Here is a 57,671-nt window from a genome sequence, read left to right as displayed (position 1 = left end):
GCTAATTACGATACAGTTTTTGAAGACAATATTGCTGATAAAACCACAACAACAACAACTAATGGTTTGGAATTTAATGCTCTATATGACACTAGAGACGATGTGTATTATCCTACCACAGGAAAAAAGATTAAAGCTAAATGGATAACTTTTGCCGAGTGGTTTGGAAATGAAGCAAAGGCCAACAAAATAAAAGCTGACTACAACCAATATTTTGCCATGAGAGATCAAAAAGATGTCTTGGCCGCTCGTTTTTCAAGTACAATTGGATTAGGTAACATTGCCTTTGAACAACAAACGGTTGTTGGAGGCAATGATATTAGAGGGTATTCTGAAGGCAAGTATCGTGGCAATACAGTAATTGCACTTCAAGGTGAATATCGTTTAAATTTTGCAAAACGTATGGGTGTTGTTGGGTTTGCCGGTATAGCCACGCTTTTTGGATCTGATAACGAAGATTTTGATGGTGAACTATTACCTGGAGTTGGTATTGGATATCGATATCGTGCTTTTAAAAAAGAAAAAATTAATATAGGTATTGATGCTGCAGTTGGTAAAGACGATTGGGGTGTTTATTTTAGAATTGGAGAAGCGTTCTAGTTTTTAAAAATTAAATTAAAACAGGCCATTTAATTAAAATAGTTGTTTTACTCTGTTATTATTCTTTTTAAAAGTAAAACATAAACCCGAAACTAATACGCATAGCATTTCTAGAAATAACATCGTCCACAAGAACATTTTCAACAGTTCCCTTAGTTTTTAGTTTTTTTACGCCATAATCTAATTCTAAGCCAAAGGTTAATCGATCTAACAAATCGTACATCACATTAAATAATGCATAATAATGGCTATGTTCTACATCTCCATTTAAATAAACCTCTGGAAATTGGTCATTTTCAGTAAGGATAAATCGTTGCATATCTTTTAAATGAAATTCTGTATAACCAATAACTAAATTACTATGCCATTTTTTAGAGAAATAATATTCGTAAGACATCCAACCTCCTAGAGCTGGTGTAGCTTCAAACGAATTATTACTTGTTGGATAACCATCATAACCTAATCCAGTTATGGTAGTTAGATACGCAGTAATACCCTTTCCTCCAGTAATTTGAAATTGAAAATTGTTTTGAGATACCTTATAAATGCCACTTAACCCAAAACCATAACCTATAAAGTTGTCTGTATCTCCTTCTAGTTTATATCGAACGCTCCTAAGTAGAGACACAGCTCTAATATGTCCCCAATCTTTTTTATAAGACACAGCAAAGGTTAGATCTGGAGTAGTTTGATTTGTTTCTTCAACCAAAGGTTCTAACTCATCATACCGATTATAATCTGTAATTGGAGCTTCTAAACTTATTTGATAGATCCAATTATGATTTTTAAAGGTATTCGTATATTTAACATGTGGTGTTCTTAACCAAACTCCAGAAGGGGGTCCTTCCCATTCCATAATATTTGGCCATAAATCTTCATCCCCAAAATTATTCCATGTTTGTCCAACTTGCCAATGTACAGATTCGATATAAGCTTTTCTTAATCGCATATGTCCATTACCTCCCCAAAAATCTGTTTCTAGAACAGCTTTTAGAACCTTCCCATTTTCTAAAACAAAATGAGAGGTCCAATTTATTTGCGATTGGTATAAATCTACATGCAAACTACTGGAATCATCTGTTCCGAAAACATTAATCATTCCAACGTTAAAAGTTTCAGATTCATTTAAGCCACCAAAAACATCATAATAGCCATTGAGCTTCATATTAACACCCAAACTGGTTTTAAATTTAGGCAGGTTATTTATAGAGTCTTTTGATGCAATAGTTAAAAACCGTTCCTGTGAATTAGAAACAGAAGAGAGTAATAAAGCTACACTTAATAAGCATAGGTTTTTCATGTGGTTGGTTTAAGTTTGATAAAAGTTAATCAAATTTCACATACCATTTACATTGAGACATAAAAAAAGTACTTCTATTGAATTGCTTACTTGTTTAAAATATTTAAAAACCTTAATTCTAGTTCTTTTTATATGTCTCAATAAATTTCTTAGCTCTCTTATTCCCAGTGTTTAATTCTAATGCTTTGGTATAATTATTAAATGCTTGTAAACTATCTCCATGTCTTAAGTAAGCATCAGCTAAACTATCATACACATTATCGCTATCAGGATATAAAGCCACATTTATTTTAAATACTTCAATGGCATCTTGAAATTCTTTTTTTCTTAGTTTCTCATAACCTAATTCATTAATTTCACCTTCTTCTATAAAAATACTAGTAGAATCCTGTTTTTTAATTTCTAAAAACCCCTCTAAAGCCTTTGAATAATTCTTACTTTGTAAATACATGCTTGGCGTTTTAAATGAATCTGAAACCTTTAAATAATCGTAAGTTAATGGTGCATTTTCATCTTCAGGAATAATTGATAAGTAATATTTTTTAGTTTCTGGCTGTTGAACAAAACGCAGTTTTTTATACATATCTGCTACAAAAAAAGTATGCTCATCTAAAACGACAGGTTCTAGCTTTTCGGCTCCTCGCCACTTTAGGTACAATTTATTACTATCGTAATACACATCAACAACCTCATCTGGACTGAATAGGTAGCGTCCTGAAGTTTGATTAATATGTTCTTGAGAATAATCAATATTTTTTGAACAACTTGTAGCAATTGCTAATAGTAAAAAAGTAAATAATAAAGTTTTAGTTGCCATTTTGATTTGATTGAATGGTTATAAGAAAATAACGAGTAAAAAAAAGTCTCATTATAAATGAGACGATTTTTTTTACTTTTTGTTACTATTTACTATTGAAAATTACGAGACTCCCATCAACTCTACATCAAATATCAAGGTTGCGTCTGGAGGAATCACTCCTCCTGCTCCACGACTGCCATACCCTAAATCACTAGGTATAACTAGTCTGGCCTTATCTCCAACGTTTAATAATTGAATCCCTTCATCCCAACCAGCGATTACTTGACCAACTCCTACTGGAAATTCCAAAGGTTGTTTGCGTTTGTATGACGAATCGAATACTGTTCCGTCTGGCAATTGCCCTTTATAATGTACAGAAACTGTTTGTCCTTTTTCTGCTTTTTTTCCTGTTCCTTTTTGAAGTATTTGATAACGTAAACCACTTTCGGTTTCTTCAAAACCTACTGCTAATTTATCTAATTCTGCTCTTTTAGCTTCACGTTCTGCAGCTACTCTTTTTTCACGAGCACCTTCAAAGGTTCTAAAAGCTTCAATAGCATTAAATGCTTCAGCATCTGCTCCTACTCTAACAATTTCTAAAGTTGTTAATTCATCACCTTGAGCAATCGTATCAACCACATTTTGTCCTTCAACTACATGTCCAAAAACGGTATGCATGTTATCTAACCAAGGGGTTTCGATATGTGTGATAAAAAATTGAGAGCCATTGGTTCCAGGTCCTGCATTTGCCATTGATAGCACTCCAGGTCCTGAATGTTTTAAATCTGGATGAAACTCATCGTCAAATTTATATCCAGGATTTCCAGTTCCAGTTCCTTGAGGACAACCACCTTGAATCATAAAATCTGGGATGACTCTATGAAATTTTAACCCATTATAATATGGTGTTCCTTGAGCTTTAGCTGAATTTTCCATGTTACCTTCTGCTAATGCTACAAAGTTCCCTACTGTTCCTGGTACTTTTTTGTATTCTAAAGCCACTAAAATGTCTCCTTTATTGGTATTGAATTTTGCGTATAAACCGTCTTGCATGTTCTTTTTTTTAATAAAGTGCAAAGATACGGAATGAATTACGATTAACGAATAACCTTATTAGATTTTTGAAGTTATAGACATTGAAATTTCAAAAAACAAATTCCAAATTCCAAAAACTAAATTCCAACCGACAAGAAATTATTACGCAAAGCTACGCTGAGAAATACAAAGATTCACAAAGGAATCGTGTTTGTAAAATCTATCATTATTAAAAACTTCAAACTGTAACCGAGACTGGACACTAATTAGCAACCTCACTAATAAACTTAATACGATACAATCGTAGTTCTTCATCATCATAATCGCCATCGAACTCGTCAATAGCATCATCTATTTTATCAGTTTTTGCTTCCATGAAATAATCATGAATCTCTTCTTGTTGGTCTTCGTCTAAAATATTATTAATCCAATAATTGATATTTAATTTGGTGCCAGAAAAGACAATGGCTTCCATTTCTTTAATAAAATCTTTCATTTCCATACCTTTAGCAGAAGCAATATCATCTAATGGTAGTTTTCTATCTATATTTTGAATGATATACAGTTTTAAAGCAGAATTACTTCCTGTTGATTTTACCACCATATCGTCTGGACGAATAATATCGTTTTCCTCAACATAATTAGCTATCAGTTGCACAAAATCTTTTCCATATTTTTTAGCTTTCCCGTCACCAACACCATGGACATTACTTAGTTCGTCTATAGTTATTGGATATTTTAAAGCCATATCCTCTAGAGAAGGGTCTTGAAATATAACAAAAGGTGGTACGCCTAGTTTTTTGGCATTCTTTTTTCGCAAGTCTTTAAGCATATTCATCAGGTTTTCATCGGCCGATACACCACCTCCTTTTGCTGATGTAATAATATGATCATCGCTAGAATCGTCGAATACATGATCTTCTGTCATCATATAAGACTCTGGTTTTTCAATAAATTGCTTTCCAGAATCTGTTATTTTAATCACGCCATAAGTTTCAATATCTTTACTTAAATAACCAGATACTAATACCTGTCTTACTAAAGCCATCCAATATCCTTTATCCTTATCTTTTCCTTTTCCAAAAAACTCCAATTCGTCTGTTCTATGAGATTTTATTAGAGCATTGGCTTTCCCAATAATCACATTGACTAAGTCTTTAGACTTATATTTTTCGTTGGTACTAACTACTGTTTCTAAAAGCAACCTAACATCATCTTGAGCTTCATGTTTCTTTTTTGGGTGACGTACATTATCATCCATATCGCCACCTTCGCCAGTTTCATTATCGAATTCTTCCCCAAAATAATGAAGAATAAATTTTCGTCTAGAGATGGATGTTTCTGCATAAGCTACAACCTCCTGCAATAAAGCTTGTCCAATTTCTTGTTCGGCTACCGGTTTTCCAGACATGAATTTTTCTAATTTCTCAATGTCTTTATAGGCGTAAAATGCCAAACAGTGACCTTCGCCTCCATCTCTTCCAGCACGACCTGTTTCTTGATAATAGCTTTCAATACTTTTAGGAATATCGTGATGTATTACAAATCGCACATCTGGTTTGTCAATTCCCATTCCAAAAGCAATAGTTGCAACCACCACATCTATATCTTCCATTAAAAACATGTCTTGATGATTGGCTCTAGTTTTAGCATCTAATCCAGCATGATAAGGCACAGCTTTAATACCATTAACTTGTAAGGTTTGTGCTAATTCTTCAACACGCTTTCTACTTAAACAATAAACAATGCCAGACTTACCAGAATTTTGTTTTATAAAACGGATAATATCTGCATCTACTTGCTTGGTTTTCGGTCTTATTTCATAATATAAGTTAGGCCTATTAAAAGATGCTTTAAAGGTTCTTGCATTAGGTATGGCTAAGTTTTTTAATATATCTTCCTGCACTTTTGGTGTTGCTGTAGCCGTTAATCCAATAATTGGGATATTATCACCAATGCGTTGAATGATGTGTTTTAAGTTTCTATACTCAGGACGAAAATCGTGTCCCCATTCACTAATACAGTGGGCTTCATCAACAGCCATAAACGAAATTTTTACAGAGCGTAAAAACTCGACATTTTCTTCTTTAGTAAGTGATTCTGGCGCAACATACAATAATTTAGTAATGCCATCAACAATATCCTTTTTAACTTTCTTAATCTCTGTTTTGTTCAAAGAAGAATTTAAAACATGAGCTACGCCTTCATCATTAGAGATGCCTCGAATGGCATCTACTTGATTTTTCATTAAGGCTATTAAAGGGGAAACTATAATGGCTGTTCCTTCTTGCATCAAAGCAGGTAATTGGTAACATAAAGATTTACCACCTCCTGTTGGCATGACAACAAATGTATGATGACCAGATAAAATGCTTTTTATAACTTGTTCTTGCAATCCTTTAAACTTACCAAAGCCAAAATATTTTTTTAAAGCACCTTGTAAGTCTTTTTCAACTATCGACATGAATCTTTTTAATTTTAATTTACACTTTAATAAAATACATTAAATTAAAAATAGCTATTAATTATCCTAATGTATTTAGAGAACACTCAAAAAAAATTTCGTTAGATTTGTAGCGCAATTAAACGCACATAAAATCAGTTCGTTTTTGAATTACTTTAAAGATAATAAAATCTTTAAAAGCATCAACCCAAAAAAATAATAAATTTTGAACAACCAGAATTCTATTATACATACTGCAAAACAAACCATTGAAATGGAAAGTAAGGCCATTTTAAATTTGTCTACGTTAATTAACGAGGAGTTTGCAGCTAGTGTAGAGCTAATTTATAACTCAAAAGGCCGAGTTATTATTACAGGAATAGGCAAAAGTGCCATAATAGCTACTAAAATTGTAGCTACTTTAAATTCTACTGGAACTCCTGCTGTTTTTATGCATGCTGCCGACGCCATTCATGGCGATTTAGGCTTAATTTTAGAAGACGATGTGGTTATTTGTATTTCAAAAAGTGGGAATACACCAGAAATTAAAGTATTAGTTCCTTTAATTAAGAATGCTAAAAACAAAATGATAGCCATTACTGGCAATCCAGAGTCATTTTTAGGACAACAGGCAGATTATGTGTTAAATGCTTATGTTGAAAAAGAAGCCTGCCCAAACAATTTGGCTCCAACAACTAGTACAACGGCTCAATTAGTAATAGGTGACGCTTTAGCCGTATGTTTATTAGAATTAAGAGGGTTTTCAAGTAAAGACTTTGCAAAATATCATCCAGGAGGTGCTTTAGGCAAAAAACTGTATTTAAGAGTAAGCGATTTATCTGAAGTTAACCAAAAACCTAAAGTTTCATTACAAACAGGAATCAAACAAATTATAATTGAAATTTCCGAAAAAATGCTTGGGGTAACAGCTGTTGTTGAAGACGATCGGATTATTGGCATTATAACAGATGGAGATTTAAGACGTATGTTAAGTAAAACAGATGATTTTACGTCCTTAACTGCAAAAGACATCATGAGTCAAAATCCTAAAAGAATAGACTTTAATGCCATGGCTGTAGATGCCATGGAGCATATGGAAAAGTATGGTATTTCCCAATTACTGGTAGAGAAAAAGGGTAAATATGCTGGTGTAGTTCATGTACACGACTTAATTAAAGAAGGCATACTGTAATGGCAAAAAAAAATGTGAACGAAATGTCTTTCCTCGATCATTTAGAGGATTTACGCTGGCATTTAATTCGGGCTACTATTGCTATTCTCATATGTGGCACTGGAGCCTTTATCTTTTCAGATTTTATTTTTGATACCCTTATTTTTGGCCCTAAAAAAATGAGTTTTCCAACTTACAAATGGTTATGTAGTATGTCTCAATACATAGGCATAGAGACCACCTTTTGTTTAGATGAATTCCCTTTTAGAATACAGAATAGAACCATGGCTGGACAGTTTTCTGCCCATATCTGGACTTCTATTTATGCTGGTTTTGTAATTGCTTTTCCTTATGTTATCTATCAGTTCTGGAAATTTTTAAGTCCTGGCTTACATAAAAACGAACGCAAACATTCTAGAGGCTTTATTATTATTTCATCCTTTTTATTCTTTCTTGGCGTATTATTTGGCTATTATATAGTAACGCCTTTATCTATCAACTTTTTAGGAACCTATAGTGTTAGTAGTGAAATTTCAAATGAAATAGATATCAGTTCTTATATCTCTTTGGTAAGATCTTCTGCCTTAGCATCAGGTATTATTTTCGAACTGCCCATTATTATCTATTTTCTAACCAAAATTGGCCTGGTAACACCTCAGCTCTTAAAAAAATACAGAAAGTTTGCTCTGGTTATAGTTTTAGTGCTATCTGCTATTATTACACCACCAGATATTGCCAGTCAAATAATTGTTGCCATTCCCATATTAGTGCTTTACCAAGTAAGCATTTATATTTCCAAAATAGTAGTTAAAAATCAAAAGAAAAAAGAAAAATACCATGTCTGATATAGTAAACGAATTCAACGATTATCGTTCTAAAATGAATGATAAAATCTTAGCTGATAACAATAAAATTATCAAACGTATTTTTAATTTAGATACCAATGCCTTTCAAGAAGGTGCTCTAGATGTTAAAACAAAAGAGTTATTAGGATTAGTAGCATCTACGGTTCTACGTTGCGATGATTGTATTAAATACCATTTAGAATCCAGTTATAAAGAAGGATTAAAAAAAGAAGAAGTTGTGGAGGCCTTAAGTATTGCAACCTTAGTTGGAGGCACCATAGTAATTCCACATTTACGTCGTGCTTATGAGTTTTGGGATGCTTTAGAAGAAACACGTTAAACTTATAATAAATAAAAGTCTAAAACATGTCTTGTCTTTCTAATTTACTATTTTAGCAGCCATTACCTAGTTATATGAAATTAAAAGCCGACAATTTAATGAAGTCCTATAACGGACGAAAAGTGGTTAAAGATGTCTCACTTGAAGTGAATCAAGGAGAGATTGTTGGTCTTTTAGGTCCAAATGGTGCTGGAAAAACGACTTCGTTTTATATGATTGTAGGTTTAATTAAACCCAATGGTGGGAGCATTCATTTAGACAAAACCAATATCACCAAATATCCCATGTATAAACGAGCTCAAAATGGGATAGGTTATTTAGCTCAAGAGGCCTCTGTATTTAGAAAGTTAAGTATAGAAGATAATATTTTAAGTGTGTTACAACTTACCAAATTAAGTAAGAAAGAGCAACACCATAAAATGGAGTCTTTAATTGAAGAGTTTGGTTTAGGTCATATTAGAAAAAGTAGAGGCGATTTATTATCTGGTGGCGAAAGAAGACGTACAGAAATTGCCAGAGCATTAGCTACAGATCCAAGCTTCATTTTATTAGATGAACCTTTTGCTGGAGTCGATCCAGTAGCCGTAGAAGATATTCAACGTATTGTAGCACAGCTTACCAAAAAGAACATTGGTATTCTTATTACAGATCACAACGTACAAGAAACCTTAGCCATTACAGACAGAACTTATTTAATGTTTGAAGGTAGCATTCTTAAAGCTGGTGAACCTGAAGAATTAGCTAGCGACGACATGGTTAGAAAAGTCTATTTAGGTCAGAACTTTGAGTTACGTAAGAAAAAGATTAGGGAATAAATCTTCAAATTCCAAAAAAACTGAATTCCAAATTCCAACGGCTTGTCCGTTAGAAGCTTTAGGTCTTCGTACAATTTCTGACTCTGTCATTCCTGCAAAAGCAGAAACTTGTCATTCCTGCGAAAGCTGGAATCCACTTAGCTTTACCCTATTTCGTAATCCTGTATCCTCTGTCATTCCTGCAAAAGCAGAAACTTGTCATTCCTGCGAAAGCAGGAATCTACTTAAAATGTAAAGCTTTCAAATGTTATATAAACTCCCTAATCAATCAAATAAATCCAATCCTTTGATAAATCGTTCCAACAAGGATTTTCTTCTTCAATTAAATCTATTTTCCATTGGCGTTTCCATTTCTTCATATTCTTTTCTCTTTTTATGGCATCATTAACATATTGAAACGTTTCAAAATATATAAGTTTATTTAACCCGTATTTTTTAGTAAAACCTGCAACTAATTTGTTTTTGTGTTCGAATATTCTTCGTTCAAGATCGTTAGTAACACCAATGTATAAAGTGCCGTTGGTTTTATTGGTTAAAACATAAAGATAATATTGATGTATGGCTTTGTACATGAAGATGTAAATCGTTAAATTATTGGATTCCTGCATTCGCAGGAATGACAGTAAAGGATATCATATCTAATTATAAGCCCATTTACTTAGGCTATAGTTTACTTTTTTCACCTGAAAAAAATAAATAAAAAAATCGTCCTCTTTATACATAAATGGCATTTTATTATTGACCATACTAACCCTTGCTTTTAAAAACAATCTTAAAAGCCAGGTACCTGAAGAATTAGCTAGCGACGACATGGTTAGAAAAGTCTATTTAGGTCAGAACTTTGAGTTACGTAAGAAAAAGATTAGGGAGTAACAATTCAGGGTTCAAAATTCTAGATTCAAGATTTAAAGTTCAATATCCTATCCTCTACTCTCTATGCTCTATGCTCTATGCTCTATGCTCATAAATCCAATTAACAATCTTCAATCTTTAAACTTCCCTATAAGTGCTTTTACAAGTTTAAACAGCAACAAAGCCACAAACCCAACTATCAAGCCCACTATAAACTCTCTTAATAGGCTTGGCCAAGATTCTAAGACATGATGTAGAAACTCCAAATTATGTGAAAAAATACCACCTGCCACCAGTAATAAAGCAATGGTTCCAATAATTGATAGCAATTTAATAACTTTTGGCAAAGCTTGAACTAAGAGGTTTCCAAAAAACTTTAAAAACCCTTTTCCGTTACCTAATTGCACTAATCGCAAACCAAAATCATCCATTCTAACTATTAAAGCTACAATCCCATAAACACCTATGGTTGCAATTATAGCCACAACAGACACAACTAATACTTGAAATAAAAGTGGTTCTCCAACAACTGTTCCCAAGGCTATAATAACTATTTCAACTGATAAGATAAAATCGGTAACAATGGCCGATTTAATTTTCTTCTTTTCCAATTCTAAGACATCTGTTTTGGATGGTGTTTCAACTTCCAAAATATGTGCTTCTTCATTATGTGGTACAAAAAATTCATAGACTTTTTCGGCTCCTTCAAAAGCCAGATAAACACCTCCTAAAACCAGAATAAAAGTGACTGCCCAAGGTAAAAAAGCACTTAATAAAAAAGCAATGGGTAAAATTATCAGTTTATTTAAAAAAGACCCTTTAGTAATGGCCCAAAGTACTGGCAACTCTCTGGAAGATACAAATCCTGATGCTTTTTCAGCATTTACAGCTAAATCATCGCCTAAAATTCCTGCTGTTTTCTTTGTAGTAATTTTACTCATGGCTGCTACATCATCCATAAGGGTAGCAATATCATCTAATAAGGCAAAAAATCCGGAGGCCATAAATTATAAAAATTCTAAATTACAAATACAAAATTCCAATTGAATTACTGAATACTGAATACTAACTAATTCCTTTCTGATTTACTAAAGATAATCCGATATAAACTAAAATAATTAAAGGGATAGCTGCAAACTGCAACACAATTAAAAGCACCAAGCATAGCATGATAAAGATATATCTAATGGCATTATTTTTAAAACTCCAGTCTTTAAATTTTAAGGCAAATAACTTAATTGAAGACACTAGTAAATAAGAACTTACAAAGGTTAAAATTATTAAAAACCAAGGGTTAATGATGATAGAATTTATTAAATCGTTATTCTGAAATTCCATTATTAGGGGCAGCGAAATAATCAATAAGGTATTTGCTGGTGTTGGTAAGCCTTTAAAATAAGATTGTTGCTCTTCATCTATATTAAATTTAGCCAATCTATAAGCTGATGCCATGGTAATTAGAAACCCTAATAAGGCTATAGGTGCAAATTGAAATCCTTGCCAGTGTAAGGCAGAATTCCATTCCTTAGAAAAAGCTACCAAATCTGGCGCATTACTAGATATAGCCAGTAATTTAAACATGACAATTCCAGGTACTAAGCCACTGGTAACCATATCTGCTAGCGAATCTAATTGGATGCCTAATTCACTTTGAACTTGAAGTTTTCTGGCTAATAAACCATCAAAGAAATCGAAAAATATTCCTAAAGCAACAAAACCAGCTGCTGCTACAAAATTATTATTAACAGCTAGTAACACTGCTATACAACCAGAAAACAAATTTAAAAGGGTTATAAAATTAGGGATCTGTTTTTTCATTTAAAGGACTTATTTCATGTAAAAATAACAAAGAATTTTCGTCTAATACAACAATTATACAATAACTACTACATTTTCAAGTTTAATATGTTGAAAAAATATGGCATATTTGCAAAAATTAATTGTTTTTTGAAAAAGACATTCACAACCTTACTATTCCTTATTACAGTAACGGTATTCGGTCAAGCTGTTAGAAAATATTCTAACGAGTTTATGAATATTGGTGTGGATGCTGCAGCCTTAGGTATGAGTAATGCTGTTACTGCTTTTTCTGCTGATGTTAATTCAGGGTATTGGAATCCTGCTGGCCTAGTTCATCTAGAAGACAAACAAATGGCTTTGATGCATTCCAGTTATTTTGAGAGCATTGCCAATTACGATTATATTGGATTTGCTATGCCCATTGACGATAGAAGCTCCTTAGGGATCTCTGTCATTCGATTTGCAGTAGATGATATCTTAAATACCACCCAACTTATAGACGACGAAGGACATATTAACTACGATAGAATTAGTTTGTTCTCTACTGCCGATTATGGAGTGACTTTTTCTTATGCCAGAAAATTACCTTTAGATGGTTTTAATTATGGAATTAATGCCAAAGTTATTCGTCGAATTATTGGAGATTTTGCCTCTTCCTGGGGGTTTGGACTCGATGCAGCCATTCAGTTTGAAACCAGAGACGAATGGAAATTTGGTCTTATGGCTAGAGATATCACAACAACCTTTAATGCTTGGGCTATAGATGAAGACGAATTTGCTACCATCCAGGATGCTGTAGAAGGGCAGAATCAAGAGCTCCCAGAAACCACCGAAATAACCATTCCTAAGTTACAGTTTGGAGTGGCTAAAAAATTTATTATTAGATACGATTATTCTCTTTTGGCAGAAGTAGATTTAAACATTCGTTTTGAAGAAAATAACGACATTATTTCTACTTCTTTTGCCAGCATCAGTCCAGCTCTTGGATTAGAGTTTGGATATATTGATATGATTTATTTGAGAACTGGAGTTGGTAATTTTCAAAATGAATTACAATTAGATAATGAAGAACGTGTTAGTTTCCAACCAAGTATTGGTGTTGGTTTTAAATATAAAGGCATTCAAGTAGATTATGCCTTTACAGATATTGGCGATCAAAGTGTGGCTTTGTATTCCAATGTGTTTTCACTAAAAATAGATTTCAGTATCTTTAGATAAAAAGGCTTATGAGACATGCTTTCTTGATACGTATTACTTGTCTTTTATTTGTTCTTAACTCTTATTCTCAATCCAAAAGACTGTCGGACACTGCTGAAATAAGCGTTTTAACCATTGCGCCTGGAACTTCTTTAAACGATGCTTTTGGACATAGTGCCTATAGAATTAAAGATAAAAGATATGGCGTGGATTTGGTTTATAATTATGGAATCTACGATTTTAATACCCCAAACTTTTACACCAAATTTGCCCAAGGAAAACTAAACTATCTTATTGGGAGAAATTATTTCGAAGACTTTTATAATAGTTATGTCTATCAAAACAGAACTATTAAAGAGCAGACTTTACATCTCAGTCAAACAGAGAAACAGCAGATGTTCGACTATCTAGAATCCAATTACAAACCTGAAAACAGAGCTTATTTATACGATTTTTTCTATGATAATTGTGCCACTAAAATTAAAGAGGTGTTAGTTAAAAATGTAGACAGTCCAATAGTATTTAATAACCCTGAAGATTTTAAACCCCAAACCTTTCGAACCCTTATCCAGAACCAGTTAGATGCTAATTCCTGGGGTTCTGTAGGAATAGATATTGCCTTGGGATCTGTTATAGATCAACCAGCCACTCCAGAAGAGTATATGTTTTTACCTAAATACATTCATGCTTTTTTTAATGAAGCTAACTTAAATAATGGAGATTCATTAGTAATAAACGACCAAGTGATATTTAAACAAAGAGAGATTAAATATTCTAAACAGATTTTATTTAGTCCTTTTACCATTTTTAGTGTTTTAGGAATTTTAATTATTGGCATCACCTATTTCGATTATAAAAACCAACGAAGAACCAAGCTTCTGGACATACTGTTATTCTCGATAACTGGAGGTATTGGTATATTAATCTTATTACTTTGGTTTGCAACAGACCATGAAGCGACTGCTCAAAATTACAACCTGCTTTGGGCTTTTGCTTTAAACCTGTTCGTTATTAAACAAGTCATAAATAAATCTCCAAAGCAATGGTTTATTAAGTATTTAAAATTCTTAATTATTATGCTGTGTTTACTTTGCTTTCATTGGCTAGTTGGCATTCAGGTGTTTGCTATTGCATTACTTCCTCTTTTTATAGCACTTGCTGTACGGTATGTGTATTTGGTTTGGTATTATGATGGTGCGTTGTGAATCGTGATTCGTGATTCGTGATTCGTGAATTGATGTTAGATGTTAGATGTTAGATGTTAGATGTTAGATAAATTAATCCTTTAAGATTATCAAATTCATCTTCGACTTCAAATTCATCTTCGTTTCTAATCATGAGATTGCTTCGGTCGTTCCTTCCTCGCAATGACAAGTTATCTTTTATCTTTTGTCTATTTTCTTTTGTCTATTTTCTTTTTCTAATTCCTAATTCCTTATGCCTTTTGCCTAATCCCTATTGCCTATTTCCTAATCCCTATTACCTAAAAACTCTACTGTCCTCTATAAAATACCATGGTGCTTAGAGTTTTTACAATCACATTGGCATCTAAAAAGAAGCTTCGGTGTTTAATATAATACAAGTCGTATTGCAATTTCAGAAGGCTATCTTCTACGGTAGAACCATAACGCACTTTAACTTGTGCCCAACCCGTTAGACCAGGTTTAATAATGTGTCTGGTTTCATAAAATGGAATAACTTGAGATAATTCTTTTACAAAGTAAGGTCGTTCTGGTCTTGGGCCAATTAAACTCATGTCTCCTTTTAATATATTTAAAAACTGAGGGAATTCGTCTAATCGAGAACGTCTTAAGAATCTCCCAAAAGTTGTGACCCGAATATCATCTTTTTCTGCCCAAACAGCACCTTGCTTTTCGGCATCAATAATCATGGTTCTAAATTTTATTATGGAAAACACTTTGCCATTTTTACCCACTCTGTCTTGAAAATAGAATAAAGGGCCACGATTTGCTATGAGGTTTCCTAATAAAATAAAAGGTAAGATACAGAGTCCAACTATTACGCCTGCAAATGAAAATAGGGTATCAAAAAGCCGATGGTAAAATAAATAAAATTTATTCTGATTGCTTCGGCTAAAGGGGAAGTATTTATAAAAATCCTTTCCAACAAATTGTACTGGTACCCTATAGGTCATATCCTCAATCACCTGAGTATATTCTTTAATAGGAAACCCACGTTCTAAAAGTAAAATTAAATCGTTATAAATTTCAGTGGTAATGGTTTCGGCATTATAACTAGCTACAATAATTTCAGAAATCTTTTCTTTCTCAATCACTTGATGCAATTCTGTACAAGCATATTCAGCTATTCCTTTAAACTTGATGCTATCTTTTTGAGATAATTCGCAGTTAATAAACCCTACAATTTTATAATTTGGATCTGAGTTTTTAAAAGCATCGATAATGGATTCAATATTTGAAATTTCACCTACAATAAGCACTTTTTTATAGAACCTAGGTGAGGTTATAAAATTCACATAAATGAACCTCCAAATAAGAAGTGCCAATATAATAGCCAAATAAAAATAGACAATCTGCAATCTATTGGTAGGAAGAAATGGCGTAAAATAAGGGGTTAACAGATAAAATAAAACAGTAAAAGAAGCTGTTAAAAATATGTTACTAATTACTTTATCCAGTTTACTAGCCTTTTGTAAATCGTAAAGTTCAAAGATGGTACCAAAGACACTGATATATAATAATAGGACCACAACCCAGGTCCAGTTCTCTTTAGTTACTGAAAAATAATCGAAAGCAAATAAGGAACTTATTAAATATAACATTCCCAAAATAGAGAGAATATCTACTATTCTTAATAGAACCTTTCTCTCAGAAATATTAAAATGTATGTCATTTTTGGACATTTAAATCTTTCATTAAGTAAGGGTAAAGATACTAAGTTTGAAAACTTATACAAGTTTATTTTATGTTATGTGTAATGTGTTGTGGAGTGTAGGGTGTGGGTTGCTTCTCGATACAAAACCTCATACCTCGGTTTCACTCGAAGTGACGTGAGGGTGTGGGGTGTGGGTTGCTTCTCAATACAAAACCTCGTACCTCGGTTTTACTTGAAGTGACGTGAGGTTGTGAGGTGTGGGGTGCTTCTCTATACAAAACCTCGTACCTCGGTTTCACTCGAAGTGACGTGAGATTATGGGTAGTGAGTAAAATATATGATACCTATGGTTTTCTAATCATAATATAGCTATTTATTTTGATGTCTTCGAGGCTTCACTTCGGCAAGCTCAATATTGGCTTTACCTAGTGTCACTCCTTATAATGACACATTTTTGGTGAAGCTTACATTGACCGTATGTTGTTGTTTATTTATATCAAAGAGAATAAAAAAAGACTGTCCTTGCGAACAGTCTTTTAAAGATGCTAACATTAACAAATTATACTACATCTATAATTTGTAAAGCATTAAATGCCCCATTATTAAGTGGGTATTGAACTCCATTAATCTCCTGATAAAAAGCTACTTTTAAGAAGTAGAAATTTTGTCCAGATCCCGTAGGAACACCTAGTGGTGTTAGAGTTACTGGAGAAACAGATGCATCAATAAGCAGATTTACTAAGTTACTTAATTGCAAATCTTTAACACCTGAATCAAAATCCAGATTTAAAAAACCTGAACTGAAATCTACGTGAGTCGCTCCTTCAGGGATTTCTAACTGCTGAATAGGAATTAAATCGGCAATAACTACTTCACCTGTTGCAGGGTTAAGTGTGTAAGATGCCTGAAGCACGGAGTCTAATATGGCTCTTTTATTAAAGTTAAACCCTATTAACCACCCTTTTCCTAAAGCTGTTAAAATACCTGTAGCCACATTACGTTGTCCACGAGCAGAAGTTAGATCTTCATTTTTAACTTTACTCATTACTTGAGTTAATCTAGAAGTTACACGATTGTCTTTTGCGTCGTTCATAAGACTAACAATACTTCTGCGTAGCATTTTACCACTAGTAGCCGCATTTGCAAACTCTGAAAGATTTTCACGAGTTCGTGCATATGCAGGGTCGCTCATAATACGTTCTTTAGACACACTATTTTTGGTACGGATTTTATATCCGTCTTGATCTTTGTAGAATGTCACTTCTCCGAGTGTCCCTTCTACATTAAATAATGACTTTACTTTTGCCATAATATTAAAAATTTTGGATGAACTGATATGTTCATCAGATTAAAAAAACATTTTTTATTAGTTGGCAATTCTTTGTTTTTAAAAATCTAATATGTCGACCTATCTGATTTATTAAATGAACGCATGAATTGCTTCTTCTAATACCCCAAACATAGGACAGCTTTTTAATAAAAACCTCGATAAGTCCATACAATACCATTGATTACCAATACAATACATATTCTTGCCAATTGCTCACTAAGCGTTCAGAATAACTCCAAAATAGTTCCAATATGTTCCTATCTGTTCCTAAGTGACTAAGAAAAACTTGGGTCATTGACTTTATGGTTTTATAGGAAAGGCATAGGAAAACCATAGGAAAGCCATGGGAAAGGTATGGGAAAGGGATTGGAGATTGGAGATTGATGATTGATGATTGATGATTTTTGAATTGGGAAGTTGAAATCGGTTCTCGATACATTTTTTGTTCACTATAATTCACAAAAAGTACTCGAACTGACGATTTGTAAATTGACTTACAAAAAGTTACATTTTTAACTGAAGATGGAATATTTCATGTCTTAACTTTCTATCAACAAATTATTTAGGTTTCGTCCATGAAACATATTCAAGATACAAATGACACTTAAACAAATGTAAAAGGGAGAAATAGAAAGCAAACAAAACCACAAAGCACTGTTTATTAGCTGTTTGATTTATGTTTGTATAACTGATTTTTTTATGTCCTATTTTAAAGTATATAAAAGAAATAGTTTTGTATCGGTTTTAAAATATCCGTTTTCAACAAAATACAAAGTTTATTAACCTAAAAATTGTTAACTCATGGTTAATAGGTCTTTAATTAAAAGTTAGGTTACACTGATGATTGGAGTTAGTTTTGCGAATTGGCATGATGTGATTAAAAAAATTAAAAATGGACAGGTTGTTTATAACAGTTAATGATATTGTTGCACTTAAGGGTGTATGCTATAAGACTGCCTGTAACATATTCAATCGTATTATAAAGAAATATGATTTACCCAAAGAACGGGAAATAAGTATGAAAGCTTTTTGTGAATATTACAATGTTCATGAAGATAAAGTAAATGCCATTTTAGATAAGAAAAATAAGCTTTCGATAAAACCTCCAAGGTCTTCTACTACTATTATGGATTCCATTTGATTTATAGATTTATTTGCTGGGAGTGGCGGGATACTTTTTGAAGTTTTAATAGGTTACCCTCCCTATCGACCTTATAGTTATGGGTTGTTTACTGTTGTCGGTTGTCTGTTGTCGGTTGTCGGTTGTCGGTTGTGAGTTGTGAGTTGTCGGTAATTGGTTGTGAGTTTTTAGTTTTTAGTTGTGAGTTAAAAATTATATTAAACCCAAAAAATTAAATTCAAACAACATGAACCGACAACTGAAAAAAGAAAACTAAACACCTCTATTTCAAGCTCAATTTCTATTTCAATTTAGATTTCAATTTCCACAGAAAAAGTCCCCTTTGGGGATTTAGGGGCTTTAACTAAGCAATTTTATCCACTGGTGTTTGACCAGATTCCAATCAAATTGTTCTACTTTCTGCCTGGCGTTAAATGCCATGGTTCTAGTGGCTAAAGGGTTATTTAGTAGTTGTTTAATAGCCACTACAAAGGCTTCTGCATTATCTGGGGGTACTAATAAGGCGTCTTTTTCGTGTTTTAATAGATATGGTAAACCTCCTACATTGGTAGATACCACAGGTAAGCCTAATGCCATAGCCTCTATCACAGAGACAGGCATGTTATCGAAATTGGTGGTGTTTATAAACATGTTATAATCTTTCGCTAAGGCCAGCCAGTCTTTCTTTGGAAGTTTACCTGTAAATCTTACAGAAACATCCAAGTCATTCGCTAATTGCTTGACGGCCTCCAAAGAGCCATCAGCATCAGGACCCATCATACACAAGCTGGCTTGCAGGCCATCATCTTTTAGCTTTTTTAATACTTTAACTGCTAATAACGGATTATATATAGCTGAAAAAGAGCGCACCCATAACAACTCTACTTTTTGAAAGGCTTTTGAATGAAACACATATTGCTCCATCTCCAGACTGTTAGGTATGTAATACACATTTTGATAGCCATAAGACTCAAAAGCTTCTTTTAAATAGGTAGAAGGCGACACCAGTTTATAGGCATGATTAAAAATAGTACGACATAAGATTGGATTCTTTTTTAGACGCATGGGTAAATTTCCTCCATTGAGACTGGTCACATATTTTAGGTCTAATAAGCGACAAAACTGACTGACTAAAAGGGCATAGTAAAAGTTTTGCGTGCTGTAGGTATCTATAATTACCACATCGGTTTGTTTTCTATACTTGAAACAAGTCCAAAGCATATCTAACATCCGTTTTATTTTATTTGGATATGAAGAAGCATATCTTAACTTAAACCCTTCATCTTCCAACATGGGGCCTAAGACACTAATAGAAGACACATTGCTTCTTTTACTGTTTAATTTGTTTCCTATATAGAGGACGTTTTTCATACGTTACATTTAATAATGCCAGAGCATAAATAAAAGAAGGTGCAGCAATGCGCATCCCTGAGTGGTTGATGGTGGCAAACCAAAAGGCTAAAAAGGCATAGAAAAAGAGGTTTTTATTATTTTTCCCATAATAAGCTAATGGTGTAAATATCAAAATCAAAATTGCTATAATTCCTAGAATACCGTGTTCAGCTAAAAGCCTTCCAATTTCATTATGTGATGGCAATCTAAGACCAGTCTCTTCCACTCGAATATTTTTTATTCTGCTGGCTCCAATACCTAAAAAAGGGCTTTCTAAAAACCCTTCAATTTCTTCTACAAACAAATCTAACCTACCAGTTGAAATATCCCCTTTTACTCTTCCCATTGAATCTTTGTTTGTATATCTATTATCAATTAAGCCACTTGTTTGATTAGAACTAATGGTCCATGTAATCACTAAAGCCATTAGTAACAATAAAAAAGACCAAATAATCTGATTTTTCTGTTTGAATGAGGTTCTAAAAAATAAAGACCATAAAAAAGCAGCAACAACAATTATTGCTGCAAAAACGCCTCCTCGACTAAACGTTACAATTGCCCTAAAAGACATAGCACCTAGAATAATAATATTAAATATTTTTAGAAACATTGTAGGCGATTTTAAAAATAACCTTACAATAATTAAAAATATCCCTAAACCTAAGGTTGTAGCCACCTGATTGGGACCAAAACCTCCAGATGTTGCAGCATTTGACGCTGTTCCTGATAAGGTGTCCTTAATACTTGGATTATACAAAAACAAATATGTTGTTGTTGTAATTAATGGATATAACATATACCATAAAATGCTTAATAGTTTATCGAATTTTATTTTTCTATCAAAACAAAATAATGATGCGATACCTAAACAAACAGGACCACTTAAGACAAAAGCAATATTGGTCCTAAAACTTGCATTATATGTCAATGTAACAGAAGCCACAACAATGGCAGGAACTAATAAAATTAAAAATATAAAATAAGGGTACCCTTTTCCAGAAATCCCTTTATAAAACATACCTATAACAACAAACAAAATTACTAAATACTTGGAAGCCTCATAAGAAAGCCCTGTTTTAGTCATTCTAAAAAACACTTCTGCCCCAACAAAGTAAGCACACGCTAATAATACCTTATAAGTTTTATCTGAAGAAGAAGCCAAAAATATTCCAGCAGTTAGATAAATACCAGCTAATATAAAATAGATTCTACCTAAAGGTTCAAATATAAATATTATTGCACCAATAAGGATATGAATAATTACTAAAGAGATATAAGAAAATGTATTTTTCAATTAATTCTTATTTATTTTTTAAAGATAAGATTCGTGAAGTAATACTCCAATTATAATATTCAAATGTAAATAATCGCACTATTTCTTTTTGGGAATGGATTGTCCTTATATGTTCTTCTTCAGTATAATTCAAGACCGTTCTTATTCTCTCTATGAGTCTGTTACTAGTTACCTCATCAAGAATTAGTCCATGTATATTATTTTTTATATACTGACTGATACTTGATACATCAGATACTATTGGGATGCATCCAAAGTTCATGGCTTCGGCAATGGCTTTTGGAAAGCCTTCCGAAGCCGTGGTGGGCATTAAAAAGACCTGACTTTTTTTATAAATTTCAAAGACTTCCTCTCTTGGTAAAAAGCCATGAAATTTAAAAGTCACGCCAGCTGTTTTACTAAGCTCTACAAAATAAGCTTTTTCTGGACCATCCCCTACTAAGTGCACTACCCCAATACGTTTTTTTTCTACTTCTGTAAGCGCTGCCATGGCTTGAATGATACGCTCGACGCCTTTGGGTCTTTCTAAACGTCCCACATAGCAGACATTAATAAGGCCCTCTAAGGATTTTTCTTTGCCAAGTTTTAACCCTTCATCAAGTTCGTCATTTGTTAAACAGGGGTTTTCAAAGGTGATACAGTGCTTGGGCTGATGGTTCCAACTCCCATTGATAGTTACCTTCCTAGATTGCTGTTTCAACATCCAGCGTTGCCATCGGTACCCTAAAGGAGGGGTTTCTTGATTCCAATTTCCTGCATACTTAAACCAGCCAGGAGTTTTGACACAAAGGGTTAAAAAAGGAATCACATAAACCCCTATCCCTGTAGGGGCACGAAACTGAAACCAGTCGACTTTTTTTAATGTTTTATTTACGATGCTTAATACCTTAGGCGCTTTCCAAAGTAATTGGCATTTGGCCCCCAAACTATTACCACCTAAGGCTGGTAAAGGCACAAAAACGATTCTATGGGACACATAAGGTAAAGCACTTGGAGGCGCATCCGTTTCATGTAACATGGCCACATGATAAATGGTATCAAAGATCTCCAGAAGGTGATTGATTTCTGTGATGGTAGGCCCCCAGCCAACAATAGTTCCATCAGCCGCTTTATAGTGTTCTGTATGTGATATAATAGCTAATTTCATTCTTTATATCTCCATATGTCTTATATACTGTTTGATTATTTCCTCCCAAGTATGGGTTTCAGCCCACAATTTTGCCTCAGCTTTAAAGACTTCAGGTAATTCTAATATGTTATACAATGCCTCCTGAAATTCTGATACGCTTTCAGCTGCCACCAAACATCCCGATTTCCCATCTAAAATGGCATCTTCAATACCACAACCCTTAGAACCTATGGTTGGGATTCCCAGAGCATTTGCCTCCATGAGTGCCATTCCAAACCCTTCCACATCGCCTGTTTCTGTTTCTTTACTTAGCATCACAAATACATCCATAGCCATCAACATGGCTTGTAATTTGGTATCCTCTAACCTACCGTGGAAATGCACCTGTTTATCAACTCCTAAATCAACTGCTACTTGAGAAAACCCTTTTGCTTCTGTTGGTAATCCCACACAATGATACTGAATTTCCGGATAGTACTCTAATAGTTTCGGTAAGTGTTTGATGACTTGCAACTGGCCTTTTCTGGTAGTGACATTTCCAAGGGTCATAAGTTTGGGATATCCCTTAAGATTCTGATACGCCTGAATCTCTGTTCGCCATTTCTTAGTATCATAGCCATTGGGAATCACTATGGTATTTAGATTTAGATGCGATATTAAACTTTCTGTGTACTGCGACACAGCTATGATGGTAGAAAATTGTTTTAAGGCGCTTTCAACACTCTTTTTTAGAAGTTGCTTTTTAAAATTTACCTCAGAACCATGAATGACTGCTAGATATTTTTTCTTATAAAATAAACTCACAAAAGCCACCATCCATAAGGAAAATTTTCCTGAAGCTAAAACCACCTCATTCGATTTAATCAACCTAAAAAGTAAAATTAAGCGATTTAAATACATGAACATCCGTATGGACTTCCAAGTCACCCGTTTGACACCGAACTTCAGTGATTTATCAAAATCCATTTCTTCCTCACCCGATTTTGAGCGTTGGTCTGCTAAAACAGTTACGCCATAGCCATGCATCTGTAGCTGTTCAGCCACATGAAACGCGTGATAGCCGATGCCTCCAGGTTGTGGAGGAAATTCGGAGGTTACTATGAGGATTTTTTTATTCACGGTTGTCGGTTGTCAGTTGTCGGTTGTCTGTTGTCTGTTGTCTGTTGTCAGTTGTCGGTTGTTGGTTGTTGGTTGTTGGTTAACTTTTCCATTCTTTTTCAACATACTTAATAAATTTGAATATTTTAGCTCCTAACATGTTGTATTTTTCTAATAAGTCGTTTATTTCTAGCTCAGGGTATATTTGTTGAATCATTTCTAATTGTGACAAACTTTCTAATAAAGATGCATGTGCATATACTAAAAATTTGATAAAATCTTGCTTATAACGCCTTCTACCATATCCTTCAACAATATTGTCTTTTATACTTTTTGAAGAGCGTCTTAATTGACTTCCTTGCTCAAATAATTCATATTTAGGTAATCTTAAAGTGATTTGATGTACTTCAAGAGCATATTCAAAAGCTAAATTATAGATATCCAAGTCCTTATGAGATTTCATGATTCGTGGTCTGTTATCGGTTGTCTGTTGTCTGTTGTCTGTTGTTGGTTGTTGGTTGTTATCCGTCATTGCAAATGAGTCACAATCAAAAAAATGATTCGTCATTGCGAGGAACGACGAAGGAGTGACGCGGCAATCTCATGAAACTGAGAACAATTTTTATGACAGATTGCTTCACTGCGACTTCGACAAGCTCAGCCTGACAGTTCGCAATGACGGTTCAATTTTTTATTCTAATTTTTCAATTAACGGGCCTTGTTTTATTTTTTTACTAGCCAAATGCCAGGATTTAAATACCTGAAACAGCACCACCGGCAAGAGCAAGATACTCAACAGCGCTCCAAGTACCAACATGGGTTTGTTGCTTTTAAATTGATAGGGCATGATGGACAATGGCACGGTTTTCCATAAAGCCCGTCTGGCTGCTTGGTTCCCAAAATAGCGTCTATACAAATACAATACTGATGGGATGGGTCTAGGGGCGAACCATTTTTTAGTTCTAAAGGCATCCCAACTGCCCATCTCTCTCAAGCCACCCGATCCCACTTTTAAATGTAAACGTTTGGCATATGGATTAGAGATATTTAAAAAGCCATTCACATAAGCTCTCAGTCCGTATTCTCCATCTCCCATGCGTTGTTTTTCAAATTGTCTGTCGAATAATCCTATGGCTTCAAAAACTCTTTTCTTAATCAATACATTTCCTGTATCCAGCTGATCGCTGACTCTAAAAAAACAATAGTTGGCAGGAACTTTAGCTCCTACTTTTGAAATTGAGACCCCTGAAGAAAGATCTGCTTTAAAATAATCTAAACATTTTAAATGGTTTGATATCCATTGGGCATCTACACGACTATCATCATCAAAAAATAATAAACAATCCCCTTTAGCTTGTTTAATAGCTGTATTTCTAGCCAACCACAAGGCTTTTTCTTTCTGATAGCTGACCTGTAACTCTAAGTCAAACTGCTTATAAAAATCTGGCTGAAAAGGTTCTGACTGATCCATTACTAGGACTTCAAAATTTTTGTAATCTTGCTTTTCTAAATCTTCTAAGACGTCTTTTAAATAAAGATATCTGTTTAAGGTAGGAATGATTACAGAAACTTTAGGAACTTCCTGGACTAAAAGAGACTTAAAATTGTTCCATTCCTGATACTCTAGAGGTGATTTCAAATAAGTAGACCTACATACTTTTCTAGAATTTAAAAAAGCCCTTAATTCTTTAAAAGGATTTCTAAAACTTAAAATTCTAATGAGCAAGACATAGACTACCCAGGCTCTGTTAAAGTACTTTGAAATAAAATGGTATTCATCTTCAAGAGGTAGTTTATTAAAACTTTTATAAGTCTCTACAGTTCCAATATACCCTTTTTGAATGGCTTGCCATGACAAGTCATATTCTCTAGCACTAACACTTATAAAATTAGAATCTGGTAACAACTGTTCTTTTATAAATATAGGTAAATCTTTAAATACTGGATAGATACTTTCTCCAGAAAACTTCTTTAACGAAAAATAACTGGTAGGTTGTAAATATCTTAAAAATGAAAATAACATCAATTAGTTTTTTGGAATACAAAATATATTAAGTGGCAAGCTCATTTTTCTATCAAATGGCTTTAATTTCATATCTAAAATAAGATAATTATAGGCTTCAAAAAAGGAAACAATGCTCTCATCATTATTTGTTTCCACTATAAATATTGGAGCGAATGTCTCGATTATATTACGGCAGCCTTCCAATATGTCAAGTTCAATGCCATCTACATCTATTTTAATTAAATCGCAATGTGTCAATTGGTTTTCCTTTGCATAACTGTCAAGAGTAATCATCTTCACATCGCTACTATCTAAGTTTTCTTGAGTCTCTAACACATTAGACGTGGTGTTATTCATAAAAAGACTAATGGTTTTATTTTCAGAACCAACCGCAAAATCATGGAGCGATATCTTATCCTTAAGATGGTTATATTCAATAGATTTACGAAAAGTATGATACACATGTAAATTAGGCTCAAAAGCTATAATTTTACCTTTATTTTCACAGAGAGTTGTTGCCCATACCAAACTTAAAAAACCAAAATTAGCTCCAACATCAAAAATAATTAAGTCTTCTTTTTCAGACTTATAGTCTGCTAAAATTTTAAACGAATTTAAAATCAAGGTGTTTTCAATGCCTGACTTTTTAGCTTTTACAACATTCTTAATTGATGAAAAAAACCTAAAACGACTTGTATAATCTAGGTACTGTCTTTCTATAGCGACATCTCCCTCCTTATATCGTCCACCTGTTTTTAAAAACAGATTCCTTAAAGGTTTTAATAATCGAGATTTACCTATTTTATTTCTCATCCCACGTGGGAATATGTTGTATAATGTTATTAATATGCTATTCATAAAATTCTATAAACGCTTTTTTTTGTTTCTCTAAATTAAAGACTTCTCGCACTCGTACTTTAGCCGCTTTACGGATAAGCTCTTTTTCTTGTGAAGGTAAATGTAAGAGATTTTCTAATGCTTTTGCTAATAAAGCAGGTTGCTGTTTCTCAACTACAAAACCCGTCTGTGCATGTAATATATTCTCTTGCAATCCTTCTGCATCGCTAACCACACAAAGCAAGCCCATAGCTTGAGCTTCTAAAACCGCATTACAAAAGCCTTCAGACAAGCTATACTGCAAATATACATCAGCATCAGACAAGTAATTAACGATGCTTTCATGAGGTTGTTTTCCTAGTAATTGAACCACATCCTGTAGTTCTAATTGATGGATAGCAAACATCAAAGATTCATATTCTATACCTTCTCCAATTATAGTATATTTAAATCTAATTCCTATTTGTTTTAATAATGCCAAAGCTTCTAAAGAAGCTGTTAAACCTTTAATCCAGTGTAAACGAGCAATAGTTAATATATTGAAACTTGCTTCAGTCAATCTTGAATCGACTTTCTCAGATTTAAACAACTCAATATCAACAGCTGGCGTTATTATTTGAGTTACAACTTGTTCTGAAAGCCCATACTCATAGGTCCTTTTTAAAATATAATTCGAGATGGCATGCACTTTATCTACTTGAGTCCACAACAATTCATAACAACCCGGATGTTTTAATGGATACACATCTATATCAAAACCTCTAAAGCTCACTGCCATTTTAGCGCCAATAGCTTTAGCCACATGTTCACTTTGTAATGCCATGGTACCAAAACCAAAATGTAACCAGTCTACATGGGCTTTCAGCAGATGGGCGTTGTTATAGATGTTTTTCAGGGTTTGCTTATGGGAACGTTTGGCTTCTTTTTCTAAGCGAATAAACAACAACAGGCGTTTATAGTAAGGCAAAAGTGTTACAAATACCCATAGACTCTTAAAAAACTGTAACCAGGCACGTTTAGAAACTTTAGGGGCTTGAATGGTTTTACTTAAATTAAATGATTTTGCATTGTTTTGGACAAATAAAACAACCTCATAACCCGCTTCCTGTAACCCTTCTATTTTATTAATAAAAAACGTTTCAGAATATACCGGTGGTTTTGATAATACGAGTCCTATTTTGTAAGTCATCTATTTCTCAATACTTTTAAATTTGTTTTCAAAAGGCATTACATACTAATGCAAATATTCAACATTCTCAAAGTTTAGTTTTCTAATACTTTTATTATTTTAGCTAAATTTTTAGAAAAATGTATTCCTGAAGAAATACCTAAGTGATTGCCATCTGTATAATCATAAGAATTATTTTTACTCATCATATTGAGATACTGAAGTTCATAGTCTACAGCTATTTTAAACATAACCTCATCAAAATCTGATTGTAATTCATTCTCAATTTCTAATATTTCATTTATTACTGGCATCCTAACCATGTAAACCGAGCCATGCTGTTTTAACAAATTAATCGTTTTTTTTAAGTGTTTTATTCTGAACTCTGAATTACTTTGATAATTTAATAGCATCTTTTTATACTTTTCAATTTTTTTCTTTATTCTAACATCCTTCGACACACCTTTTGTTCCAATTGTAACACGAAGCCAGCCATCATTTTCAACAAAAAAAGTTTCATGCAAACCTATTTTATTTCTGTCTTTTAGAATATTAATATAACTTTTATGATAGGACTCAATTAAATATTCAATATTTGGGTTTAATGTAACAAAAATTGTGTTGTCTATAAAATTATCTGCTTCTCTAAAAGAATTATACTCTTCATTAGCCTCTTTCAAGACACCAACTGTCCATGGGTTAACTTCTAAAATAAATATCCCGTTTTTAGTACTTGAATCAATTTTTCGTTTAATACTCTCAAAATAAGCTTTTCCATAAGGAGAATCGTGCAACGAAAAGGCATAATTGTAAATATCATTTCGCTTTAGAACTGCATTAAATTCTTTAGGGTGCATACCTTGAGCTGCTCGCGAAGACCCAATTATTAAGGCCGATTGTTTGCCTGTAGTAAACTTTAAGTAACAAGCATCTGTACTCCCATCAGCCATAAAAAAGATTAAAAGAAAACTTATAATAATTATACTAATAAAACCAATAGTTTTAAGCAAGAATTTTTTCATAATTAAAACTGAAAATAAATAAATTCCTGTTCTTTCCCTCCAAAAATAAAGATGGTTATGACAATTACATAATAGATTGTAAGTCTGACCCATCTGGGATAGGATAGCCATAACTTTTCAATGGCAAATAATTGCCTTCTTCCAAACCATTCAACAGTTATAAAAAGCATTAATAAAATAATTAAATATCTCGGTCTGCTTTCAGGCACACTAAAAAACGTCCACTGAAACATTCTAAGCACGTAATCAAATGCTTGAACCACGGTGTCAGACCTAAAAAACACCCAGGCAATCAGTGTCAAGCCAAATGTAAGCCCTATGGATGCAATTTCTTTAAAGGTAGGTAAAGAGCTGTTTGCAGCAACAACATCAGTATGCATTCGGTTCTTTTTCATTATTAACAAGGGTAAAAAATAACAGGCATTAAGTACACCCCAAATCATAAAGGTCCAGTTAGCCCCATGCCAAAAACCACTCACAATAAAAATGATAAACACATTCCTAACTTGTGACCATTTAGAGCCTCTGGAACCTCCTAAGGGAATATAGACATAATCTCTAAACCAGGTTGATAAAGAGATGTGCCATCTACGCCAAAACTCAGCAATATCTCTTGAGAAATAGGGAACCGCAAAGTTCTGTTTTAAATTAAAACCAAAGAGTCTTGAAGTTCCTATAGCAATGTCTGAATAGCCAGAAAAATCACCGTAGATTTGAAAGGCAAAAAAGATAGCTCCTACCCATAAGGTACTCGCAGAATATTCGGTGTAATTGTCAAAAATAACATTGGCAAATTGAGCACAATTATCAGCAATCACTATTTTCTTAAACAAGCCCCAAAGTATTTGTCTCAAACCATCCACAGCATTGGAATAGTTAAACTGTCTTTTTTTATAGAATTGTGGCAGTAAATTGGATGCTCTTTCTATAGGGCCCGCCACCAATTGAGGAAAAAAACTAACAAACGCAGCAAAGGCAATGGGGTCCTTTGTGGGCTTTAATTTTCTTCTATAGATATCGATGGTATAACTTAAGGTTTGAAAGGTGTAGAAACTGATGCCTACGGGTAAAATGATGTTTAGAGTATTGGGTTGAATCTCTCGCCCAAAAAATGAAAATGCTTCTACAAAATTGTCAACAAAAAAGTTGTAATACTTAAAGAACCCTAGCAAACCAATATTAACACAGATACTGGTCCATAAAAGGGCTTTTCTTTGCTTCTCAATACTTGTTTTTTGAAGCAGGATGCCAATTGTATAGTCTATTAGGGTACTGAACAAAATCAACCCTAAAAAGCGATAATCCCACCAGCCATAAAACACATAGCTTGCTACAACAATTAAAACATTCTGTAATCTTAAACTTTTTTGCACAACAAGCCAGTAAAGCACAAACACAATAGGTAAAAAAATGGCAAAATCTATAGAGTTAAATAGCATATATAATTTTTATCTATTATTAATAAAATAACATTCAGAGCATGCTCCTGGTTTAAATAATATCTGTTCTATTTTCATTTTGCTAATTTATCTCTTAGTTTCATAAAAGGTATTTCTATAAATTTATATAAAAGTATTGATCCCAAAATAATAACTACCCAATATGCAATATACCTTAAATATTCAAATTCTTTCAAGTCCTCAGGAAACATTGTTAGTATATAGTTTTGTACAAGACTTAGATTGATTAAATACATTGAATATGAAATAAGGCTTATAATAGTAACCCATTTAAAAACAAACCCTTTCCCATTTTTATATTGACTTAAAAATGGAAGAGTCATTAAAGTAGCTATTGATGAGATTGTAAATGAAAATACGGATTTATAAATCCCAAATCCAATGTTACTAACAAACAAATGAAGGTTTTTTTCTAACCAAAAAATGACAACCCCTATTATTAATAATATCAATTTATATTTAACCCAATATTCTTTATAATAAAATGATATATATGCCCCTATAACTCCAAACATTAAACTATCTAATCTGGTAATCACCTGTTTTCTAAACCCTCTATCCCAGTCTTTTAGACTATCTATTGGAAACTCCATCAATTTATAATATCTGAAATAAGTAACTAAAATTAAAATTGAAACAGAGACTATTAATACTGCTTTTTTGGGCTTCATTTTTAACATTCCAACCAATGCAAACATTAAAACCGGAACAACTAAATAAAACCATTCTTCTATTGATAAACTCCATGCCTCTGGAAAAAAATAAGGATGATTATAATATAAATTTTGAATGAAAAATACATACTTTATTTTTTCGGATAAACTATCTTGAATATGACCCGTATAGAGAAATGGAAATACTATAACCAATAAAAATAAGATAAAAAAATAATTAGGAAGTGTACGTAACCATCTACGCATCCAAAAATTATAAAGCGTTTTAAAAGTTGCTTTTTGATTCTCTAAAATTTTAATTAGAATCCCACCTATTAAAAAACCACTTAAAACAAAAAAAACTGAAACTCCATCAAAATCTAAATGCATTGAAACATCTCTTATAAAATTACCATATGGCAATACTTTAATACCATGCCCTATAACAACAAACATTATAGCCAAAGCACGTAAAATATCTAATCCGTAAATTCTATTTTCAAAATGACTATCAATTTTAAATAATGCTTTAATCATGTTTATCATCCTCATTAATAAGTCTTTTTTTAACTTTAATATCAAATTATTTCATACTCTTTTCCCAAACTTTTTAAATACAATTCCATTGTTTTAAAAACTTCTTTTTCAATCGTATACTCCTTTAACACATATTCTCTAAATTGTATTCCCAAATTTTCATTTTCAACTTTTGTTCTTGACATTTGATTCAATAGTGCTTGGATCCATGATTTAACACACCCTGCTTTAACCAAATAGTCAGGATATACTTGTAATTGATCTTTTATACCTGAGATATTCGATCCTAAAACTATTTTCGCACAAGCCATGGCTTCTAAAAGTGATACTGGAGATCCTTCCTTTCTGCCTTTATTTAAAGTAGGTAATACCACTACTTCGGCCAGACTTAAATAGTCCTGAATATTATTTTGTTTCCCACAAAACAACACCTTTTCTTTTAAATCCAATTTATCTGCTAAAGCAATTATCTCTTGTCCATAGGCATTGCTATGATCTCCAACAATGATTAGTTTCCAATCTGGACATTGACTATGGATTCTATGAAAAGCTTGAATCAAGATTTCTATGCCTTTTACAGGGACTAAATTTGCCACGCACATAAGAATGCGTTGGTTTGGTTCTATCTGCCATTTATTTGCTAAGGTTTTATTTTTTATTCGAGGCTTAAAGGCTTCCACATCTACCCCTCTGGGAATTAAAACTGTTTTACTTGAATTTTTAAAGAACAATTCTAACATATCGGTGTTTTGAGCTGCTATAGCCGTTGCTAAAAAACTTCTCAATTTCCATGCGTTTTTTGAAGACCCTCCCCAATTCATGTTCTTCTTTGTATAAACCCATTTAATGCCTGCCATTTTCGCTGCTAAAGGCTCGGAATAATCAGCCGCATAATGAAAACTATGTATGATGTCTGGACCAATTTCTTTCAATTTCTTGCTAATTTGATAACACGCTTTCAAGCCTTTTAGATAAGGCCTCATTGGGGTTGTAAAATTTAGAATATGAATTGGAATACCAGATTGTTCGACTGTTTTAAAAAAAGCACCTTTTGCATGCATGCAGGCAATATGGACTTCAAAGCGATCTGGGTCTAGTCTTTTAGCCACATGTAACAAAGCCTTTCCACTACCAGCCGTATCGAAATTAGGTATTGTAAATAATACTTTTATCATTTTAATAAGGCATAAAGGGTAAATAGTGGCCATTTTAAATCCTGTTGCTTGGTATCATGCATCTTTAATAGTTTTTCAATGGCAGACCGTTCAAATCCATAGGGAGATAAGTCTGCATCTAGCAAGCGTTCTGTAAAAAGTGGTTTTAGGTCTTCTCTGAGCCAAGTTGATAAAGGTATTGAGAATCCTTTTTTAACCGTTTCTTCAGGAACGGATGGGATGCGTTTATGCAAGACATTTTTCAATAATTGCTTGCGTTTGTTCTTTCCGGAACTTAATAAAGGATCGATTTGCAAACTAACTTCTATCATCTGTTTGTCTAAAAACGGCACTCTCACTTCCAGACTGTTTTCCATACTGGCTAAATCAACTTTTCTCAGTGTTTTTTGCATCATTCCATAAAACTCAGCATGACGCATAGTTTGTAATAAGTCTCTAGGATCTTTTGTGTTATTATAACCATATACCTGATATGCTTTCGGTAATGAAACGTCACTTAATTCTGGTGCTACAGCTTCTAACCACTCCTTTCTAAATCTGGAATGTAAGCCTTGGTGTGCCTCTCCCTGTCTTTTAGATAGAAGGACCGAATTCACTCTTTTATTGGATGTTGTATATTTATCAAAACCATATATCGCTTTACGAATCAGTTCTGGTTGATGTTGGTATGTAATATTTTTACCCACACTCCAAAAGCGTTCGTAACCAAAAAAAAGTTCATCGCCTCCATCACCACTTAAAGCTACTGTCACCTTCTTTTTAGCTAATTTAGAGACTAAATAGGATGGCAAAATACTAAAATCTGCCATAGGTTCGTGTAAGGCTTTCATGGCTTCATCCCAATAAGTGAGCATTTCTTTGGCATTTAAATTCCAGATGGTTTGTTGCAACTCTAAAGCCTCAGCAAATTGCTTGGCACGTAAGGATTCATCGTGTATTTTACTATCAGACCCTATGGTAAATACCTGAGCCTTATTGTGGTATTTTTTTATAGAAGTTCCAATTAAAGAAGAATCGACTCCACCAGATAGAAAGGCACCTAAAGGCACATCAGACAGTAGTTGATTTTGCACACAGGAATCTAATATGGATTCGATATGAGATTCGGCTTCACTTGAATTAGTGATAATTGGTTTTTGATTTACTGGCAATTCCCAGTAACGAAGATGTTCTTTTACTCCTTTACTATTAAAGGTGACTATTTCTCCAGGTAACACCTGATACGTATCTTCGTGCAGTCCAAAAGGTGCTGGTACAAAATGTTGTTGTAAATATAATTTTAGAACTTGTGAATTAACAGATTTATTGACAAAACTAGGATGAGAAATTACCTGGTCGTACTGACTAGCAGCTACAAGTGTTTTGCAATCCCAGCCAAAAAATAAAGGCTTAATGCCTGCAAAATCTCTGACCAGACTTAATTCTCGAGTTTCATGATTGAAGATTGTCATGGCAAACATGCCATTAAGGGCTTGAACGGTTCTCTCAATACCCCAGGCTTCTAAGCATACTGTGATGGTTTCTGTATCGCTATGACCTCTATACCTGTTGAAATCTAATTTTTTTCTTAAGTCTAAATGGTTATATATCTCTCCATTGAATACTATAGTATATTTTTTATTAGGGCTTTGCATGGGTTGTTGCCCTGCATCTGAAGTATCTAATATAGCTAGTCTGTTAAATCCCATTTGTAAATAAGATTCTGCCAATAAGTAACCTTGACTATCTGGTCCCCTAGTATGGGACAGCTCTAAAAGTCTTAAAAAAGCTTTTTTTTCAAGAGCTTTAACAGATGATACATTATATTCAGCTAAAAATCCACACATACAAAAATTTAATTATCCTTTATTTAAGTTTATATAAAATGGCCAAGAGCATATTTATAGCGTGAGCTGTTTCTGAGCTAGGAGAACCTTTAAAACCTTGCAATACATCCTCTATAAAACTCTTTGGTAAAAAATTATCAGTATTCAATTTTTCAAAGGTATTATCTAATTGTATTTGATTATTTTCTCCTAAAAATTGTAATTCCCAATTGCGTAGCACATGTTTTTTACCTTTAGTTTGATTAGCAATTCGCTTCAATTTATTTCCTATTTTATAAGGCATATTATAAGGCGTTTTATTCCATTTGTAATTTGTTAAATTAAAGGGAATCTGCTCTTGCCAAGTTATTTTAGCCAGTTTTGGAGCTCTTTTTTTTATATAAGCAATCTGCAATTGTCTGCCTTCAAGATAATTTTCTGGAATGGCACATATAAACTCACACATCCGATTGTCATAATAAGGCAAACTGACAGGGTGCTTCGCACTAAAGATAGATAAATTAATGGAGGTCCATCGGGGTGCCCAATACAAGCTTTTAAAAGCACGTAGTTTGGCATTGGTATCATCAATCTTAATGTCATTTAATAAATTTTCAATTCTTGCTTTAAAATAACTTTTAAATTCTCCTTCCAAGCCCCAGGTTTCCCAGAGCTTTGTAGCTAAGGTCATTCCTCCTTTTTTAATCAGTTTCTGTTGGATTACTTCCAGTTCTTCCTCTTTAGAAAGTTGTGGTAATTTCATAGAATCAAATAAGACATCTCCCCAATGCCCCAAACTAAAATGGTTACCCATCGTATCAAAAGCATCATAAATGCCCATTTGTCTAGGAGAGGTGAAGTCTGAATAACATTCATTTAACTCGGATAGTGTATCTAATGTTTCCCACAAGTAACCGTTCGAAATGGTAAATGGTTTAAAATCAAAACTACAAGTCTCTGCTATTTGCTTTGCTATTTTAGTTTCCTCATACCCATTTTCAAATTGATAGCTATAGGAAAACACTTCTGCTTCTATACGTTTTAAAGCTACAGCTTGAGTGCGACTATCTAGTCCTCCAGATAAAGGAAGTATCACTTTTTTACCAGCTGTTTGTTCTTTAATTATGGTTTCGAATAATTCTGAAAATTCATCTAAAGTCTGCTTAAATGTAATGTCTCTGGGAGTATAATGCCACTCAAACCAGGGCTTTGTTTCCAACAACTTATTCTTTTCATCAATGATATTAATACTTGCGGGCTTTAAAACCACTTCATCTTTCCAATAGGTATCCTGATCTAAAAAAAAGCCAATGGCAGCAAATACACAAATAGCTTCCAAATGCAGTTCATGCTCTGCATGAACCTTAGCAAAGGTTTGTTTGACTGGGATAATTGGCGTTTTTAATTGCATAAATGGTCTTGAGAGCTAATATAGGTATTATCTAAAAAATGAAAAATGTAAAGAAAGGAATTATCCTTACATAATAAACTCTTAAAGAACATAATACCTCTTAATCAATTATTTCTATTCATAAGCTCCTCATATAACTGCAAGAACTGTTGAATACTTTGGTCTGAATCAAAATGGTACTTTACAAAATCATGAGCTCGTTGGGTCATATCGTTTATTTCATTTTCAGGCGTTTGTGAAAACTCTAATATAGTATCAGCTAATAATTGAGCGTTTCTTATTGGAACCAACCAGCCTGTTTCTTTTGGAATTACAACCTCAGCCATACCTCCACAATCTGTAGAAATAACTGGCAATCCAAGAGCCATGGCTTCAAGAACAACATTCGCAATCCCCTCTTCCAAACTTGGCAAGATTAAAACATCAAAATCATTCATGAATTGAAACAATTCTAATTGGGTCATTCCTTTTAAAAACGTTATTTTTTTATTTAGTTCTAGTTGATGAGTCTGAAATAAAATCTCTTCAGACATAGTATTAGAACTAACAATTGTATAATTAAAATCAAATTCTTGCTTTTTTAATAGATTGCAGGCATCAATAGCATACTTATATCCTTTTTTCCAATGAAAGCGACCCACAGACAGGATTTTTAATGGTTGATTATTCTTCCTTTTAAACTTGAATTGATCAAGCGTTTTTTTAGGAAGTGGTGAATGAATCACTTTTATTTTTGATGCTTCTGCATTATATTTTTGAGCTTCTATAGCAATAGCTTCAGAAACAGCGTGAAACTCATCTACTAATGGAAAACATGCTTTATAAATATTCGCCATTCTAGGTTCAACGATAGGCGTGTAGTTTATATGAGCTCCTCTTAAACTAATGATCATTGGTATTTTAAATCTTGTTTTTAAGAACATATAAAATTCAATATCTCGCGCCCACTGAATATGCATGATATCTGGTCTATATAATACTATGGGTAGAAACTTTGAGAACCAGACCCATTGGTCATAAAATCGAGAATAATTTTTTACTTCCTGAAACAACGCAATTACATCATTTGGCCGCTTTAATAACAATTGTAAAACCCGCCAAATAGTAAACAGTAAGTTTAAAAAGTGAGAATAAGGTGTTTTATAAAGAGTTATATTTTTAGAGGTATACGTTTTTGGGGTTTCTGCAACCCCAAATAAATACACCTGATGATGCTTAGCAACCCCCTCTATAAGCCCCTCTATAAAAGTTGAACTGGGTATAGCTCCAGAAAATATAGCAATTTTAAGTTTTTTCATTTAAAACTATTTTTAATTACCCCTTTTTTGACAAGTACTGATATGCCATACCTACAAGGAAGTGCATTTTTATTTTCAAAAAAAAAACATTGATACTTTATTTTTTACTTCTTTCAAATTTATAATTTCTTTGTCTTAATAAAAGGATACTGATAAAATTATTTTTTAGTTTCATTCTCAATTGACTTCTTATGCTAAAATAGAACTGAAACTTCCCTTTTTCTTGATAATTTTTATTTCATATATATATTAATTGAGATTTTTTTTAATGACATAAACATATTTATTAAATCAAAATATAACTGTAGTATGGCAATGTAACACATCCTATTTTAATCGAAACACAACTATAGTTATATTAACAACTTACAGAACAACATGTTCATTATAGCTAAAAATTAAAGACCTGTAGGAAAATTTAATTATATTAACCCTCTTAAAATTGTAGAACGAGTTGCTGTACTTATTAGATAAACTCTACTTATATTGATTTTGATGTAAACCCTATTTAAAGATGAAGTGTATAGTTACTGTTAGAGGCCATTTTGATTATCCAACATTTGTAGTGGTAGATTTGGATTCTGGTAAAATCACTGATAAAAAACAATACAAAGAATTGTTTACTGAGATTATTCCAAATAATAAATTGGGCTTTACTGGTATTAAAAGAATCAATAATGGCTTTTGGACAGCAACCTGGGATAGATTAATTCGGTTTTCATTGCCAAATTTAAATGTTGAAGAAGTAATAAGTCATCACCAATTTTCTGATGTTCATGGTTTGTGCATTTCAAATAATAAACTTCTTTTAGCAAATACAAATTTAGATGCTATTTTTGAAGTCGATTTAGAATCTAAAATGGTAGCCCCATTTTGGTTTGGATGGAGCCTAAACAAAAAAACTGAAAAAGAATTACATAAAAATTATAATAGTGAAACTAACTATAATATAATGACTAAAAAAGAGTCTCTTTTTCACCGTCTTCATATCAATAGTGTGCATTTATCTTCTAAAAAAACGTTTATTTCTTATCTGGGCTCTAGTACTTCTAAATACAATTACATTAAAAAAAAATTAGGTATTAATAGAAAAAGAGATGGTGGCCTCGTTGTTTTAAATGAAAAAAAACAGCGTATTAAGCACTTTAAATGTGAAGGACTTCATGACTCCTTTGAAATAAATAACGAATTAGCTTTTACGCAATATTTTAGTAATTCACTTTTTGTTGTTAATCCTGTTACTTTAAAACGTAAAATTGTTTCTTTAGAGATGAGCAAAGAGCTAAATAATTTTTTTTTAACAAGAGGAGGGTATCAAATAAATGAAAACGAAATAGTTGTAGGCCATACTTTGAGACATGGATGGACTATGAAGGAACCTTATAGCTTGATTAGGTTTTATAATTTAGAAGGCAAATTCTTAAAAAAAGAGATTAAACTTCAAGGTGTTGTGGGTATTTATGAGTTTTGTGAGATATAACAGCATCAAAAAATAGTGGTTAATTATTCTTTAAAGCTTCTTAAACATTGGATTTAGAATATTTAGGGATTCTATTAATCATATATTTTAAAAAATAGAGATCGTTATAAATGAAGCTGTAATATAAAGCAAGTAATACTATTCTATATTTAGAATGATGCCCTAACTCAATTTTTCGATGTGTCTTTAATGCATCACTATAAGTTTTACTGGAAATAATTTCAGGGAATTCTTTTCTAAAATCTTTTAACAATTTCCGTGAAGCCTCATACTGAGCTGTTTTATCTACAGTTACAGATTGCCTATCTTTTTTACGGTTCATTTTTACTAACACTTTTGGGATGCCATAAATCTGCGACACCAAAGAAAACCTTAAAACATAATCCCAATCAGAATTGAAATTACCATAGGTATTTTTAAAAGTCAATCCCTTGCTTTGATGAACCGATTTTCTAAAAAACATACAGGTATTTACAACCTTATTTTGATTCACATATAAATACTTAAACAAGTCTTTTCCTTGAGGAAACGTCTTATCCTTTACTAAAATACCAGGAAACATAATTTTAACATTCGTACCTATAAACTCAGTAATTCCAGAGACCAAACCTACTTCGGGACGTTCTTGCATGATGGTAATCTGCCATTCTAAGCGCTCAGGAACATAGATATCATCCTGTTCAGCCATGGCTATCAAATCACTCTTCGCTGAAGTTAAAGATATGAGCTTATTCACATTATCTGCTAAACCCAAGTTTGTTTGATTTTCAATAATCTTTATCCTAGAGTCTTGAAAAGATTCTGCAATGGATTTAGAGTTATCTTTGGTTCCATCAATCCCTATCAACAACTCAAAATAAGGATAGGTTTGATTAAGTAAGCTTTCTAAAGTCGCTTTTATGGTTTCTTCTCCATTGTAAACTGGCAAAATAACGCTTAACAAAGGGTGTTTATTTGGCATGAAAAGATTGTTTTAATGTTACCAACCTCTTAACTAAGGGGTGGTGTAATTTTAATAACTTCCATTGATTTTTAGGATGCAACTGCCAGAACAACTCCTTATAATACAACTTATAAACCAAGTCTTTATCTGGAATCTCTCTTTGCTTATTAACGGCACTGGCTTGCTTGTCATGCAATCTAAAACTGGCCAAAGTTTCATCAATAAAACCTATATCGAAACAAGTCATTACGCGATACCAATAATCACTATCTAAAGCCTGTTGTAATTCTTCATTAAAATAACCAACGGTATCAAAACAAGTTTTTTTAAGTAAAACATTAGTAGGCTCTCCAATTTTATTTTTAGGAGAATTTAAAAACTGTTTGTCTTTTAAATAGGCTTTCCCGGAAAGAATTCCCGATACTACTTTTAGATCTTCCCAGTACAGATGTAAATTACTGTAATAAGCAATAAACTCTTTAAGTTTTGGAGTTAATTGGCTATAAATAAAATCACGTTTACTGTAAACCATCCCCAGTTGCGGATTTGCCAAAGCCAAAGCCATCATTTTAGAAATACAATGAGCATCTAAAACATCGTCTTGAAACAAAAATTTAATATACTCGCCATGTGCCTTATGCACACAGTTATTCCAATTAGCTCCAATCCCCTGTGGCTCATGATGATATACGTGAATAGGTATTTTAGTCTTCGTTTTATAAGAATCTACAATTCTTAAACTACCATCTTTTGAAGCATCGTCTGAAACAATAATTTCTAAATGAGGATACGTTTGATTGATTGCCGATTCTAATGCTTCAACTAAATATACTTCACCATTATAAGTTGGAATACATATAGAAACTAAAGGATATGTTAAAGAGTTGCTTTTCATTTAAAAAGTGAAGTCATCAATTTTAGCAATTTATTGTTTAAATACATGAAAACCAAACACTCTTTTTATTAATAAATTTAGAGCATGTTTTCTACTTCTTAATAAAGCTTCTAGATTTTTATTGGCTTCTAAAAGCTTGTTATAAGTTTTAATATAAACATCACTATGCTTTTGCAAAACATAATTATTAGAATACGAAACTTGTTCTGGTGTCATACTTTTAATCATAGATCCCTCTTTAACACGATAATAAAACCCAACCATTTCAAGTTTTTTTACATTTCCACCACGTTTTAAAAGATTGATCCAAAACTCCCAATCTTCGAGGCCATATTTCATATTTGAATCATATCCTCCTATTTTTTCCCAATCGTCTCTTTTAAAAAGTGCTGTGCAAAATATTTTATTTGACTGTAAAAGGGAATTAAAAGTGTATTCTGGCAAATTCCACAACCCAGTTTTGGCTCCAAAAAACTCGGCTTGACAATACACAACTTTTAAAGACTTATCATCTAAAAACTCTTGCACTCCTAATGCTATATAATTAGGGGCCACTTTATCATCTGCATCTAAAGGTAATATATAAAATCCTTTTGTAACACGAATACCTGAGTTTCTAGCTTCACTTAATCCTTTATTTTGCTGTTCTATATAAATAAATCGATTATCGTTTTCAACCCATTTCGCTGCTAAATCCTTAGTATTATCCACACTCCCATCATTTATAATAATACATTCCCAATGGGTGTAAGTTTGCTCTAATACAGATGTTAAAGCTTCATCCAGGTATTCTGCTTGGTTATAACAAGGAACTATAACTGAAACTAAGTTGGTGTTCATGAATTTTTAAGTGTTTTTTTAATAACTTTATTTAATCGATACATGCCTATATATTTCATTTTATGAAACTTTGTTTTAACTAAAAATTCTTGTGCTTTTATTAAGAACAATTGCTTCTGTGAATATAAACCAGATTTATAAATACGACTTAAAAGGTTTTTTATTTCTCTTCTAAAAGAATGATAATTTGGAAATATATAATTCTCTAAAAAATAATAAATAAAGTTTCTAAATGCCTGTTTATTTTCTTTTTTTGATAGAATTTCTGAAATATGCTTATCGAAAAAAAGTAATAAATTATCCAGTACAGATAAAATATGTGACTTGTTGTGTATTTTATTAGGGACTACTCTATAATAATTATCAATAACAGATAAGCGTTCAAACACATATTCATTTTTCAATACAGATAGATGAAAATCTATATCCTGGAAACGCAATAATTGTTCATCAAAAGGGTTTGAGTTAACGACCTCTCTCTGCCACAACACGCTTAATGTTGATGTCCATGGTAATTCATATTTTAGAAAACTTAAATAATAAGCTTTAGTAGATGGGAATAATGGATCCCTATTTAAAACCTTCAAACTAAAATCTCCTTTATATAACAATGCCGTACTTGCAATTACAAAATCTAAATCTTTATTGGTTTGAAACAAGTCCATTCTATTTTTCAAACAGCAAGCTGTAATAACATCATCCGAATCTATAAATAACACATACGTCCCATTACTATTTTCAAAGCCGAAATTCCTACAGGCATTAGCACCTTTTGGTTTTGACACAGGTCGTTTAAAAAATTTAAAACGCTTATCCTCTTTTATGTATGATTGTATTAACTCCTCGGTGTTATCTGTAGAACCATCATCCACCACAAGACACTCCCAGTTGGTATATGTTTGTTGCTTGATACTATCTAGCGTTTCTCTAATGAGATCCACTCTATTATACGATGGGATTATGATGGAAACTAAAGAGTTCATATTTGTTATATCTCTTTACTGCATTTATAGATCATTTCAGATTCAATTAATCCATATTTAAAACAGGATTCTTTAGTTAAAGTTTGGGCAAAATCATCTACACATACCTTAAAACCTACATTTTCTAATCTTTGTTTATAATCTAACCCGTAAACACGAACATGGTCATGTTGTCCAAAAGCAACTTCTTTTGCTTCTGGTGTAATAATAGTAAAATCTTCATAGGTGTTTATTAAATTTGGATCTAATGGCACTTGAAGAATACCAAACCCTCCTGGTTTCATGACTCTAAATAACTCTGTCATAGCAAGCTTATCATTGGGTATATGTTCAAGTACATGGTTACAAAGAATAAAATCAAACGAATTATCCTCATAAGGGATTGAAGTAATATCCACTTTCTCAATTTGAACCTGCTCATTATAATTAAAATATTCTGGGTATAAATCACAAGGTATGTAGTTTATATTATTTGATTTTATAAATTCATTAAAAAAAATTCGCTCTGGTGCAAAATGAAGCACTTTTATCGGCTTATTTCCTTCAAAAAAATTAAGTTTTTCATTTAAATATTTCCAAAGTAAGCGGTGTCGTTCTAAAGAACCACACTTTAAACATTCGGCATTCTCTCTTTCTACTACTCCATAACTTTTAAAAATTTTAAATTGAGAATGACATATAGGACATTCTACTGCATTACCGGAATACCTTCTTTTATTTATGTTTGAATAATACTGCTTTAAAATAAATTTAGGTAGGTACTTTTTTATTCTTTGTTTCATAATTTTTATATGCTAACTATAATCAACTTTTCTTTTATATTAAAGAATCCTCACAGCTACATGCGCATAATAAGTTTTTTTAGAAGCTGTGGCCGCTAAGACTTCGAAGGATACATTATAAGCCTTACAGTAATCTTCGAAAGCACGAAACTCATGTAACATGCTTGAAAATTCATCAAAAATGATGACTGATCCTTTTTTAAGAATACCATGTGCCATGGTTAAAACATATAAGGTTGAAGAATACAAGTCAGCATCAATATTAATAACCACGGTGTTTTCTAATTGATATGCCTCTAAAAAACCTGGAAGGGTGTCTTGAAAGAGCCCCTTATAAAAATGCACACGAGCATCATCAATATGTGGCAGTTCCCCTTTCACATCAAAAAACCCTTTTTGTAAGCCTCCTGTAAAATTATCCCAGCTTTCTGGCAAGCCACTAAAAGTATCAAATCCATGAAATTCAGATGTGGCATGGGTATTTAATTGAGACCAATACTTGATACTAGCCCCTTTAAACACACCAAACTCACAATAGGCAATAGCCTCATTGTTTAAGACCTGATTGATATAATCGTACAAGTGATGTCTGCTTGCTAAAAACTTCACATCTTTTCCATAGGCCTTATGAAAGGTTTCTAGTTTGGGCAACCAGACTAAGTATCTCAGCTTTTCAGAATCTGGTAATAGTTTAGATAAGGCTTTTTTAAACGTGGTGGTTAATTTGGCATTCATGTATTTGATTAGTTTTCTTTAATTCTTTAACTATTTTTATTATAAGTTATAATAGGTTTGAAATAGAATAACAACCATCGCTTCGTTGTTATTTGAGCATATTTTAAAAAACCTGCTTTTTCAATCCCCCTTATCGAAGCTTTATTGGTTGTATCTACAATAATAAACAATTCATCTATTTTTTTTTCAAACAAACAATTCTTAGCAATATAATGAATCATTTTAGGATATAGAGATTGGCCTCTATATTTTAAAGGGGTATAGCAATCTCCTATTACAGGCCCTTTTTTATGGATTAATCTTAATAAAAAAATACGTTTAAATAAGGTGCTTCTATGCATAACAACCTCGCCATCATATAATTTATAATGGGTTTTTGTGTCAGACACTTGACTTTCTTTAACAGGATATTCAGGCAGGGACATGGGCTGATACATCTCCTTATCAAGGACAAATACAAAGACATCAATTTGCTTTAATTGCAATTTTTTAATAAAATTCCTTATCATTTAAATCGTTTTAAAATACCCGAAATGAAGGTCTTATTATTTTTTAAAATACCATAAGATTTTTTATAAAACTTAAATATAAAAGGATTTAAAATACGATAGTAGTGAGGCGTTTCATAAAAAATTTCTTGAGCTCCAAAATGGGCTTTAAATTCTCTAACACCTTTAGAGCCACCCATGGAAATATTATAGCCGCTAAAACCCAATTCAAAAGATTTTAAAATCCATTCCCAATGCAAGACATAACCTGCCTTAATGTCTGGTTTTCCTTTCTTAGTACCCCCAAAAATATTTGTTATATAATTCCCTGCTTGTATAGAGAATGATGCTCCTTTAATCTGATTATCATGTCTAAGAATCATAAAGTACCCCTTGTCCTTTGACATTAAGGACAAAAGCTGTGCTTTAATATCTTCATAAGATCTTAAGGCATAATTTCCTTGCAAAGCATTTGCTTCCACAATACTGTAGCCGGCTTTTAATTCACTTTCATATGTTACCAAGGTATTTTCAACCTCTAACCGATACGCTAGCCTGATATTCCTTCTGGTTTTAGCTGGTAACTGATTTATAAACTCCTCTGAGGTATTACAATCATTAAAGTCAATCCAATTAATTCCATAGGAACAATAAACATGGTCAAATAACTTCCCAGCTCTAAATTGACTTTCTGGTACTGCAACTTTTGTTGGGTGATATACGTGTTCTTGAATACTTGGGTGCGATGAAATAGGCAAACTAAACTGCGTATAACAGCAATTATGCTTTTTTGCCCTTTGCTTTAAAAGATCCAAACAACTGGGAATTTCTTTTTCAAAACCTTTTGAAAAGACAGGACCATGTGGAACAATGTAAAATTTAAAAAACAAGGCTTTTGCAATTACAGCTCCATACCCACCAATGATGGTTTCATCCTCTAAAAAAATACACAGCTCAAAATCAAAACCATAAGTGGTGTAACTATTTAACCAATCAGATAATAATAAATGATTCCCTCTTGGTGTTTTTGATATGAAGTCATCCCATTTCTTTAACCAGGTAGGGTCTTTTGTAAAAACATGGGTCATAAACTTACAGGTCTTGTTATTAAGTTATTACTGGTCGTTATATAAATTTGGCCTTCCTGATTTATATTAAACACCAGATCCTCTATGTGCCCCATATATGACACCAGTTGGTTTAAGGTTGGATTCCAAATGGCCTTTTTAGAAATCTTCTCCCCTAAATAGCTAAAATTTTCTGTGACCTGAGAATCAATACCTTCTTCAGCTAACAACTTTCCATGATGATAAGCTAAGGGCACCGAAAAATAGGTATGTGCGATACAAACACCACTTTCTTTGATAAAAGAATCCACACTACGTTTGTTTAAACCATATTTTAAATCGACCATCTCTAGGGTTTGAAATATCATGAATTCAGTATTCTTTATTTGATGCTTAAAAAACAAAGGCGTGAATTTAGCTAAAGGATAAACGGCCTGCTTTTTTTTCTTATAAAAAACTAAAATAGGAATAAAAATCTGCAATAAGACCATCAGGTTCCCCAATAGCTTTACAAATCGTTTCTTTTTAAAATTAGCAGCCATTTCTTTATAAAGGGCTGTTTGTTTTGGACTATTTACAAAATAGAAAAGAATGTTTTTTATCAATAGAGACAAAAACTTAAATACTCCGAACCCCTTAATCCCTTTTATATAAGCTTTTAAAGTAAACTGCTCTGGGCTTATTTGATTCAAAACGCCCTGAGTATTGGTTCCAGAATCTATATAATTCCATAAAATTCGAATGCCTTTTTCTTTTAAAACATCTGCATAAGTTTCTTGCTCCATGCCACTGGCTTCAAAAAGCGACAAATTATATGGCTGATACCCATGGTCTATCCAAGTAACCAGATCATCAACCGGAGGTTCAAAATTTTTGAAATCTGACAGGGCAAGGTCTCCAGACTTAATAGATTGCGATAAAGAATGATAAGCCAATTCATGCCCATCGGCTTTCCAAGCCAATAATTCTTCTGCATCCGTTTCAAAGGAGGCATTATCAGTACGTTTAGAAAACTGATTTAAGAAAAAGCCCTTGGTCATTTGAATCCCATGTGTTTTAAAAAACAAACGCTGGGCTTTTAAATTAGTAACTGTATCAAAATCGCAATGATCTGTAAAGCATAAAATAGCAGAGAACGGATGTATAGACCTGCTCACCTCCAACCCCTTATTTTTAGGAAACAATAAGGCCAATGGGTTTGAAAAATCATAATCAGTAAAGGATTGACAAATAGTTTTGTCATGTTCACCCTCCGAATACTTTGTATAAGGTTGTGCATTTTCAGGATTAAAACGCCATAGTAATACATGGGGCTTGTTTTTATCCACTTCCCAAATCCCAACAGACCTGTTTGCCTGAACAATGGCGCCATTCTCTAAGCTTATTATTTTTGGGGCATACCAATTAGCAATACGGTTTCTATCTATGGGTACCCAGGTATAATCGTGGTTTCTAAACAACTGAATGCGTTCTTGAAATGTAATCTCTATATCAAAACGACTGAATGTGTTAAGCGCCTCTACTTTATATAATACTATGTGACATTTAAAATCAAGCTGTTCTGTAACAAGAGCAACCTTGTTTTTTGAATTGGAAATAAGTTGAACAGATGCAATCATCTAAGTTAAAAATTTGTAGTTCTTGTTAAAACATAAAAAGCCCTAGCATATTAAAAAGCTATAATTTCATTTTTTATCATTCTTTATAACTCTGAAAATTTCATTTGCAATAATTTCAGAAGCTATAGGAGACCAATGGGTGTCATCGGCAAAAAATACATCCTTAACACCATTGTTTACATATGGTTCTAATACTTTTTTGGTATCAATAAAAAGATAGTCTTTTTCTTCTTTCCTTAAAAAATTAAAAAAAGAATTCTCTGGAAATGGATTGTCTTTTATATATGGGGCATATAAATCATACTTATCCACACATGGCATCACAATAAGTTTAATATTATCTTTTTCTAATTTCCTTTTAAAATTGTTAAGTACTTGATTTAACAAAAAGATGTTGCGTTTTGTAATACGATTTAAACTTGATATATCTTGATAATAAAAAGTTATTTCATCAAGATTTACACGAAACATATTTTCTACTAAATTCATTTTATATACATCAGAATCAAAGGGTTTTGGGCTAAACAAATAACCTAATTTATATTTATAATATTTCTTGGTATCAATTAAAAAATTATTTGTTTTTTTTAAAAATGTTTCTTCTGTTTTAGGATATACCCTTTTAATAAGTTTTATTTCTTCAAGCGAAATAGATGAATCAAAATTAACCTCTAAAACAAAGTCAATAAATCGTCTTTCTATTACTTCTATAATTATATAATCTATATTGTAATTACTTAAAATATCTCCATTAATTAACTCACTTAAAAAATGTACTGGATTATAATTACGAACTTTATAAAAACTATTAAAATTAAAATTAAGTACATTTAAATCATGATTTAATGCTAAATAATTTTGATACCCATATTGCTGCTGTCCAGAAAAAGAATCGCCAATGGTTAAAATATCAAATTTTGTAATTGTGTCAGATATTGCTCTTGAAAAATCAGTAAATTTCTTTTCTTGATTAAATGCGTCTCTAAATGTTAATCTGTAATTTTTATCATAAGATATTTTTCCAATCTTATTTAAGTCCCCTCCAGATTTTTGATATGAAAAACCAGCAAAAACAATAGCGCAAATAAATGGTAATAAAAAGACTAATATTTTAATACTAAATTGCTTCATGATCACTATTTCATTTAGTTATTAATAGCCTGACCAATAATAGAGATATGTTTTTCTAAAGTAAAGTTCTCCATAATATAAATTTTTCCTTCAGACCCCATTTGTATCGCCAACTCTTTATTATGTAGCAATTCTATCATTTTGTTTGCCATCTCATCCACATCATTTTCTTTAACCAAAAAACCTGTTTCATTATTTCTTATAACATCCGGAATACCTGCATGTAAAGTCGAAACAACTGGCAGTCCAGCTGCTGACGCTTCAAGAATGGCAACGGGTGTACCTTCGCTATCCCCATTTTCTGCCACTCTTGAATGTTGTACAAACATATATGATGCTGCTAATAATTGTTTGTGTTCCTCTCTGGTAATCCGGCCTTTAAAAACAACTGCTTCTTGTAATTTTAATTCTTCAACAAGCATTTTACAGGCCTCTAACAATGGCCCATCTCCTGCCATAACCAGTGTCGCTTCTGGACATTCTAAAAACACCTTAGAAAAGGCTTTAATCGTTAATTCAGGCGCCTTTTTATTTACAAATCGACCAACAGCTAAAATCTGCTTTGATAAAAAAGTTGGTTGCAATTCAAAAAAATCTTCGCTCGGACTTGCTGGAGAATAAACAATCTTATTTTCTGGACAATGTAAAGCTAATAAGTTTTTTTTCATATGATTAGACACCACAATTATCTTTTTGGCATATTGAAATAATGATTGATACATGGATTCATACTGCTCAATAATACGATATTGAGATATTTCATATCCCAAAGCAATAGCGACAAGTGGAATTTTTAATTCTTTACAAACCTCTTGGACTTCGGCTCCTGTATTTAAATACTCTGCAAATACCAAATCTACATCATGTTTTTGAAGATGCTTTTTTAATAAATGAGCTTTAAATGCTTCTGTTTTTATCCCAAATTTATCCCTTACTATCGTTTTATACTTATACCACCTTCTATATGTTAAAGATGGTTCCTCATTAGTCATTAAATATGGAAAAGCACCACCATAAACAACAATCTTTTCAAATGGCAGATAATCAATATGATTTTGAATAAATGTCTCCGTATAAGTAGACTTATTGGGTGTTAATAAAGCAATCTTCATCGATTTTAATAATATTTTTCTAGCAAGTTAAAAATATATTGCAACCCTGTGCCTTTTATAGACTCAATTTTATCTAGCGAATCTGAAATTTTAGTGGTGTCAATTTTTAAAGAATTTCCTTTCTCAACCACTTGAAACCTAGCTTTCTTGTTAAGAAATAACTCAATTTGTTTAATAATATCAGAAACCAAAAAACTTTCTCTAAAAGCCACATTTATCGTTTGATTACGGACATCACTTTTAATAAGATTTTCTACAATTAATTTTAAATCGTCTTTATCTATTAAGTTACGTTCAGCATGCTTCCATAAGGGTATTTCCACATCATGACATATAGCATCCACTAAATAATTTAAGATGGTTGCAGCATTCCCTTGTGGCCCAACAACATTCGACACTCTAAATATGAGATTGGCTTTGGTATGTTCTTTTATATAGGTTTCAATCTCTATTTTATGCTTCACATACGGACGATGTGCTACAGAAGCATCATAAATACTACAAGTACTAAAATAGATTAATAAAGCGTTTGGGTGTTTTTTAATTGTTGCTTCTAATAAAGCTGTTTCTCGTTGAAACTCTAAAACATTGGTTTCTGTAGAATTAGAAACACCTGCTGCAAAAATAATGACATCTTTATTTGTCTTATAATTACTAAATGCCTTAGCCATTAAACCATTTCCAACAACCATATTATTTTTTAAACAATTTATTGATTGACTTAATAGGCCTTTCTAATTTTATTGCTGCACGAATCACCTTTCTTTTTTTAAAATTCTTTAAAATCTCTTTATAATCATAATAGCCAATTATTTTATCACGCAACAGTTTCGCCTGCTCTAATTCAGGTTTGGAAAACATATAATCTATGAGCAGGTCTTTATTTTTATTAGAAGTAACTAACATCGAGTTCTCTCTCAGCCGATAATCAAAACAAATCTCCTGCACATATTTAAATTGCCAGCCTTTAAAAAAAAGCCGCATGTTTAAATCCCAATCTTCATAACCCATGATAGGCATGTTCTCATCATAGCCATGAACCGATTCCCAGGCTGTTTTACGCAACACCACACAGGCATCAATATAGTTTTTTTTAAGTAATCTGGAGACATCAAATGATCCCACAATAATATCTTGATTGTTGACTCCAAATTGTCTGTTATCTCCATAAACAATTCCAATAGTTGGATTCGCTTCTAGAATAGAAATTCCATAATCTATATACTCATGTCTTAGCTTATTATCTGCATCTAAAGCAATAATAAATGGCGCTCTTGAAACTTTAATGCCATTATTTCTGGCAGCCCCTAAACCCTGATTCTCTTGATGTATTATTGTAATATTCGAGTTAGTATAAGCTTCTAAAACGCTTTTTGTAAACCCTTGGTCATTAGAACCATCATTTACCACAATGATTTCTATAAGATCTTGATTGGGATAGCTTAAAACAGAGTCGATGGCTTCTGTTACATAAGCTCCCATATTGTAGCAAGGAATTACAACACTTAATTTTACACTCATCTTATTTCACACTTTTAAAACGAAGATACCTATTATAAAGTTTTTTGAGCAAAGGGGTCTTTGGAAATTTTAATTTACTAATTTTATAAGTGACTTCTCTAATTTTTATTCGGACAATTTCTTTTTCCTCTAAATTTAAAACAGGAAATATGACTTTATAAAAGTTCAAATAAATTTGCAAAGCTTTTAAAGTTTCCAGACCAGAATAGATGCCTTTGTCATGCACCCTATACACACACATAACCTCGTCCAAGCACTGTATTTTGTAGTTCTTAGAAACCAGCTTATACAAGCCCAGATCCCCAAAGGGTAATTTAGTAAACCAAGCAGGGAACTCCAAGTCCTGTGGCTTTCTAAATATTACACTGGCTGTTGCTATAAAATTATAGTGCTTTAATAACTCGATATATTTAAAAGGCCTTATATTAAATGGCTCAGGCATTTCGTGCAAACTCAACTTATTATCTCTTAAAACATTAACGCGATGAAAACAAACATTCACATCCTGGTTTGCCTCTAAAAAATCGACTTGTTTTTGTAATTTTAAAGGTTCTGTCCAGTAATCGTCTCCTTCGCATAAAGCGATATATTTACCTCTACAAGCTTTTAGGTTTTCAATCATATTAAAACGCCCTGTAGCATTTCCTTTAATATTAATGACATCTTCTCTGGAACGCAAAAATAAGTTTATTTTGTCTGGATATTTTTCTGCATAGGATTTACAAATGTCACGAGTGCCATCGGTACTTTCGTCTTCTCCTATAATAACCTCAAAAGGAAACGTAGTTTGTTGCATTAAGATCCCATCCAGACACTTTTTGATATAATTGACATGATTATAGGTAACAACACTAATGCTTACAAGAGGTTTTATTATCATACTTTAGGTTCGAAAAAGTGTGTTAAATTATTTATTATCAATTCTTCCTCAATACTATTTATTATTTCTGGATGTAGTTCTGTTTTCCATTGTGTTGCTACATCTTTGTTTTTAAATACAGCATATTCACTTTCATTATAGGAATTCTGGCTTTTCTCAAGAAATTCCATTGTTTGCCTTCCTATCTTAAGATTAACAAATTCAAACATTTTTTTACTTTCCGTATAAATATTATGCACTAAATCTTCATAAAAAACAACCCTGACGTTATTGGGAAATTCTTCCTGAAGCTTTAAATACTTCTTAGTTAAAAATAACCAATCGTCAAAACCCCAAAACTCTTCAATACTTTTTTTTCTAGATTTAGCTGTTCTCCATTCTTCTAAAGGATTTAAGTTTTGTGGAAACTCTTTAGGTGCTTTTAACCATGAATTTATAGCTCCACAAGGGTGTCTTACTATATGTATAAACTTAATGTCTGAAAACAGTTTTAATAAATTATCCGTTAGATTATGATATCTGGTATCCTTTATTACTAATTTAGTAAGCTCATTCTTAATAAATATAGGATACTCCCCAGACTCTCTTCGATAATTCTGGTTAATAAAATCATCTTTAGTTACAAAAACTCTCTCAAATAAATCAAACCATTCCTGTTTACTGGAATTCTCATCAACAAAATTTTTAAAGGCATAAGAAAACAAAGGAGATAGTTTAAAACTTATATTAGGATGACTATCAAATATTTGGCTTAACCAACTAGTACCCGACCTAGGCATTCCATTAATCCATATAACATCTTTACTCTTCATTTTTTTAATCTCACATTAAATCTATAATGAGCCGTATGATTTTTATTATGGTGCATAAAATATTTTGCCTCAAACCTATATTTATCTGCTATTTTTTGTATCTCATTTTTTGTCCACCAATAGCCAATACCTGACTTACTATTGTAAAAAGTTACATCTAAAATATAATTTATTTTACGTGTCAACGTATTATAAAAGTGCCATTTTCTTTCTTTATCTAAAATACTACTCATTAAAATAGTCACTTTATGTTTTGACAATTTAGATATAATTAAATCTAATGATTTAGGTTCAAAATAAGCCAAACAATCATTCATCAATACCTTAGTAACATTATATTCAGCAATAAGCTTATTGATATATTCAGAATTTAAAACATCTACAACATAATAACTAATATTTTTATTTGTACTATGCTTTTTTGCGTTTTCTATAAATGATTGTGAAAAATCTACACCAATAACTTTTTCAACTGAATTGGATAATTTATAACTTAAAACACCATTCCCACAACATAAGTCCAAAATTACATCGTCTTTTTTTAAATCTAAATTAACAATAATTTCATTTATATCTTCTTTAAATTGTTCCTCAGAAATAACACTTCCCCCTACAGTTTTACCTACTTGATATAATAAATCATTTTGTGATTTTATTTCAATCACTCTATAATTCTGCCAAAAAGTTTTCCAATTTTTCATTTATTTTAAATTAAAATTTTTCAACATCTCTTTAACTTGACTTACATCATTAAACATCAACACATCTATAATAGATAAAAAAGGCACAAATACATTCGAAAACTGTTTATACTGAGTTGGCTCAAGTTCAAGAAAACTTAAAGAAATGCCTTCTCTCTCATATTTTTGAACATCAAAAAAGGAACGACCTCCTGGCAAATTTACATATGTATCATACTTTAAGGCTTTACATATATGTAATGCCCATTCATCTGGAGCTTTCACTTCATCTATTTCTACTTTCATTTCAGACCAAATAGAAATAGGAGTTATAATACCAAGATAGCGACAAAGTATTTGTAAGGATTTATAATTCAAACTCACAATACTGGAATATTCTTCATCAAAGATTTCATGAAGAAGCGCTATCACATTCTTATAGTAAGGCGCTCTTTTTTTATAATGATCTAATTGTGAAATTATTTTATGCTTCCAACTCAAGTTATTATTTATAATAACATTTTCAATTGTTGTATTTCTTGCATGCTTCACCAAAGGTACTTTTATATACATGGTATCTCCATCTAACTTAAGAACTTTATTTCTCTCTATCCAACCATGCCTAATAAACTGAGGTGTATCAAACAAAATAAATTCGTCAACATAATTTATTATGGCTATATATCCTAAATATGGCATAAAGTAAGGCTGCATAATGGCTACTTTCATATATGCTCAATTAAGATATTTTTAATTGTTTCTATATCTTCTATTTTTAATCCAACATATAAAGGCAAACATAAAACACGTTTACTAATAGATTCAGATATTGGCATTGCTTTACCTTTTACATAATCTATTGTATTTAAAGATGGATAAAAATATCGTCTAGGGAAAATAGATTGCGTTTCTAAAGCCTTAACAACTTGTAATAATTGGTTCTCAGATTCAAAAATCACTGGATAATAACTAAAATTCCAATCTGTATGTTCGCGTATTTTAATTTTTTGGATTGGCAAAGCACTTAAAGCTGTATCATAAATATTTACAATTTGTTGGCGTTCGGTTAATATCATATTCATATAAGGCAAAACTGCAAGACCCATAGCAGCTTGTGGCTCACTCATCTTCGCATTAATACCTACTCCTTGAAAATCCTCTTTGCTTTTATGTCCAAAATTATGACTAAAAAACATTGCTTCAAAATAGTCTGGTTTGCAAAACAAGGCACCACCTTCTCCTGTATGAAACAATTTGGTGGCATGAAAACTACAGGTACTCACATCGCCAAAACTAAAAATAGACTGCCCATTATAAGTCACTCCAAAACAATGGGCCCCATCATAAATCACTTTTAAATCATGTTTTTTGGCAATACGCTCAATTTCTTCTACATGACAAGGGTTACCAAATACATGTGTGGCTAAAATAGCTGATGTTTTTGGGGTTATGGCCGCTTCAATCTTTGTTTCGTCTATAGTTAAATACTCTGGATGGATATCTACAAATACAGGCCTACAGCCTTCCCATACAATACTAGAGGTGGTTGCAACATAAGAAAAAGGTGTGGTTATTATTTCACCTTTTAGTGCTAATGTTTTTATTGCTATTTGCAATGGCAAGGTACCATTAGTCATTGTTAAAATGTTTGAAACAGAAAGATGTTCTTTTAATTCAGTCTCCAAAGTTTGCACCAAAATACCTCTGTTGGTCATCCAGCCTGTATCCCAAGCTTTTTTTAAAATAGCTTGATACTCTGCTTGTGGTGGTAAAAATGTTTTGGTAACGTTTATCATTATTGTTTTAATCCTATATAAAGAATTGATGATGGTTTTAAACCTAATTTATTGAAAGCTTCTTCTCCAAACTTATTTATATCATATTGTATTAATTTAAAGCCACCGTTTTCAATTCTACTCATAAAATCTTTTTTTGAAAACAATCTAAGGTGATCTGCCTGCCCATAATACTTTACTCTATCTTCTTCACTAGTATGGCTCTTATCTTCTAATGTAAACTCTAATTTAGGGATTACAGGAGCCATTATTATTCCTAAACCTTGAGGTTTGAGAATACGATATAATTCTTTCAATGCTTTATCTGGATTAGCAACATGCTCTAATACATGTGAACAAATAAAATAATCGAATGTATTGTTATTAAAAGCCTCCATATTTTCAATATCCAACTTATAATCAACACCATCCATCATTAAATCTGTAGTAGTTACTTTAAAGTGTTTTTTTAAAAACAAGTCATTCAGTTTCCAAGCTGGAGCAACATGTAATAATAATTTTTTAGAATTTTTTGGCAGTACAAATCTCTTAAAATATTCGGCATACATTCTATCTCTATCAGAACTGCCACAAATTGGGCAAGAATAAGTTTTTACATTTACATGCTCATTTTGCCCAAAATACTTGTAACCATGAATTTCAGCATTTATTCTATAAAAATCAGGTAAAGGCAAATATACATTCAAATTACTGTTACAAACAGTACAATGATAAGTGTTCCCCTTATATGTTTTTAATAGCTTATGCTTATTATATAACGACTTTAATCTTTTCTTAATTTTTTTAATCATCTATTGGATGTTTTACCTTAAAATAGTAAAATTTTTTATCTTTTAAATATGCTATAATTACTAATAAAAAACAATAATAACCAAACTAATTATTGCTTTCAAAAGGTATTAATTTTTAAAATTAATTAATTCAGAATCTAATAGAAAAGGGGTCCACATTTGTTCTTCATGATCTATTTTAATAGAAATAGCCTTATGTATCTTATAATAAGTATTAAAACTCTTACTTTCTGAAGCATTAAAAGTTAAATGATAAATTCCTTTAGATAGATAGATGTTATTTAATTTAAATGAAAAGTCAATAAATCCCTTATATTCAATGTCATTCAATTGTTGCCCAGTTGGAAATATTTCTGCTACTCCTCTTTGTTCTTTATCATAAATTACTAATGAAATATAAGGCATTTTTGATAAGGTCAAGTTTTTAATCTTAAAATTTAATTGGATGGTATCGCCCCAGCTCACTTGATAAATACCATTAATTGGTTCAACTCCTTCGATAAATGCTTCTTCTAAGCTAATACTATTATCTGTATAAACAAGACTTGACTCTTCACCTGTTAAAAATGAATTATAATATTGATCAATGCCTTTAGACACGTTCTCTCCTTGATATTTAACTTTTCCTTTATCCATTAAAATTATTTGACTACAAATACGACTCACCATGGGCATGTTATGTGACACAAATATCACTGCTGTTTGTGGTAAAATAGCATCAATGGTTTTAAAACACTTTAAAATAAAGCCTAAATCTCCTACAGCCAGTACCTCATCAATAATCAAGACATCGGGTTCCATTTGTGCAGCAACCGCAAAGCCTAAGCGTACTTTCATACCCGAACTATAATGCTGTACAGGCATGTCTATAAACTCTTGCAGTTCTGCAAAATCTATAATAGCCTCTAGCTTCGAATCTATTTCTTTTCTGCTAAAACCTAAAATAGCGCCATTGTTATAAATGTTCTCACGGCCACTTAGAATGGGGTTAAAACCAGCGCCTAACTCGATAAGAGCGCCTACGCGACCTTTTATGGTTACTTTTCCTGCATCTGGATTAATCAGTCCATTTAATATTTTTAAAAGCGTCGATTTTCCAGCCCCATTATGACCTATCAAACCTAGACATTCGCCTCGTTTTAATTCAAAATTAATGTCTTTAATGGCCCAAAACTCTTTTGGACGTAACTCACGTTCCTCACTGGACCCACGCACTCCACTAACCAAATCTTTTACTCCATACCAAAGACTCGTCTTTAAGTCTTTGCAAAACTTCTTGCTTAAACCTTCTACTTTTACAAGTACTTCGTTATCCAGTAATGTATCCTGTTTCTTTGACATTTATTTTTATAACACTATCTAATTTTCTTTTCTATATAATTGGTCTTCGACAAGCTCAGACTGACATCAAATTAATACCATTTTATACTTTAAATTCTAGGCGCTTAATCTTTCTACAATAATAGGAATTGATATTCTATAGATAATCAAGCCTAAAAACAAAAAGGGAATACAAACAACCAAAACCATCAAAAAATAATTGATATGTTCTGGCGAAAAACCTACTACCAAATCACGAGCTGTTAAAACAATTGGTGTTATTGGGTTCCAGGTCATGATGGCTTTCATAATACCTGATTCTGGAATGGCGTAGACCACTGGGGTAACATACATTAAAAACTGCATCCCGAAAGTGATAATTTTACCTATGTCTTGATATAATAATCCCATGGGGGTTATAAACAATCCCATAGTGGTTCCAAACAAAATAGCTCCAAAAATAGCCAGAGGAAATAAGAGCAAACTCCAATGAAATCCAACACCAAAAGCAAAAACAAATAAAATCAATAAGATAATTTTAATAGCACTATCAAATAACAGTTTGTAAATTCCAGACATTATAAGTGCTTCTTTAGGAAAATTGATTTTCGTTAAAATCCCCTTAGCAGCGTTGGTACTTTGTATGGGTGAATTAATAGCCGCCACAATAATTGACCAAATTAGAGTCCCTGAAAAAGCATACACTGGATAAGGGATTCCTGTATCTGATAATCTAACAGTCCCCGTTTTATTTAGAACTATCCATACTAAAGCTGTAGCTAATGGCGCAATAAATGCCCAGATTATCCCTAAATAAGACTGCCTGTATTGTGCCTTGATGTCTCGCTCAGCAAGTTGTCTTGCTAAAAAACGGGATTTATAGATATCCCGAATACTCGCTTTTAAAAGCGCTCCAATGTTAATAGTCCGTTCTTTTTGGTAAACTCTTGTTTCTAATGGCATGGAAAAGAAATGCTTTAGGCGAATATAAACAAAGAGCTTTTAATTA

General features: G+C 32.3%; 55 protein-coding genes and 1 pseudogene (1 of these 56 cut by a window edge). 11 read left to right on the top strand and 45 right to left on the bottom strand.

The features are described 5' to 3' along the window. On the top strand, positions 1–600 hold the 3' portion of the coding sequence (locus FVF61_RS05995) for a BamA/TamA family outer membrane protein (RefSeq protein WP_148454370.1). Its footprint begins 378 nt before the window's first position; the window shows 600 of its 978 coding nt (coding positions 379–978); the start codon falls outside the window, past its left edge; its stop codon occupies positions 598–600. A 67-nt stretch (positions 601–667) separates the two neighbouring features. Here the strand turns inward: FVF61_RS05995 and FVF61_RS05990 are convergent, their stop codons facing one another. The 4 genes from FVF61_RS05990 to recQ form a co-directional block, all read right to left on the bottom strand. After that, positions 668–1,900, bottom strand: coding sequence for a hypothetical protein (locus FVF61_RS05990; RefSeq protein ID WP_148454368.1), 1,233 nt, complete (start codon positions 1,898–1,900; stop codon positions 668–670). A gap of 118 nt (positions 1,901–2,018) precedes the next feature. Then, a complete protein-coding gene (locus FVF61_RS05985) occupies positions 2,019–2,717 on the bottom strand; it encodes a tetratricopeptide repeat protein (RefSeq protein WP_148454366.1) in 699 nt (232 codons plus the stop codon). Between the two features lie 102 nt (positions 2,718–2,819). Then, the gene (locus tag FVF61_RS05980) at positions 2,820–3,752 is read right to left on the bottom strand and encodes a peptidylprolyl isomerase (protein ID WP_148454364.1); all 933 of its coding nucleotides are present in this window, start codon (positions 3,750–3,752) and stop codon (positions 2,820–2,822) included. Between the two features lie 244 nt (positions 3,753–3,996). After that, positions 3,997–6,198: a DNA helicase RecQ gene (gene recQ, locus FVF61_RS05975; protein ID WP_148454362.1), complete on the bottom strand. Its 2,202-nt coding sequence runs from the start codon at positions 6,196–6,198 to the stop codon at positions 3,997–3,999. A gap of 253 nt (positions 6,199–6,451) precedes the next feature. Between recQ and FVF61_RS05970 the strand changes: the two genes are divergently transcribed. The 5 genes from FVF61_RS05970 (at position 6,452) to FVF61_RS05950 (ending at position 9,583) form a co-directional block, all read left to right on the top strand. Continuing rightward, positions 6,452–7,369: a KpsF/GutQ family sugar-phosphate isomerase gene (locus FVF61_RS05970; protein WP_148454404.1), complete on the top strand. Its 918-nt coding sequence runs from the start codon at positions 6,452–6,454 to the stop codon at positions 7,367–7,369. Then, the gene (gene tatC / locus FVF61_RS05965) at positions 7,369–8,193 is read left to right on the top strand and encodes a twin-arginine translocase subunit TatC (protein WP_148454360.1); all 825 of its coding nucleotides are present in this window, start codon (positions 7,369–7,371) and stop codon (positions 8,191–8,193) included. The genes FVF61_RS05970 and tatC overlap by 1 nt, the downstream gene beginning before the upstream one ends. Beyond that, complete coding sequence (locus FVF61_RS05960) at positions 8,186–8,533, top strand: carboxymuconolactone decarboxylase family protein (protein ID WP_148454358.1); 348 nt, start codon at positions 8,186–8,188, stop codon at positions 8,531–8,533. The genes tatC and FVF61_RS05960 overlap by 8 nt, the downstream gene beginning before the upstream one ends. 74 nt (positions 8,534–8,607) lie before the next feature. After that, a complete protein-coding gene (gene lptB / locus FVF61_RS05955; protein ID WP_148454356.1) occupies positions 8,608–9,348 on the top strand; it encodes an LPS export ABC transporter ATP-binding protein in 741 nt (246 codons plus the stop codon). After that, the gene (locus tag FVF61_RS05950) at positions 9,317–9,583 is read left to right on the top strand and encodes a hypothetical protein (RefSeq protein ID WP_148454354.1); all 267 of its coding nucleotides are present in this window, start codon (positions 9,317–9,319) and stop codon (positions 9,581–9,583) included. The genes lptB and FVF61_RS05950 overlap by 32 nt, the downstream gene beginning before the upstream one ends. A gap of 25 nt (positions 9,584–9,608) precedes the next feature. Here FVF61_RS05950 and FVF61_RS05945 read toward each other — a convergent pair whose 3' ends face one another. Beyond that, positions 9,609–9,920: a GIY-YIG nuclease family protein gene (locus tag FVF61_RS05945; protein ID WP_148454352.1), complete on the bottom strand. Its 312-nt coding sequence runs from the start codon at positions 9,918–9,920 to the stop codon at positions 9,609–9,611. Between the two features lie 199 nt (positions 9,921–10,119). On the opposite strand from FVF61_RS05945, the pseudogene FVF61_RS14325 reads away from it, so the two are divergent. After that, positions 10,120–10,221, top strand: a pseudogene (locus FVF61_RS14325) (LPS export ABC transporter ATP-binding protein); the annotation flags it as partial. A 110-nt stretch (positions 10,222–10,331) separates the two neighbouring features. Here FVF61_RS14325 and FVF61_RS05935 read toward each other — a convergent pair. Next, positions 10,332–11,204, bottom strand: coding sequence for a DUF808 domain-containing protein (locus FVF61_RS05935; protein ID WP_148454350.1), 873 nt, complete (start codon positions 11,202–11,204; stop codon positions 10,332–10,334). Between the two features lie 61 nt (positions 11,205–11,265). After that, positions 11,266–12,018: a CDP-alcohol phosphatidyltransferase family protein gene (locus FVF61_RS05930; RefSeq protein ID WP_148454348.1), complete on the bottom strand. Its 753-nt coding sequence runs from the start codon at positions 12,016–12,018 to the stop codon at positions 11,266–11,268. A gap of 129 nt (positions 12,019–12,147) precedes the next feature. Between FVF61_RS05930 and FVF61_RS05925 the strand changes: the two genes are divergently transcribed. Then, positions 12,148–13,218, top strand: coding sequence for a putative type IX sorting system protein PorV2 (locus FVF61_RS05925; RefSeq protein WP_233586713.1), 1,071 nt, complete (start codon positions 12,148–12,150; stop codon positions 13,216–13,218). 8 nt (positions 13,219–13,226) lie between these two features. Next, entirely contained in the window at positions 13,227–14,402 is a 1,176-nt protein-coding gene (locus FVF61_RS05920; protein ID WP_148454345.1) for a lipoprotein N-acyltransferase Lnb domain-containing protein, read from the top strand. A 287-nt stretch (positions 14,403–14,689) separates the two neighbouring features. On the opposite strand, the gene FVF61_RS05915 is transcribed toward FVF61_RS05920, so the two are convergent. Together FVF61_RS05915 and FVF61_RS05910 are read right to left on the bottom strand one after the other, a co-directional pair. Further along, positions 14,690–16,081 carry an exopolysaccharide biosynthesis polyprenyl glycosylphosphotransferase gene (locus tag FVF61_RS05915; RefSeq protein WP_148454343.1) on the bottom strand — a complete coding sequence of 464 codons (1,392 nt, stop codon included), beginning with the start codon at positions 16,079–16,081 and terminating at the stop codon, positions 14,690–14,692. 531 nt (positions 16,082–16,612) lie between these two features. After that, entirely contained in the window at positions 16,613–17,362 is a 750-nt protein-coding gene (locus FVF61_RS05910) for a hypothetical protein (RefSeq protein WP_148454341.1), read from the bottom strand. Between the two features lie 1,039 nt (positions 17,363–18,401). Between FVF61_RS05910 and FVF61_RS14395 the strand changes: the two genes are divergently transcribed. Further along, complete coding sequence (locus FVF61_RS14395; protein ID WP_262712004.1) at positions 18,402–18,524, top strand: hypothetical protein; 123 nt, start codon at positions 18,402–18,404, stop codon at positions 18,522–18,524. A gap of 339 nt (positions 18,525–18,863) precedes the next feature. Here FVF61_RS14395 and FVF61_RS05905 read toward each other — a convergent pair whose 3' ends face one another. The 15 genes from FVF61_RS05905 to FVF61_RS05835 all read right to left on the bottom strand — a co-directional run bounded on the left by FVF61_RS05905 (position 18,864) and on the right by FVF61_RS05835 (position 36,787). Further along, positions 18,864–19,874, bottom strand: a complete 1,011-nt coding sequence (locus tag FVF61_RS05905) for a glycosyltransferase family 4 protein (protein WP_199757277.1) — start codon at positions 19,872–19,874, stop codon at positions 18,864–18,866. After that, entirely contained in the window at positions 19,834–21,189 is a 1,356-nt protein-coding gene (locus tag FVF61_RS05900) for an O-antigen ligase family protein (protein ID WP_148454339.1), read from the bottom strand. The genes FVF61_RS05905 and FVF61_RS05900 overlap by 41 nt, the downstream gene beginning before the upstream one ends. 7 nt (positions 21,190–21,196) lie before the next feature. Further along, complete coding sequence (locus tag FVF61_RS05895) at positions 21,197–22,336, bottom strand: glycosyltransferase (RefSeq protein ID WP_148454337.1); 1,140 nt, start codon at positions 22,334–22,336, stop codon at positions 21,197–21,199. Between the two features lie 3 nt (positions 22,337–22,339). After that, positions 22,340–23,437, bottom strand: a complete 1,098-nt coding sequence (locus tag FVF61_RS05890; protein ID WP_148454335.1) for a glycosyltransferase family 4 protein — start codon at positions 23,435–23,437, stop codon at positions 22,340–22,342. A gap of 79 nt (positions 23,438–23,516) precedes the next feature. Continuing rightward, positions 23,517–23,948 carry a four helix bundle protein gene (locus tag FVF61_RS05885; protein WP_233586710.1) on the bottom strand — a complete coding sequence of 144 codons (432 nt, stop codon included), beginning with the start codon at positions 23,946–23,948 and terminating at the stop codon, positions 23,517–23,519. A gap of 159 nt (positions 23,949–24,107) precedes the next feature. Continuing rightward, positions 24,108–25,439 (bottom strand): glycosyltransferase family 2 protein, encoded by a 1,332-nt coding sequence (locus tag FVF61_RS05880; protein WP_148454333.1) that lies wholly within the window; start codon positions 25,437–25,439, stop codon positions 24,108–24,110. 3 nt (positions 25,440–25,442) lie between these two features. Then, positions 25,443–26,234, bottom strand: a complete 792-nt coding sequence (locus tag FVF61_RS05875; RefSeq protein WP_158635186.1) for an FkbM family methyltransferase — start codon at positions 26,232–26,234, stop codon at positions 25,443–25,445. Positions 26,235–26,271: 37 nt separating this feature from the next. Beyond that, positions 26,272–27,447 carry a glycosyltransferase family 4 protein gene (locus tag FVF61_RS05870; protein ID WP_148454329.1) on the bottom strand — a complete coding sequence of 392 codons (1,176 nt, stop codon included), beginning with the start codon at positions 27,445–27,447 and terminating at the stop codon, positions 26,272–26,274. Positions 27,448–27,521: 74 nt separating this feature from the next. Beyond that, positions 27,522–28,448 carry a hypothetical protein gene (locus FVF61_RS05865; RefSeq protein WP_148454327.1) on the bottom strand — a complete coding sequence of 309 codons (927 nt, stop codon included), beginning with the start codon at positions 28,446–28,448 and terminating at the stop codon, positions 27,522–27,524. 2 nt (positions 28,449–28,450) lie between these two features. Beyond that, positions 28,451–29,887, bottom strand: a complete 1,437-nt coding sequence (locus FVF61_RS05860) for an MBOAT family O-acyltransferase (protein WP_148454326.1) — start codon at positions 29,885–29,887, stop codon at positions 28,451–28,453. Between the two features lie 74 nt (positions 29,888–29,961). Further along, entirely contained in the window at positions 29,962–31,098 is a 1,137-nt protein-coding gene (locus FVF61_RS05855) for an acyltransferase family protein (protein WP_158635185.1), read from the bottom strand. 41 nt (positions 31,099–31,139) lie between these two features. Further along, positions 31,140–32,273, bottom strand: coding sequence for a glycosyltransferase (locus tag FVF61_RS05850; protein WP_158635184.1), 1,134 nt, complete (start codon positions 32,271–32,273; stop codon positions 31,140–31,142). Further along, on the bottom strand, positions 32,270–34,099 hold the full coding sequence (gene asnB, locus FVF61_RS05845) for an asparagine synthase (glutamine-hydrolyzing) (protein ID WP_148454320.1): 1,830 nt from the start codon (positions 34,097–34,099) through the stop codon (positions 32,270–32,272). Before asnB ends, FVF61_RS05850 begins: the two co-directional genes overlap by 4 nt. 19 nt (positions 34,100–34,118) lie before the next feature. Then, entirely contained in the window at positions 34,119–35,489 is a 1,371-nt protein-coding gene (locus FVF61_RS05840) for an asparagine synthase-related protein (protein WP_148454318.1), read from the bottom strand. Positions 35,490–35,593: 104 nt separating this feature from the next. Continuing rightward, a complete protein-coding gene (locus FVF61_RS05835) occupies positions 35,594–36,787 on the bottom strand; it encodes a glycosyltransferase family 4 protein (protein ID WP_148454316.1) in 1,194 nt (397 codons plus the stop codon). A gap of 514 nt (positions 36,788–37,301) precedes the next feature. Between FVF61_RS05835 and FVF61_RS05830 the strand changes: the two genes are divergently transcribed. After that, positions 37,302–38,267, top strand: coding sequence for a hypothetical protein (locus FVF61_RS05830; protein WP_148454314.1), 966 nt, complete (start codon positions 37,302–37,304; stop codon positions 38,265–38,267). Positions 38,268–38,307: 40 nt separating this feature from the next. On the opposite strand, the gene FVF61_RS05825 is transcribed toward FVF61_RS05830, so the two are convergent. The 21 genes from FVF61_RS05825 to FVF61_RS05725 all read right to left on the bottom strand — a co-directional run bounded on the left by FVF61_RS05825 (position 38,308) and on the right by FVF61_RS05725 (position 57,625). Beyond that, positions 38,308–39,228 (bottom strand): glycosyltransferase family 2 protein, encoded by a 921-nt coding sequence (locus tag FVF61_RS05825; protein WP_148454312.1) that lies wholly within the window; start codon positions 39,226–39,228, stop codon positions 38,308–38,310. Further along, the gene (locus FVF61_RS05820; RefSeq protein WP_148454310.1) at positions 39,218–40,105 is read right to left on the bottom strand and encodes a glycosyltransferase family 2 protein; all 888 of its coding nucleotides are present in this window, start codon (positions 40,103–40,105) and stop codon (positions 39,218–39,220) included. The genes FVF61_RS05825 and FVF61_RS05820 overlap by 11 nt, the downstream gene beginning before the upstream one ends. A gap of 30 nt (positions 40,106–40,135) precedes the next feature. Next, a complete protein-coding gene (locus tag FVF61_RS05815) occupies positions 40,136–40,945 on the bottom strand; it encodes a glycosyltransferase family 2 protein (protein ID WP_148454308.1) in 810 nt (269 codons plus the stop codon). Beyond that, entirely contained in the window at positions 40,942–41,928 is a 987-nt protein-coding gene (locus FVF61_RS05810; RefSeq protein ID WP_148454306.1) for a glycosyltransferase family 2 protein, read from the bottom strand. Before FVF61_RS05810 ends, FVF61_RS05815 begins: the two co-directional genes overlap by 4 nt. A gap of 5 nt (positions 41,929–41,933) precedes the next feature. After that, complete coding sequence (locus FVF61_RS05805; RefSeq protein ID WP_148454304.1) at positions 41,934–42,710, bottom strand: class I SAM-dependent methyltransferase; 777 nt, start codon at positions 42,708–42,710, stop codon at positions 41,934–41,936. Between the two features lie 39 nt (positions 42,711–42,749). Beyond that, positions 42,750–43,445 (bottom strand): TylF/MycF/NovP-related O-methyltransferase, encoded by a 696-nt coding sequence (locus FVF61_RS05800; RefSeq protein ID WP_148454302.1) that lies wholly within the window; start codon positions 43,443–43,445, stop codon positions 42,750–42,752. A gap of 26 nt (positions 43,446–43,471) precedes the next feature. After that, the gene (locus FVF61_RS05795; protein ID WP_148454300.1) at positions 43,472–43,954 is read right to left on the bottom strand and encodes a hypothetical protein; all 483 of its coding nucleotides are present in this window, start codon (positions 43,952–43,954) and stop codon (positions 43,472–43,474) included. Next, positions 43,951–45,021 (bottom strand): lipid II:glycine glycyltransferase FemX, encoded by a 1,071-nt coding sequence (locus FVF61_RS05790; protein ID WP_148454298.1) that lies wholly within the window; start codon positions 45,019–45,021, stop codon positions 43,951–43,953. Before FVF61_RS05790 ends, FVF61_RS05795 begins: the two co-directional genes overlap by 4 nt. Then, positions 45,018–46,619, bottom strand: a complete 1,602-nt coding sequence (locus FVF61_RS05785; RefSeq protein ID WP_148454296.1) for a hypothetical protein — start codon at positions 46,617–46,619, stop codon at positions 45,018–45,020. The genes FVF61_RS05790 and FVF61_RS05785 overlap by 4 nt, the downstream gene beginning before the upstream one ends. Positions 46,620–46,685: 66 nt before the next feature. Next, positions 46,686–47,750, bottom strand: a complete 1,065-nt coding sequence (locus tag FVF61_RS05780; RefSeq protein ID WP_148454294.1) for an alginate O-acetyltransferase AlgX-related protein — start codon at positions 47,748–47,750, stop codon at positions 46,686–46,688. A 14-nt stretch (positions 47,751–47,764) separates the two neighbouring features. Next, the gene (locus tag FVF61_RS05775; RefSeq protein ID WP_148454292.1) at positions 47,765–48,862 is read right to left on the bottom strand and encodes a glycosyltransferase family 4 protein; all 1,098 of its coding nucleotides are present in this window, start codon (positions 48,860–48,862) and stop codon (positions 47,765–47,767) included. Between the two features lie 5 nt (positions 48,863–48,867). Continuing rightward, positions 48,868–49,533, bottom strand: a complete 666-nt coding sequence (locus tag FVF61_RS05770; protein ID WP_148454290.1) for an NAD-dependent epimerase/dehydratase family protein — start codon at positions 49,531–49,533, stop codon at positions 48,868–48,870. 22 nt (positions 49,534–49,555) lie between these two features. Then, positions 49,556–50,383, bottom strand: coding sequence for a glycosyltransferase family 2 protein (locus tag FVF61_RS05765; protein ID WP_148454288.1), 828 nt, complete (start codon positions 50,381–50,383; stop codon positions 49,556–49,558). Between the two features lies 1 nt (position 50,384). Continuing rightward, positions 50,385–51,263, bottom strand: a complete 879-nt coding sequence (locus FVF61_RS05760; RefSeq protein ID WP_148454286.1) for a glycosyltransferase family 2 protein — start codon at positions 51,261–51,263, stop codon at positions 50,385–50,387. Then, positions 51,260–52,075: a sulfotransferase family protein gene (locus FVF61_RS05755; protein WP_148454284.1), complete on the bottom strand. Its 816-nt coding sequence runs from the start codon at positions 52,073–52,075 to the stop codon at positions 51,260–51,262. The genes FVF61_RS05760 and FVF61_RS05755 overlap by 4 nt, the downstream gene beginning before the upstream one ends. Then, on the bottom strand, positions 52,072–52,776 hold the full coding sequence (locus FVF61_RS05750; protein WP_148454282.1) for a class I SAM-dependent methyltransferase: 705 nt from the start codon (positions 52,774–52,776) through the stop codon (positions 52,072–52,074). The genes FVF61_RS05755 and FVF61_RS05750 overlap by 4 nt, the downstream gene beginning before the upstream one ends. After that, the gene (locus FVF61_RS05745) at positions 52,777–53,484 is read right to left on the bottom strand and encodes a WbqC family protein (RefSeq protein ID WP_148454280.1); all 708 of its coding nucleotides are present in this window, start codon (positions 53,482–53,484) and stop codon (positions 52,777–52,779) included. Then, complete coding sequence (locus FVF61_RS05740; RefSeq protein WP_148454278.1) at positions 53,481–54,551, bottom strand: DegT/DnrJ/EryC1/StrS family aminotransferase; 1,071 nt, start codon at positions 54,549–54,551, stop codon at positions 53,481–53,483. Before FVF61_RS05740 ends, FVF61_RS05745 begins: the two co-directional genes overlap by 4 nt. Continuing rightward, positions 54,551–55,342, bottom strand: a complete 792-nt coding sequence (locus FVF61_RS05735; RefSeq protein ID WP_148454276.1) for a class I SAM-dependent methyltransferase — start codon at positions 55,340–55,342, stop codon at positions 54,551–54,553. Before FVF61_RS05735 ends, FVF61_RS05740 begins: the two co-directional genes overlap by 1 nt. Positions 55,343–55,450: 108 nt before the next feature. Beyond that, complete coding sequence (locus FVF61_RS05730) at positions 55,451–56,683, bottom strand: ABC transporter ATP-binding protein (RefSeq protein WP_199757276.1); 1,233 nt, start codon at positions 56,681–56,683, stop codon at positions 55,451–55,453. A gap of 96 nt (positions 56,684–56,779) precedes the next feature. Continuing rightward, positions 56,780–57,625, bottom strand: coding sequence for an ABC transporter permease (locus tag FVF61_RS05725; RefSeq protein WP_148454274.1), 846 nt, complete (start codon positions 57,623–57,625; stop codon positions 56,780–56,782). Between the last annotated feature and the right edge of the window lie 46 nt (positions 57,626–57,671).

It is taken from the genome of Xanthomarina maritima (assembly GCF_008084905.1).
GTDB classification, from domain to species: domain Bacteria; phylum Bacteroidota; class Bacteroidia; order Flavobacteriales; family Flavobacteriaceae; genus Xanthomarina; species Xanthomarina maritima.
This window is presented reverse-complemented; position numbering and strand designations above follow the sequence as displayed.

Excerpts from the sequence above, each read along its gene's own strand:
- FVF61_RS05765 (WP_148454288.1), bottom strand. The coding sequence starts at position 50,383 with ATGAGTGTAAAATTAAGTGTTGTAATTCCTTGCTACAATATGGGAGCT.
- FVF61_RS05825 (WP_148454312.1), bottom strand. The coding sequence starts at position 39,228 with ATGCCAAATAAACACCCTTTGTTAAGCGTTATTTTGCCAGTTTACAAT.
- FVF61_RS05730 (WP_199757276.1), bottom strand. The coding sequence starts at position 56,683 with ATGTCAAAGAAACAGGATACATTACTGGATAACGAAGTACTTGTAAAA.
- FVF61_RS05830 (WP_148454314.1), top strand. The coding sequence starts at position 37,302 with ATGAAGTGTATAGTTACTGTTAGAGGCCATTTTGATTATCCAACATTT.
- FVF61_RS05970 (WP_148454404.1), top strand. The coding sequence starts at position 6,452 with ATGGAAAGTAAGGCCATTTTAAATTTGTCTACGTTAATTAACGAGGAG.
- asnB (WP_148454320.1), bottom strand. The coding sequence starts at position 34,099 with ATGTGTGGATTTTTAGCTGAATATAATGTATCATCTGTTAAAGCTCTT.
- FVF61_RS05785 (WP_148454296.1), bottom strand. The coding sequence starts at position 46,619 with ATGATTGCATCTGTTCAACTTATTTCCAATTCAAAAAACAAGGTTGCT.
- FVF61_RS05740 (WP_148454278.1), bottom strand. The coding sequence starts at position 54,551 with ATGATAAACGTTACCAAAACATTTTTACCACCACAAGCAGAGTATCAA.
- FVF61_RS05985 (WP_148454366.1), bottom strand. The coding sequence starts at position 2,717 with ATGGCAACTAAAACTTTATTATTTACTTTTTTACTATTAGCAATTGCT.
- FVF61_RS05860 (WP_148454326.1), bottom strand. The coding sequence starts at position 29,887 with ATGCTATTTAACTCTATAGATTTTGCCATTTTTTTACCTATTGTGTTT.
- FVF61_RS05795 (WP_148454300.1), bottom strand. The coding sequence starts at position 43,954 with ATGATAAGGAATTTTATTAAAAAATTGCAATTAAAGCAAATTGATGTC.
- FVF61_RS05820 (WP_148454310.1), bottom strand. The coding sequence starts at position 40,105 with ATGAAAAGCAACTCTTTAACATATCCTTTAGTTTCTATATGTATTCCA.
- FVF61_RS05815 (WP_148454308.1), bottom strand. The coding sequence starts at position 40,945 with ATGAACACCAACTTAGTTTCAGTTATAGTTCCTTGTTATAACCAAGCA.
- FVF61_RS05990 (WP_148454368.1), bottom strand. The coding sequence starts at position 1,900 with ATGAAAAACCTATGCTTATTAAGTGTAGCTTTATTACTCTCTTCTGTT.
- FVF61_RS05725 (WP_148454274.1), bottom strand. The coding sequence starts at position 57,625 with ATGCCATTAGAAACAAGAGTTTACCAAAAAGAACGGACTATTAACATT.
- FVF61_RS05735 (WP_148454276.1), bottom strand. The coding sequence starts at position 55,342 with ATGATTAAAAAAATTAAGAAAAGATTAAAGTCGTTATATAATAAGCAT.
- FVF61_RS05920 (WP_148454345.1), top strand. The coding sequence starts at position 13,227 with ATGAGACATGCTTTCTTGATACGTATTACTTGTCTTTTATTTGTTCTT.
- FVF61_RS05800 (WP_148454302.1), bottom strand. The coding sequence starts at position 43,445 with ATGAATGCCAAATTAACCACCACGTTTAAAAAAGCCTTATCTAAACTA.
- FVF61_RS05755 (WP_148454284.1), bottom strand. The coding sequence starts at position 52,075 with ATGAAGAGTAAAGATGTTATATGGATTAATGGAATGCCTAGGTCGGGT.
- FVF61_RS05840 (WP_148454318.1), bottom strand. The coding sequence starts at position 35,489 with ATGCAATTAAAAACGCCAATTATCCCAGTCAAACAAACCTTTGCTAAG.
- FVF61_RS05880 (WP_148454333.1), bottom strand. The coding sequence starts at position 25,439 with ATGTTATTTTCATTTTTAAGATATTTACAACCTACCAGTTATTTTTCG.
- FVF61_RS14395 (WP_262712004.1), top strand. The coding sequence starts at position 18,402 with ATGAAAGCTTTTTGTGAATATTACAATGTTCATGAAGATAAAGTAAAT.
- FVF61_RS05745 (WP_148454280.1), bottom strand. The coding sequence starts at position 53,484 with ATGAAAGTAGCCATTATGCAGCCTTACTTTATGCCATATTTAGGATAT.
- FVF61_RS05980 (WP_148454364.1), bottom strand. The coding sequence starts at position 3,752 with ATGCAAGACGGTTTATACGCAAAATTCAATACCAATAAAGGAGACATT.
- FVF61_RS05960 (WP_148454358.1), top strand. The coding sequence starts at position 8,186 with ATGTCTGATATAGTAAACGAATTCAACGATTATCGTTCTAAAATGAAT.
- FVF61_RS05770 (WP_148454290.1), bottom strand. The coding sequence starts at position 49,533 with ATGGCTAAGGCATTTAGTAATTATAAGACAAATAAAGATGTCATTATT.
- FVF61_RS05775 (WP_148454292.1), bottom strand. The coding sequence starts at position 48,862 with ATGAAGATTGCTTTATTAACACCCAATAAGTCTACTTATACGGAGACA.
- FVF61_RS05810 (WP_148454306.1), bottom strand. The coding sequence starts at position 41,928 with ATGAACTCTTTAGTTTCCATCATAATCCCATCGTATAATAGAGTGGAT.
- FVF61_RS05945 (WP_148454352.1), bottom strand. The coding sequence starts at position 9,920 with ATGTACAAAGCCATACATCAATATTATCTTTATGTTTTAACCAATAAA.
- FVF61_RS05780 (WP_148454294.1), bottom strand. The coding sequence starts at position 47,750 with ATGAAGCAATTTAGTATTAAAATATTAGTCTTTTTATTACCATTTATT.
- FVF61_RS05910 (WP_148454341.1), bottom strand. The coding sequence starts at position 17,362 with ATGGCAAAAGTAAAGTCATTATTTAATGTAGAAGGGACACTCGGAGAA.
- FVF61_RS05895 (WP_148454337.1), bottom strand. The coding sequence starts at position 22,336 with ATGAAATTAGCTATTATATCACATACAGAACACTATAAAGCGGCTGAT.
- FVF61_RS05915 (WP_148454343.1), bottom strand. The coding sequence starts at position 16,081 with ATGTCCAAAAATGACATACATTTTAATATTTCTGAGAGAAAGGTTCTA.
- FVF61_RS05835 (WP_148454316.1), bottom strand. The coding sequence starts at position 36,787 with ATGAAAAAACTTAAAATTGCTATATTTTCTGGAGCTATACCCAGTTCA.
- FVF61_RS05850 (WP_158635184.1), bottom strand. The coding sequence starts at position 32,273 with ATGATAAAAGTATTATTTACAATACCTAATTTCGATACGGCTGGTAGT.
- FVF61_RS05885 (WP_233586710.1), bottom strand. The coding sequence starts at position 23,948 with ATGACGGATAACAACCAACAACCAACAACAGACAACAGACAACAGACA.
- FVF61_RS05750 (WP_148454282.1), bottom strand. The coding sequence starts at position 52,776 with ATGAAAAATTGGAAAACTTTTTGGCAGAATTATAGAGTGATTGAAATA.
- FVF61_RS05855 (WP_158635185.1), bottom strand. The coding sequence starts at position 31,098 with ATGATTAAAGCATTATTTAAAATTGATAGTCATTTTGAAAATAGAATT.
- FVF61_RS05790 (WP_148454298.1), bottom strand. The coding sequence starts at position 45,021 with ATGACCCATGTTTTTACAAAAGACCCTACCTGGTTAAAGAAATGGGAT.
- FVF61_RS05870 (WP_148454329.1), bottom strand. The coding sequence starts at position 27,447 with ATGACTTACAAAATAGGACTCGTATTATCAAAACCACCGGTATATTCT.
- lptB (WP_148454356.1), top strand. The coding sequence starts at position 8,608 with ATGAAATTAAAAGCCGACAATTTAATGAAGTCCTATAACGGACGAAAA.
- FVF61_RS05805 (WP_148454304.1), bottom strand. The coding sequence starts at position 42,710 with ATGAAACAAAGAATAAAAAAGTACCTACCTAAATTTATTTTAAAGCAG.
- FVF61_RS05930 (WP_148454348.1), bottom strand. The coding sequence starts at position 12,018 with ATGAAAAAACAGATCCCTAATTTTATAACCCTTTTAAATTTGTTTTCT.
- FVF61_RS05865 (WP_148454327.1), bottom strand. The coding sequence starts at position 28,448 with ATGAAAAAATTCTTGCTTAAAACTATTGGTTTTATTAGTATAATTATT.
- FVF61_RS05760 (WP_148454286.1), bottom strand. The coding sequence starts at position 51,263 with ATGATAATAAAACCTCTTGTAAGCATTAGTGTTGTTACCTATAATCAT.
- FVF61_RS05905 (WP_199757277.1), bottom strand. The coding sequence starts at position 19,874 with ATGAAAAACGTCCTCTATATAGGAAACAAATTAAACAGTAAAAGAAGC.
- tatC (WP_148454360.1), top strand. The coding sequence starts at position 7,369 with ATGGCAAAAAAAAATGTGAACGAAATGTCTTTCCTCGATCATTTAGAG.
- FVF61_RS05875 (WP_158635186.1), bottom strand. The coding sequence starts at position 26,234 with ATGAGAAATAAAATAGGTAAATCTCGATTATTAAAACCTTTAAGGAAT.
- recQ (WP_148454362.1), bottom strand. The coding sequence starts at position 6,198 with ATGTCGATAGTTGAAAAAGACTTACAAGGTGCTTTAAAAAAATATTTT.
- FVF61_RS05935 (WP_148454350.1), bottom strand. The coding sequence starts at position 11,204 with ATGGCCTCCGGATTTTTTGCCTTATTAGATGATATTGCTACCCTTATG.